The organism is Microcoleus sp. Pol14D4 (assembly GCF_036701245.1).
Classification (GTDB): Bacteria; Cyanobacteriota; Cyanobacteriia; order Cyanobacteriales; family Microcoleaceae; genus Microcoleus.
Window position 1 is genome coordinate 136,501 of record NZ_JAUBQM010000003.1, and the last position, 57,100, is coordinate 193,600.

A 57,100-nucleotide genomic window follows, 5' to 3' on the forward strand; every position below is an offset into this window, starting at 1 on the left:
TTTAAAATACTTAGCGGTGTGCCTTCTTTGCTCCAAATTCTCGCAGTTCCTCCAGCACTTGCAGCCGCCAGCATTGCTCCATCGGGACTGAAAGTTACACTCATAATTTTATCACTTTCCATCTGTAAAGTTCGGAGCAATTTGATATCAGTGCTGGCTTCGATTGACTGCTGTTTTTGCAACTTTTCCGTAACCTTTCTCAAGCTCCAAAGTTTAACAGTGCCATCAGTACCAGCCGCAGCAATTATCTGACCGTCTGGGCTAAAACTCGCGCTGGTTATCCAACCTCGCTCCACTTGAAAAGTTGCCAATTCTTCACCGCTGATTTTCCAGAGTTTAACAGTGCCATCGGCACTGGTAGAAGCAATAATATTACCATCTGGACTCAAAGACAGGCTTGTTATTTGAGCGCTATGTCCTTTTAAATTGTGGATCAATTTGCCATTCTTTTGCCAAATTTTTACAGTTTGGTCGTCGCTTGCTGAGACAATAATCTGACTGCTAGGATTGAAGATGGCCCTGATAATTTTATCCGTATGCCCTGTTAATGTTGCTTGCAAAGTTCCATTAGTTTGCCAAAGTTTGATATAATTATCATCCGTAGCAGTCACAATCGTTTGACTGTCGGGACTGAAACTCGCGAAAGCAAGGGTACTGGCTTGAGTCTGCAAGTGGCGGCGTTCCCGAAAGTTGTAAACTGCCTGTTCGAGGGCGATCGCCACTCGCATCTGAATATCTGAGCTGACTCCGAGCGATCGTTTCATTTCTGTAACAGCTCTGATGCTTTCTAGCAGAGCTTCCTCTTTTTTATCTGCAGCAAATAGCGTTTCTGATAGCAAACTGAGAGTGAGAATTTTGTTGTTTCTTTCTTCGATGGACGGTTTTACCCAAAAAGCTACTATCAGGATTGATATTAATATGGCTGCGGCTCCTGTAACTGTTTGCACTCTCAGTTGTTGCTCCCGCCAAAGTTTAACTGCAATCGCTTTTTTCTGGTTTTGTGCTTCGCTTAGTTCCTGTAGTAACTTTTTTTCGCGACGCAGTTGTTCTATTTCAGCTTGATGCTGTTTTTCTTGATAGCGAAATTTGGCAAATTCCGCTTCTTGACTCGCACCTAAAAATTGATAATCTTGGGTGCTCAAGCTTTTATTTGCCGCCCACTGTCGCGCATCTTCCAGTGCTTGACCGCGCAACAAGCGAGATTCGTCTTGACAATTTGTAGCTATCCATGCTGTTAGGGATTCAGCATAGGGGCGTAAGTCGCCGAGTGCTTTTTCTACCCAGTTATGGTTGAATATAGCTGCGTAAATGCGGTTGGATACGGTTAATTTGCCGGCTCGTTTTACTACTAACCCGCTCAACCGCAATTCAGTTTGTTCGGGAGTATCATCGGCGCAGATCCCCCCTGCCAGGGCGGGCACGGGGGCACCGCCCCTACAATCGGGGGGTTCTGAAAGTGGCAATATTTTTTGATATAGTCCTAATAACCTACTGGCGCGGTGCTGACTTCTGAGAAGGCGATCGCGAATTGTTTTGATGTGTACAGGTTCATCGGATGATTCCCAATTATCAATAATACGAGATTGCACTATCTCGCTAATTAATAATTGATTTGTAGTAAAAGTTTCAGTTTTGCTTTCATCCGTTGAGTCTGATATAATAGAAGCCGATGCTAAGCTTTTTATATTGTGCAAAATCAGCTTGCAAAGCTTTTGAGTCAGAAATGGCTGCCCTCCAGTCCAATCCAAAATCTCTTTTAAAACCTCTTGAGGATTGTCTACTTTTCCCTCAAATCCCTTGGCTAAAGGCAGAGCTTCCTGTAAGTTAAAACCGTTCAATTCAATAGCCAAGCCGATATTAAAGGGCGTGCGAGTTGCATCGCTAATTAAATCAGATGGCGTAGCTACTCCCAGCAAAGCAAATGTAATGCGCTGGTATTCTGAATTGTGAGCGCGTTTATTGTAGCAACATCTAATTAATGCAAAAAAATCATCTAGCGGTTCTTGGAAACTCAGAACGCTATCAATTTCATCAATAAAAATGACCAGGTTTTGAGAAATTTTAACCAGCAGCAACTCTTCAATTAACTCTCCTAAGCGCTGCACCGGGGGCATCAACTCTCTCTCCCGCCACCAAGTCATAAACTCGACTGGGTTAAACAGGTTGAAACTGCACAATAGCTTGTAAGCGACGCCGCCGTACCACTTATCTAGAGAGACTTGCTGGTTGCCAATGTCCGAAAGGTCGATCGTAGCACAGGCAATGCCATCAGCGGAGAGCTTTTGTACAGTTCGCACCAGCAAACTGGATTTGCCCATTTGTCGGGAATTGAGGACGTAACAAAACTCTCCGGCTTTGAGGGCTTGATAAAGTTCTGAGTCAGCTTGTCGCACTACATAAGTAGGTGCATTTTGGGGGAGACTGCCGCCGATTTGATATTGGTAATCGACTGTCATGATCTAGCCTCTAGTCATAAGTTTGTGGCATTTGCATGGTGCCTGTAGCACAAGCAATTTTACCATTTTGATAAGTTGGTTCTGGTGGTTTAATTGTACCAGCAGAATAAGATCCGCACAATATAGATGTGGTCGTTATTTGATTTTTAGAAGCATTTGACTCAACTTGTGGAGCAGGAATTACAAAAACCCCACCGACAAAGCTTTTAAGATCTTTATGCTTTGAGACTCCATAATTAAATGTTGCTTTTTTTGTTGTATGGTGGGAATATTTGTAATTTTCTGTCTCGGTTTTAATAATGCGAATTCTTAAAGCCTTAACAGAAGCGCTAAAAACACTTTTTTCTGCAAAATAGGCTTGCTGACGTTTGTTGATTAAGCTAATATAATCTCTGGGTTCCCATTGCTTGTTGATCCTAACCCTAACCTGAAAGGATGGCACAACTACCGAAGCTAATACTCCCATCACGATTAAACTCACTAACCATCGACAACCATTAGATTCAATGCTAGCTGATTTAGAACTATGTTTACTCATAGTTTTGTATCCTCTCTGTTTGTAGTAAAGACTTTAGTCCGGCAAATATCAATTGAATGTCGATTTGATATTAGTAATCGATCGTCATTATATTGCGTCTACTTAGATTATTGGGACCATTTTTTTGTGCCTTTGCTACAAGCAATTTTACCATTTTCATAGGTGGGTTCCGCTGGTTTAATTGTACCGGGAGAATCAGCTTGGCACAATATGGATGTTGTAGTTCTTTCCTCTTTAGCAGCATTTGGCTCAAAGTTTTTAGCAGGCACAAGAAAAACACCACCGACATAACTTTTGGAGTTGTTGCCCTTTGCTACTGCATAATTAAATGCTGCTTTCTTAGTGGCACGAATTGAATACTTGAAATGTGTTGTCTCTGTTTCAATGCCCATTCCCAAAGCCTTAACAGAACTGGAAAAAGCATTTTTTTCTGCAAAATATGCTTGCTGACCTCGGTTCACTGAGCTAACATACTCTTGCGCTTGAAATGTCATATACGATGTCATATACTTATCGTGCGTGCTATCACCCAGAAATGATGGCAGAGCGATAGCGCCAATTACTCCAATGCCCATTAAAAGCAATAAGCATCCGCAACCTTTATAACCTGAATTGCTAATACTTGATTTTTGATATTTAGTCATGGTATTGTCTCCTTAAATGGTATATACAATGCGAATTAAAGTCGGCGAAGCAGAGGCTCTGTATATGCGTTACCAGGAAGAGCCTGGTAACGAGGAAAAGGAGGAAATACTAATCTCTAAGCTCGCAGCTTTTGTACTTCTTTCCGGTCAATGGATGTGGGCTGAATCACTTTACTGCCGATCGCAAAATCGCGCAATTCCACTCTGGTAAACTTCACACCCCAAGGATCTGTCGTTGTATCCAACTCCTCGACTAAAGCATTATTGATTTCATTGCGAGCCGTGTAAAGTTCCTCCAGAGCTAATGTCGCAATGTGAGTCCGAATTGAAAGAATCAGCATATTTAACATCGCTTCCTTGAGATTCTGCACCTTGTAAGACGCTTTTTCTAAGTCAATTATTCGCCAGTACACAATAAATTCAACGGTGACGGCAACGCGATCGCGCGTCGTGCATTGTTGCGGTGGCAGGTTTAAAATTTGCTCGCGCAGAGTTTGTTTATAGGCGACTGTTTCGACGAAGGGAATTAAAAAAGTCAAACCAGGTTCGAGTTTCTTGCGATCGTACTTTCCGAAAATTTCAACTAAAGCCTCATCTCCTTGACGGACGATTTTGACGCTGCTGGCTAAAGATACTCCGGTAATTGCAAACAACACCATCAAAAAATACTGATACATAATGAATCTCCTGGTAAATAGTTAACAGTTGACAGTTGATACTAATTTCTTAGTCCGCGAAGGCGGAATTTGTTTGGCAAGAAGCGATTTCAATCGCCGAGTCATAAAAGAGCTAACTCAGATTTAGCCGTTGAGGTGAATTAATCTGTCAGGTACAACAATCAGCGTGTTTCCTTCGCGGCGCAAAACATAAACTTTTTGTCGGGGTGCGATCGCCCCTTGGGAATCTTCATTGCGAGCTTTCCACGAAGCCCCTTCATAAATCACCATTCCGGTTTCTCCGGGGAAAATTTCGGAGATTGTTGTCGCTTCGGTTGCTTCGGGAATGACAAACTTTTTGCGAACAATGAAAATCGGTCGAATCCAGATACTCAGCGCGAGGGCTATCCCCATCCAGTAGAAGATTTGCCAGTCAAAATCTTCATACATTATGTTCGCCCAACTAAACTGAAATGCTACAGCTCCTCTCCACAAAATAAAGGATTCAATTAAAGCTGAAGCTCCCATCATTAGCAGGTAAAATCTGTATTTTTGGGGCTGAGTTTTAATGATTAATAGCTCGATCGCACTAAGCACAACTCCGAGCAGCAACCATAATAGGGGCGGGGTGAAGGCGAAACCTGGTTGATTAGTGGCTGAGGCCAGCGACCAAATTAGGATAGAATACACAATGCTTTTACCTCGTTGTGATGGGATTCAACCTTGTTATTTCTCATCTAATCAGGTGGCTATTTGAGTTGGCGACTGAGTTATTGGAAAAATCATCGACTTTTCATCGACTTTTCATCGACTTTAGGGACGGTTCGCATTTATGATGGTTTCAGTGTTTTGATTGTGATAAGCAATGCCACGATCGCTAAGGGTGCGCGAAGAGTGCATTCGCGCAGTTAAATCCTGTCTCCTGAGAAATGGCTTTCCCAGTCAGAAAATCTTGGCTGAGGATTTAGGGATGGCGCAATCTACTGTCAGCCATTTTTTGAATGGCAAACCTGTGGATTATGCCAATTTCATCGAAATTTGTCGCGGATTGGGGCAGGAATGGCGCGATATAGCCGATTTTGAGGCGAATTCAGAGCCAGAGGAGGTAGTGCTGGTGAGGGCCAAAGTGGCGATCGTCTTTGAGGGCTTAGCCAACGCTCGATCGACCTCACACAAAACCCTTTCCCAGCAGTTACACCAAGCTTTGAGTGCGGGAGGCCACGAAGTCTTTTTTATTAACAACAGCAGCGACTCAGCCTCATATTTAAAGCGTTGCGATTATTTGCTGTTGCTGATTTCCCAAGAATCGGCGGCTAGCGAAATGATATTGGAACAAGTGCAGCTAGCCAAAGAATTGCACAATTTAACGGCTCACAAACCCGCAATCTTACCGATTTTACTTGAATTAAATATACCGCTTTCTTTTGATTTACTGAGCTATTTAGCAGGAGTTCAGCCCTGGCTGTGGCGAGGTGTTGGCGACTCATTTAAGTTATTATCACAAATTTTAACCATTATCAAAGAAGGTCGCACATCGTTAACGGCCGACCATGAATTAGCTGTAGAATGGAACGCAATTACTAGCACCAAACAGTCAATAATTCAACCCCTGCCAGCAGCGCCGCCAGAATTGCCGGGAGGACAAGTTGAAATAGCTTCTCGTTTTTATATCGATCGCCCTCCGATCGAATCCCGCTGTTACGAGACGATCGCCCAACCGGGAGCGCTAATCCGCATCAAAGCACCCAGACAAATGGGCAAAACTTCTTTGATGGCGAGGATTTTGCATCATGCAGAACAGCAAGGTTCTCGCACGGTAGCGCTGAGTTTTCAGCTAGCAAATCGGAAAATATTCGCTAATTCAGATACATTTTTGCAGTGGTTTTGTGCTAGCATCGGTCAAGAGTTAGGAATGCTGGAGCAGTTGCCCAAGTGTTGGGAATTAGCCGATTTGATTGGCAGCAATCAGTGCTGCAAGGCTTATTTTGAACAGTATTTGCTGTCTGAATCCTCAAAACCTCTGACGTTAGGCTTGGATGAGAGCGATCGCCTGTTTGAATCGCCGGAAATTGCCGACGACTTTTTTGGGTTATTGCGAGCTTTGCACGAAGAAGCAAAACGGCGAGATATTTGGAAAAAGTTTCGTTTGATTGTGGTGCATTCTACGGAAGTTTATATCCCGCTGGACGTGAACAAATCACCCTTTAATGTGGGATTGCCGATAGACTTGCCGGAGTTTAATTCGCAGCAAGTGCAAGATTTGGCTAAACGGCACGGATTGAATTGGAGTGGGAATGAAGTTGGCGAATTGATGGGGTTAGTGGGCGGAAATCCTTATTTAGTGCGCCTAGGAATGTATCATATTTCGCGTCAAGATGTGACTTTAGATCGGTTAGTGAAAGAATCTGCAACTGAAGCGGGAATTTACAGCGATCATTTGCGGCGACATTTATGGAATTTAGAGAAATATTCGGAATTAATGGAGGCGATGAGAGAGATTGTTAGTGTTTCTCAGCCAGTTAGATTGAGGTCAGAATTGGGGTTTAAATTAAACAGTATGGGGTTGGTGAAATTGGATGGAAATCATTGCATTCCGAGATGTCGGTTGTATCAGGAGTATTTTGGCGATCGCCTTGACTGCAAATAATCCCTATTTACCCGATCGCCAAATCCACACTAACTACAAATTCGGGAAAAGCCAGCGGCGAAACTTCGTCGCCACGCCAAAACCTCAGCATTAAACTGTAACCGTTAACCGTTGGCTGGCGGTAAACTTCCAAGCAGTTTTCCTGTAAATTGACAATCCATACTTCCTGAATTTGCGATCGGGCATAAATAGGAAGTTTCACATCTCTATCATAGTCTATGGAAGTGTCAGCTACTTCTATTAACAGTAAAACTTCGGATGGGACAGGATGGGCGGTTGAATAGTAATCGGCACGAGGTTGCAGCAATACTAAATCGGGTTGCGGTTCGGTTCGCTGGCTGACTTGAATGGGGTTTTGTACAGTCACAATCGCCCTTTCTTCTGGAAGCCGGCAAAAGAGTCGGGTAATGCGGTTAACACAACCTGCGTGACGAGTTCCAATTGCGGCCATTTGAACAAGTTCTCCTTCTATCAATTCTACGCGATCGCCCTCTGAAAGAATACCAGCTTTACCCATCAGATGGTATTCTTCTACGGTGAAAAGTCTTTTGAGCAACTGCACTGCCATAACTTACCGTTCCTCTAATTATTTCTTCGATTATAGTCACACGCCCTATTAAATGCCAGTGATGTCTAAAGTCGATGAGAAGTCGATGAAAAGTCAGTCGAGTTCTCAAATAGCCTGGTGATTTAATAGAGATAGAGTAGAAGCAAGGCACAATATGCGAGGTTTGCATACCCCGCCGCACTCAGTAATATATTCAGTTTAACCTCAATGAGGCATTTACCTGAAACCTGAATATCGTCGCGCCTCTCCTCCAACCATTACTCGCTGGACAACTAATCGGCTAACACATTTGAAGAACAATCATGCAGCTTAAGAAAAATCCTCAACTCGATGCACTCGATAAAAAAGCGGAATCTTTAGAAAAAAACATTCTTCCTGAGAAAAAACGTAAATCATGGGTAGGAACTTTACTGAGAATCACTTTTATTTATTTTCCTTTGGGCAGCATAATACTTGGTGCGATCGCGTTGCCGAATCTGCTCAATTCTTCTTGTGGCGGTAATAGACCTAACCAGTCAGAAGCTAGACAATATGTTGGCTCAATGAACCGCGCTCAACAAGCTTATTTTGCCGAACAAGGTGTTTTTGCTACTTCTGTTGATGCTTTAGGACTTGGCATTAAGTCTCAAACAACCAACTACAATTATTCAGTAATTGCTGGTAAAAAAGCTGCATTTAGTTACGGCGTAGCCCGCACGGTACAAAAGGATACCAAGAGCTTTGTCGGAGCTGTGTTTTTAGTACCCACTCCTCTTGCCAATGCTAAGAAAGCTGCCGATACAAGTACGATGCTAACTATATTATGTATCGCCAAATCTGATAGTCTAACTCCACCTGCTGAGCCAAGAAATATTAACGGGAAATTAGCTTGCGGTGATGGGACAGTAGAAGTGAATAAGTAAATCGCGACCAAAATTATGCCAGAAATTGTCAAAGGGTTTATCATCTTAGCTTGCATCTTCATTCCCCTCGAAAGAGTCTTATCCTTGCACAAGCAAAAGATATTCCGTATCGGATGGGCAACCGATGCCACTTATTTTTTTACAGGTCACTTTATTGGCAAATCCGGGGCTATTTTTGTGACTGTAAGTTTGTCGCTGATGACTAATTTACTCAACCAGGAATTGCAAAGCAAAGTAGCTTCTCAACCTGTGTGGTTGCAGTTGGTAGAAGCAGTTATCGTTTCAGATATGGCATATTATATTGCTCACAGACTACTGCATGAAGTACCCTGGCTTTGGCAATTTCATGCAGTCCATCACAGCATTGAATACATGGATTGGTTAGCTGCAGTGCGGGTTCATCCCTGCGAGCAAATCTTTACTCAGATTTGCAAAATTATGCCTCTTTACTGGTTGGGATTTACTAAGGAGAGTTTGGTGGTTTATGCTCTTTATTCTGCGGCGCTCGCTTTTTTAATTCATTCTAATATTAAATTAAAATTTGGCATCCTAAAATGGTTCGTAGCGACCCCACAATTTCATCACTGGCATCACAGTAAAATTCCTGAAATCAACACCAAAAACTTTGCTGTTCAGTTGCCACTGTTAGATTTGCTATTTGGCACTATGTATATGCCAGCGAAAAAAATGCCTCATAAATATGGAATCTCTGATTCTATACCTGCTGGATATGTCGGACAAATGTTCTATCCATTTTCAAGGATGATGAAAAATGCTAGATGAAAATGCAAAACCAGGTATTAATCGCTATTCACGCCTTTTGCGAGTAATTATGGGTTTTGGCTTGACGAGTGTTGCTTCTCTGAGTGCAGTTGCCCTATTTCATCACATGGATATCCTAACTTTTATCGCCAGTTTAAATACGAAACAAGTAACTGTTGCCCAATTGCAGCACGGTAAGTTGAAACCAGTGATTTTGATAGATGTGCGATCGCCCGAAGAATACGCGGAAGACCGCATCGGTGAAAGTCCCCTAGTTCCCATAATTGATATTGAGATGGGGTTCGGTGTCAAGCAGATTCAATCCATTGTAAAAGCAAGGGTTAAATCAGATCGAACTCAGCCAATAATTGTACTTTATTGTGCCAGAGGAGGGCGATCGGTTAAAGCATACAAACAGTTGGAAAAAGTTGCTCGGTATTCCCAACAATCAGGAGGAAACGAGACTAATAAGATTAAGGATATTAGCCTGAATGTTGTTGTCCTTTCAGGCGGTATCAAAGCGTGGCGGGAAACAGTGCCGGCTGCAAAAGATGCCCAGATATTAGCCCCAATTACTTTGCACAGCTTGATCGAGTCTCCCTCAGTCACCCTGCTTTCGGAATGAATCGGGGCAGTTGTGACCAAATTGATTTCTGTCAAATCTCTATCAATAGAAAGGTGTATCGTGCTGATAGATTAGCTATCTTCAAGAAAAGTAGCCATTATCCTCAGCAATCTGCAACGGTTGGCTGTTTGGGCAGGCAGCACAATAATTAGAGTTAGCATAACTTTATTCCATGCAAAACACCCTAGAGATACTTCCTTCTTCCGACTCGCCGAGTCTTCCCAAAAAGCAACCCGCACCCCCAAATTACGAAGCAGCCGATCGGCAATTTGTCAATTTGCTAGAAGTCGAGGATTTAGACAAGACGGTGGCGGCAAAACCGTTACTTGTCAGCGATTTTGAAAGCGCGATCGCCTACGCAATTCAAGCAGCTTACCAACAGGAACCGGGCGATGAGGCCGCTCACCGCTTCTTGCAGCGCGTACTTTACCGCATCAACCGCCTCAACTTGTTTTGGTACGACGATTTGCGCCGTTACAATAACGAACGATCGCACTATTTGCGTTCCGTGCGCGATCGCATTGAGGAACCTTGGCAGCAGTGGGAACTGGCGCAAATCGACGTTGCAGCGCTGCAAAAATTGCCGGATGTCAAGCAAGCCCTGCGCGATCGCGCGGCCGCCGATGTCGATCCTCCCCTAACTGAGCTCGATCGCTACCAGCGGGAACAGATGACTGAAGAGGGATACAAACACCTGTTGGCGATCGCGTCCTTCGACGGTTTAGTGGAAGCCAGCCGCCTTTCTCGCATCCTCGGCGGTGCCGGCAACGAAATTCAGTGCACGCTGACGCGAGTGCTGATTGAAGAATACGGCGGCGGTCGCCTTCCCCGCAAGCATTCGACCTTTTTTGCCCAAATGCTGGCTGAATTTGGGATGAGTACAGAACCGGAAGCGTACTTCGATTTAGTGCCTTGGCAAGTGCTCGCAAGCATTAATCACAACTTTCTGCTGACGGAACGCAAGCGCCATTTTCTGCGCTACAACGGCGGACTCACTTATTTTGAGGTGGCGGGGCCCGTTGCTTACCGCAATTATCTAGCCGCCGCCCAGCGTTTGGGCCTCTCGCAAGCTGCGATGGGTTATTGGGAACTGCACATCAAAGAAGATGAGCGTCACGGCCGCTGGATGTTGGATGAAGTCGCGATCCCGCTGGTTGATAAATACCCGCAGGAGGCTTGGGAGCTGGTGTTGGGGTACGATCAGGAGAAGTCGATCGGCGATCGGGCTGCGGCTGCTGTAGTGCGATCGATCCAAGCCACAGAGCACAATTAACAGCTATATCGTAGGGTGCATCAGTCTCTGACGCACCCTACGATATAGCACCGTTCTCAATAAGCCTGTTGCTGACAATAGTTCAACATCTCAGGAGCACCCTACCAGCGCTGTATTTTAAAATGCTGTCATTAACTGAATTAGCTCGATCGACAAATCTCTTTGCGACTTTTGGTGCTTCTTAAACAAAACTCCAGCCAGCAGATAGATGTTTTCCGAATAAAAAGCCATTCCCTGTTCTCTGAGAGTGGCGATCGCGCTTTTCACTTTGGGTTCCGAACTATAATAGCCAAAAGTTAAAGGTGCAATTTCAAAATTCGCAACCGAGTAGCCTCGATCCAAGGCATAATCTATCAAACCCACAGGATTAGAATAGCTAGAAACCATCAGCAAAACTTCATCGCAGCCCAAAGATAAAAGTTTCTTAGCAATTGTCGAACCATCACTCCCGCCGTGCAACAGCGGCTGGTAAATCTTATCATCCACCGCCGGCAAGTAAGGCGGATTTGAGATGACACAATCCGCCGATTCGTATAAAGGCGAATCAAAAAAAGAGCCATTGTTGACAGTGTATTTTTCGCTCAGTTGATATTCCTTAATTTGAGACTGAGCAATTTTCCAGGCTACATTATTTAGCTCAAATCCCTGTATTGTCCCATCAAAATCACTTCTCAGCAAAGACTTAATAACTGGACTTCCCTCTCCTGAACCAAACTCTACGATAAGTCGAGAATTGTCACTAGCATTTAACACTAAACTTTCCAAGCAGTGCGCGTAAAAATCCGATTCTTCCGGGCAGTGGAATACCTGTTTCAGAGGATGGGATGAAGTGAGCATAAATTCTGTAACAAAGTTGACTATTTTTAAAGTATCGAATAACTAATATCCCAGCCATCTGTCGCAAGAGCTATTTTATCGACTTGTGCAATCTCTCTCTTGCTGTTTTATCGGGTGCGAGCGAATAACTATTACTGCGGACAGATTATCAAATTAACTATATTAATCCGATTGACAGATTGCAATTATATAGCGATTGCTGGTGAGATAGTACCTAAACAAATGATGGTAAATTTTAATATTGTCAGATATGACCTTTTTTAATTATTCAGTTCCGCCTCTGCGCCCGAAACAGCTTAACATCGAGGTTCAAGATTTAGAAGGGCTTTGGCAGGTTCAGTTTCCCCTTGGCAAAGATCGATTTTATTCACAATTTTATACTTGTCTCGATCGAACTTGCTTGCTTTGGAGCTTGCTGTTAATACCCATCTTCGGCACAGCACAATTTTTTTCTGTGAGTTGGATGCTGCAAGCAGGTTTGTGGTCAGCGCTCAGCCTCGTAGGTACAGCAGCAATGGTAAGCATGACATATTCTTGGGTCAAAATAGAACGCCTGGCTTGGGTGCTTTACGGTTGGGTAATACTAATGTTATTAGGATTGCTGCTGACCGATTTAGCCATTTTTCTGCGTTGGGGAAAAGTGTTGGCGAATCTCTGTCCCCTGTGGTTGGGAATGAGCGGAATAGGGTATTTGGGGACTGGATTTGCCGTGCGATCGCGCGCGATTTTAGCAGCAAGTTTATTTCACCTGTTGGGGATTTTGATTTTGCCTTACACGGGCGGTTGGTCTTTCCTATTTACGGGAACCGTAATGGTATTTAGCTTGCTCGTTTTAGCCGAATTGCAATGGGATATGGGGCAACCGATTAACAGGCTGCATTAACTTCTGTACCACCGCGATTCCAACAGGTATCAACGTAAAGCATTAACCGCAAGTGATGAGTACATTGCTAATGACTGACGATATCAGGCCCGCTAGAATAACGTCACTGCAATTGGTTGGTAGTGAGGATTCTTCGTTCTCATCAAAATTTGAGGAATGAAGCCCTCACTAAACAACGGATAGGGGTTATGTTAGCGGACACAATTTTACTGATGGCTGATAACTAATTGCCACCAGACTGTACAGATTTGCGGGTTTGGTTAGTATCGTCGCCCTTGTGATGCCACGTGCCACCTTCGCCTTGAACGTATTCAGATTTTACGCTGTTCCAAGCAACGCTAGTAGCACCATCGGCGCTCATTCCATCTTCACTAGCGCTCTTAAAAGCCGCCTGAAAAATTTGTTTCGCTCCTTGGGGCAGTCCTTGTGTTTCTGAAGGTAAGGTATCAAATTGTTGTTCTGGCATAATGACCTCTAATTATTAAACACAAATTAAATGTTATATACTAGAAGCCACTACTTTCCTCTCTCTAAAAGCAAGTTTTATACCGCAGTTTTCTCATTCTGAGGACAGATGTAATATTAAATTTATTCTGCTCCGAGAAGGCAATGAGATTGGCGTTGCTGGTTGGGCAGGATTTGGGTAATTTCCTTGCTCAAACAGCGATTAATCTGATTTCGGCTTTTTAACTTGCGAACTTAGAAAATAAGTCAGCGCAGCGATTATTAAAGCGATACCCGCTCCCAGGGGAAGGATGTTGGTTCCGCCGTTCCACCTAACTACCTCTGAGAGAAACAATACACTCAACACGACTACAATCACGCTGGTGAGTTTGGTTTTCAGGTCGTCGATGGTGTGAATTTCCAGCCAGTGTGGTACTTTGATGCGCTCGTCTATAAACAGCTCGTAAAGTCCGAGTGCAGTAATGTAAAATACTGTGGCGAGGAGAAACAAATCTACAACTTCGATGCCAGACAGAATCAGTTGTTTGGAGTTTTCGCTGGAAACCGGTACTGTAACTGTGTGGCCGATGGTAATGACGGTTTCCAGGGCACCGTAGATCAAAAGCGTCACAGACGTTGTAAAAGAACCGAATACAGCGATTAACATTAGATAGCGACTTCTGGCAAGAATTCGATGCAGCATAGTTGATCTCTCGTTGGAAAATTTGTTAGAGAACAAGCGCTCTCTGGCATACCTGTGGCTTTACTATATCAGAGTTTGCCCGATCGCACTTACAAGCAATTCTGCCGAGTGTAGCCGCTGGTTAATTTCATGTCGCGCGACCACAACTCGCATAGCCCTCAGTTCGCCTTCGTGTTCGAGACAACTCCAATCCCAGTCACAAGCCTTGCTGTTGCGGGGTAGCAGGCGCTTTTGCGACTTGGAGCGGTCGCTGGCGCGTTTTGAGATAATTTAGTTTCCTGGGAAAGAAAGTTTGAGGGGTATTCTGCCAGTGCCCAAATTGTCAGCCGCAAGTTAATAAAAAATAGCGCTCAAAAAAAATTAAACTAACTCATCTGGCGGAGTGCTAAACCAAAATTGACGGTGAGAAAATCAACAATTTCTGCCTCAAAGCACCTGCATCCGGGGAAAATTCATAGGAAGAAGCGGGTCCTTGTCTGAGAAAGCCAGTTAATTCGTATATGTCTCGTTACTCCACCCAAAATTTTTCATATCAACCTGGTTTCTCTACCCCGCACACAAAATTTGATTAAGCTAGTCTGTCGCTCAATCAAATTTCATCCACCACCTGAAATAAAAAGCCATTTTGTCAAATATTCCTAAAGATGAATGGCGAACTTGAAGCATACGTAATAGCTTATAAACTGTTAACGCGGCGGTGTAATTAATCAGGGAAAAATCATCAAGGAAACGGGACTAAATTTGCTCCCTTACCTTCATTATTCCGCAGCGAAGGTTAGAAAATTTGCACGTTACGCTGTCAATTTGACCCTGCATTTTTGGCATCACAAGCGATCGCAAGACTCTACGTAAAAGCAAGCATTACCATGAAATCTTCTAAATTGTTGAAAACTGTTTTAGCAAGCGCTTGTACTTTAGGTTTAGCAACGGTTTCCTTCGCAGTGCCTGCTTCTGCCCAGTCGGGCGGTGCTGGAGGTGCAGGCGGGGGTACAGGCGGTAGCGTCGGCAGTGGCACAAGCGGTACGACGGGCACAAGCGGTACGACCGGTACGGGTACAAGCGGTACGACGGGCACCGGTACAAGCGGTACAAGTGGTACGACTGGCACCGGTACAAGCGGTACAAGCGGTACGACTGGCACCGGTACAAGTGGTACAAGCGGTACAAGCGGTACAAGCGGTACGACTGGCATCGGTACAAGCGGTACGACTGGCACCGATACAAGCGGTACGACTGGCATCGGTACAAGCGGTACAAGCGGTACGACTGGCACCGGTACAAGCGGTACAAGCGGTACGACTGGTGCGGGTACAAGCGGTACGACTGGTACGACGGGTACAACGGGTACAAGCGATACGACTGGTACGGGTACAAGCGGTACAAGCGGTACGACTGGTACGGGTACAAGCGGTACAAGCGGTACGGGTACAAGCGGTACAACTGGTACGGGTACAAGCGGTACGACTGGTACGACGGGTACAAGCGGTACAACCGATACGACTGGTACGGGTACAACCGATACGACTGGTACGGGTACAACCGATACGACTGGTACGGGTACAAGCGGTACAACTGGTACGAGTGGCACTGGCACAACCGGTACAACCGGTACGAGTGGCACCGGCACAACCGGTACAACCGGTACGAGTGGCACCGGCACAACCGGTACAACCGGTACCACATCGACTTCGGCTGATACTAATTCAGGAGTTTTGAGTGATCGGCGCGATAGCCCCAACAATTTCGGGTGGCTGGGTGCCCTGGGTGCGTTTGGTTTGATCAACTTGTTTAGGAAAGGCAGTACACCCTCCCATCGGTAGTTTCGGGCGATTCCCTACGGGATAGCTTCGCTTCACGTACTTTTGAAAACAACTTAGAGGCTTAGAAAGTCATGACTTCACTCAATCGCAAAAGTTTGTTCAAAAATTTGGTAACAGTTGCCGGAATTGCCGGCGTTAGTTCCTTGATAGCTGTGCCGGGATTCGCAGAATTAAACCGCCAGACTCACGGCTTCAACCAGTCGAGCGATCGGGTTTTTGAGCTTGCTGATAGCGACTTAAACGATCCTAATTCTCCGGGACCTCCTGCTACAGATAGAAACAACAACAACAATCCTGGCGGTTCTCCCAACACTCCAAATACCCCCACCAACAACACTCCCGGCCGTTCTCCAAATAGCCCCATCAACAACACTCCCGGCCGTTCTCCCAGCACTCCAACAAGTGGCGAAACTTCGCCTAATTCTCTCAGCAGCAGAGACAGAACTTTTGCCATGCAAGCAGGTCAACTTGGTATGCTGGAAGTGGAACTCGGCAGATTGGCAGTGCAGCGCGGTTCGAGTGCTGGTGTGAAACAATACGGCCAAGAAATGGTAGAGGAACACACTCAGGCAAATCAAGAGCTGATGCAGTTAGTAATGCAAAAGCAGGTTGAATTGCCAACCGAGATGAGCAGCCAGAACAAAGCTTTGATGGATCGACTTTCGGGACTCTCCGGTACAAGTTTTGACACTGCTTACAAGCAGGCTATGATTGAGAGCCACAATCAGGCTATTGCTCTGTTTCAGGCTCAATCTCAACAGGGACAAGATCCCGACTTGAAGGCTTGGGCCACCCAGAAGTTGCCGAACCTTCAGGCGCACTTGCAAATGGTTAACCAAATGTTGGCAGATACCAGCCAGCCCCAATAGGAGGTAGAGGAGGTAGAGTCCGATCGGGTTTTATGCGATCGCACTCTACCTTTGCCAATCTGATACTTAGCCTAAATTAATCATTTTTTTTACAGACAGGCGATCGTAATTTCACCGCAGAATTATTCAAACAACACCAAGTTAATTAGTCCTCAGTGTCCACAAAAACACTCACAGCCGCCACAGCGATTAGCATTTCGTCATTTTTATCCTTCAGAGAGGCGATCGCCCTTCCTGGCACAATCATGCCTCCTTGCTCCACAATCAGAGTTTTGCTGCCGAAAGGGAGTACCGCCAACACCTCCTGTTCCCGCACTTGTTCCGGGTAAGGAACAGCCACCTTAACCTCAACAATCATCTGATTGGGGTCAGTCAAACCCGCCACTTCCCAGACGCCCAGCAAAGCATTGTGGGCGATCGCATTCCGTACAGCCCTTGCACAGGCTACAGTGGGTTCCTGCCCGTGCTGGTCTATACCCATCCCCATTTCAATGATGAAACATTTACGTGCCATAGTTGCCCCTGGGTTGATTTTTCTTTTTAGTCATTAGCGAAGCCCTCGAAGAGGAGCGCACTTTTATCCAAAACAATTATCAACCAAAATCACCGCATTTTATATTATTTTATCGCACCCTCCAATAACACACTAATCATCTTCTCATTCAATAAAAAAATGTTACTTTTGACAACCTCCAAACTGATACCAAATCAGTCATTTAAAATCTAAGATTTAAAATCTAAAATATAAAAGGGTATAACTTATGGTAATATAACCAAATTCAGCTTTCCTAGCGGACTGCAAAACTCATCGCCAGCTTGAATCATGGATAGTTTTCTACCAATTGCCTACTTTCAAAACCAATTTCTCCCCTTTACCGACGCCAAAATTTCCATAGCCACCCACGCACTGCACTATGGAACCGGAGTTTTAGGCGGGTTGCGGGGAATCCCAGACCCCGAAAATGCCGATCGAATATTGCTATTTAGATTAGACCGCCACTGTCAAAGATTAAGTCAAAGTGCCAGCTTCCTTCACTGCGATTTACCAGCCAGCAAAATCCAACAAATAATCATTGATTTTGTTCAGAAAAACCAACCAACAAAATCATTTTATATCCGCCCTTTTATCTACACATCAAGTTTAGGAATTGCCCCGCGACTGCACAACGTAGAAACCGACTTTTTTGTCTACGGATTAGAACTTTCAGACTATTTACCCAAAGAAGGAGTCAACTGTAGAATTAGCTCTTGGTACCGCCAAGAAGACCGCAGTTTGCCCTTAAGAGGTAAAATTAGTGGCGCTTACATCACCTCAGCTTTAGCTAAAACAGAAGCAGTACAATCCGGCTTCGACGAAGCGATCATGATGAATTCTCAAGGAAAAGTCAGCGAAGCTTCAGGGATGAACATATTTGTCGCCAGAAACGGTAAATTAGTTACTCCCGGTTTCGAGCAAGATATTCTCGAAGGAATTACCAGAGACAGCGTTATAACTATCGCTAGAGACTTAGGAATTGAAGTCACAGAAAGACCAGTTGATAAATCAGAATTGTTGATTGCAGACGAGATTTTTCTCTGCGGAACCGCAGCAAAAATTACCCCTATTAAGCGAGTGGAAAACTATCACTTGCCCAAAAATCGACCCATCACCGAAAAGATTTTGGACAAACTGACGGAGATTATCGAAAATCGCGACAGCAATTATAAAGAATGGGTATTTCCGATTAATCTTAATTAACCGAAAATACCTGTGCTCGTAAAAGCGACTTCACTCAGATTGTAGGGTGCGCAGTGCGCACCTTACCCCATAGATAGTGCAAAAATACTCGTTTGTATCATTCGGCTGTAACTGAAATGTTGCACCATTTTAAATAAGCCTTTTATGGGAGGACAGGATGCCCACCCCACAACAAATTCACTTTTTGTGGAACAGGCCGGAAAGCCTGTTATTGAGAATGGCGAAGATGTAAGATGTAACCGGATTTGATATTACTTACCCCCACAAAACAGCCGCGTGATGGCGAATGTGTTCCTCCATAAAACTCGCTATAAAATAATAGCTATGATCGTAACCTTCCTGCATCCTTAAAGTTAGTGGCTGTCCCGCTTTTGCACAAGCCTCGGCGAACACTTCCGGCAACAACTGCCCGTCAGCCAGATACGAATCAGCAGTGCCGCAGTCAATCAGAATCGGACGGTTGTATTGCGCCTCAAGCACCAACTCGCTAGCATCCCAAGCTTTCCACATCTCTTTGTCGCCACCTAGGTAGTGTCCGAATATTTTTTGCCCCCAAGGGCAGCGCATTGGCGCGGAAATAGGCGCAAAAGCTGAAACAGAAAGATAGCGAGAGCCATTTTTTAAAGCGCAAATTAAAGCCCCGTGTCCGCCCATCGAATGACCGAAAATTCCCTGTTTTTCGGGTATCGCTGGAAAATTTTCGGCGATTAAATTCGGCAATTCATCAACCACATAACTGTACATCCGATAGTGAGAATTCCAAGGTGAGGCTGTCGCATCAACATAAAAACCCGCACCACTTCCTAAATCCCAATCGTCATCTTCGCCAGAGATGCCCGTATTGCGCGGGCTAGTGTCGGGCGCAACCAGCATTAACCCATATTTTGCCGCAAATTGTTGCGCCCCCGCTTTTGCCATAAAGTTTTCTTCCGTGGAGGTTAATCCTGATAGAAAATACAAAACTGGTACGGGTTGAGATAAAGCTTGCGGCGGCTGATAAACAGCGAATTTCATCTCGCTGTTGCAAGCGGAGGATTGATGGCTGTAAAAGCCTAGTTTGCCATCAAAAATTTTATGTTCTTTGTGCATCTTTATGGATTCTGATATCATATTAATTTTTTTTCATTTGTGAATTAGATTTTTTTATTAACCGCAGATGGCGCAGAGGACGCAGAGGAAAAGAGAAGAGAGAAGTTATTTAAGGTGCAGCCGTGTACGTTACCACTATAACTAGCGTGTCAAACCACTTTTTCCGTAATTCCTGTCTTCCTTATTCCCTCTTCCTCCTTCCTTCAACAACTCAAAATGTCAACACTGTGCGAATTACTTCGCCTTTGTGCATTAAATCAAAGGCTTCATTGATCTTCTCGATCGGCATTACCTGAGTTACCAGACTGTCAATATCAATTTTACCGTCCATGTACCAATCAACAATCTTAGGAACATCAGTTCTGCCTTTCGCCCCGCCAAAAGCCGTCCCTTTCCAAACCCTACCAGTTACTAGCTGAAACGGGCGGGTACTAATTTCTTGACCGGCTCCCGCTACCCCGACAATTACGCTCACACCCCAACCTTTGTGGCAGCATTCCAAAGCTTGGCGCATCACATTAATGTTGCCGATACATTCAAAACTGTAATCAGCTCCGCCTTTGGTTAAATCTACTAAATAAGGCACTAACTCACCTTCCACTTCGCGGGGATTGACAAAGTGAGTCATGCCAAATTTTTCCGCCATCTCTCGCTTGTTGGGGTTCAAGTCTACGCCGACAATCATGTTAGCTCCCACCATACGAGCTGCTTGAATTACATTCAAACCCACGCCGCCTAAACCGAAAACTACCACATTAGAACCCGGTTCTACTTTCGCCGTATTGATGACAGCGCCGATGCCAGTTGTTACGCCGCAGCCGATTAAACAAACTTTATCCAAAGGAGCATCTTCGCGAATTTTTGCTACTGCAATTTCTGGCAATACTGTATAATTGGCGAAGGTAGAAGTTCCCATGTAATGGTAAAGTTTCTGCCCGTCTATGGAAAACCTGCTCGTGCCGTCGGGCATGACTCCCTGACCTTGAGTGATGCGAATGGCTTGACAGAGATTCGTTTTGCCACTCAAACAATATTCGCAGTTCCGACATTCGGGAGTGTAGAGAGGAATTACCCGATCGCCCACTTTGACACTCGTGACTCCCGGCCCAACTTCTGCGACAATCCCGGCTCCCTCGTGGCCTAAAATAGCCGGAAACAAACCTTCAGGATCGGCACCCGAAAGAGTGTAAGCGTCAGTGTGACAAACACCGGTGGCTTTAATTTCCACCAGCACCTCTCCAGCCCGCGGCCCATCCAGATCCACCGTTTCAATGCTCAAAGGTTTGCCGGCACTGCGAGCAACTGCTGCTTTTACTTTCATGCTTTCTCCCTGCGATATATTTGTTAATTGACCAGTCAATATGTATTGTATTACTTAATGTCAAAATTCAGCAAATCTATGACAAAATTAATTGTAATTACCGGAGTCAGTCGCGGTCTCGGTCTTGCCATGACCGAAAAGTTTATTGAATTGGGACATACAGTTGTGGGATGCGCCCGTTCTTCCGAAGCGGTGGAAAAACTCAACCAAAAATATAGTGCACCCCATTATTTTACTTGTGTGGATGTCGCAAACGACGCTCTAGTAAAAGCTTGGGCAACAGAAATTATGGCAAAAAATGAGCCGCCCGATTTGCTCATAAACAATGCAGCTTTAGTCAACCATCCCGCGCCGCTTTGGTTAGTCAGCAGCGAAGATTTTTCCCAGCTAATAGATGTTAATATTAAAGGCACGGCTAATGTAATTCGCCATTTTGTCCCGGCAATGATTGCTCGAAAAAACGGCATAATTGTCAACTTTAGTTCTGGTTGGGGAAGGTCAACTTCGCCGGAATTCGCGCCCTATTGCACTTCTAAGTGGGCGATAGAAGGACTTACGCGATCGCTCGCTCAAGAATTGCCCGCAGGTATGGCAGCAGTTCCTTTGAATCCGGGGATAATTCACACGGATATGTTGGACATTTGTTTCGGCGAAGATGCGGCAAGTTACACATCAGTCAAAGCCTGGGTGCAAAAAGCAGTTCCTTTTTTACTAAAATTAAAACCTTCCGATAACGGAATGCCGCTGACTGTTCCTGGATAATACAGCAACCCTGGCAGGATTTGCGAACATCTCTCTTTTCTTCTCCTCTGCGCCCTCTGCGGTTCATTAAAAAATTCAAAAATGAAATAAAATTGCTATATTCCCAAATCACAACTCTTTCCCCAAATAGCCACTGTGAACTTGCCGCTAACCTCCGTCTCGCAAACCGAAACCCGCAAAGCAGACCACCTGCGGATCTGCCTCGAAGAAGACGTACAATTTCGCGAAACTACAAGCGGCCTCGAACGCTACCGTTTTGCTCACTGCTGTTTGCCAGAACTCGATCGCACTGAAATTGATTTAACCTCCACATTTCTCGGCAAAAAACTAGCCGTTCCCCTGCTCATTTCCTCGATGACCGGTGGCACAGAATTAGCCCAGACAATCAATTATCGCCTCGCCGATGTCGCTCGAGAATACAAACTAGCAATGGGAGTCGGTTCCCAGCGAATTGTTGTAGAAAATCCTCAACTAGCTCCTACATTTGCCGTCCGTCGCCGCGCTCCCGATATTCTGCTATTTGCCAACATCGGAGCAGTTCAATTAAACTATAATTACGGTTTGGAAGAGTGCCAAAAAATTGTTGATATTCTCGAAGCAGATGCTCTAATTTTGCACCTCAATCCGCTGCAAGAGTGCGTTCAAACCGAAGGTGATACTAACTTTAAAGGACTGCTAGATAAAATTGCCAAATTATGCGATAAATTACCAGTACCAGTTATTGCGAAAGAAGTCGGCAACGGTATTTCAGGAAAAATGGCAAAGAAATTGCTCGCTGCGGGGGTAGGTGCGATCGACATTGCCGGGGCCGGAGGCACTTCTTGGGCCAAAATAGAAGGAGAGCGAGCTAAAGATGGCAAGCAGCGCAGGTTGGGCGCAACCTTTGCCGACTGGGGAATACCGACAGCCGAGTGCATTGTCAGCACCCGCGCCGCAGCGCCGGATGTTCCTTTGATTGCTTCTGGAGGCTTGCAGAATGGGCTGGATGCAGCGAAAGCCCTCGCCCTCGGCGCGGATATCGCGGGACTGGCGCGGCCGTTTCTACAAGCTGCAGCGGAATCGGAATCAGCCGCAGGCGTTCTAGCTGAGGTTTTAATTGCAGAAATCGCCACCGTGATGTTCTGTACGGGCTGCGCTAACTTGGGTGAGTTAAAACATTCTGGGGTTTTGGAAAGGTTAAGATAAAAGTGAGTCAGTTGGCAGTTGGCAGTTGGCAGTTGGCAGTGGTTAGTTGTTATTTGTTATTTGTGAGTTGCTACCAATTACAATTACCAATTACAATTACCAATTACAATTACCAATTACTAATTACCAATAACCAATAACCAATAACCAATTATCTAATGAAAGATTTCCTAAAATATACCTGTGCAAGTTTACTGGGAACCTTCCTAGGACTGTTGCTGCTAGGCAGCATCGGATTGGGAGGACTGGTACTGCTAATTGCTCTGGCCGCATCGTCGTCTAAGGATTCGGGCCCGCAAGTTAAAGATAAGTCGGTATTGGTATTAGACCTTTCTTTAAATATTACCGACAGCAAACCGAGCCGTAGCACTGGCGCGGCGATTGAAGAAGTCCTTTCGGAAGATTCCGGGGATACAGTGACGCTGCGGACTGTTTTAGACACGATCGAATATGCAAAAAAAGATCCCAAAATCGTTGGCATTTATCTCGAAGGCAGCTCGGATTCGAGCAGCAGCGGGTTTGCCAACCTCAAAGAAGTTCGAGGAGCCTTGCAGCGTTTCCGAGATGCCAAAAAGCCCATTTTTGCTTACCAGATGGACTGGAATGAGCGAGATTATTACCTCGGTTCCGTTGCTAATACAATAGCAATCAATCCTTACGGCGCTTTGGAACTCAACGGTTTTAGCAGTCAGGCAATGTTTTTCACCGGTGCTTTGGAGAAATACGGCGTGGGAGTGCAAGTGACTCGCGTCGGCAAATACAAGTCAGCCGTTGAGCCGTTTTTGCTCACAAAAATGAGTCCCGAAAATCGCCAGCAAACTCAAAAGTTGCTCGGAGATATGTGGGGAGAATACCTGAAAACTGTCGCCCCGATCCGTAAAGTGACTGTTCCGCAACTGCAAGCGCTTGCAGATAAGGGCGGAACTTTGATGGCTGACGAAGCTCTAAAAAGCAAGTTAGTTGATAAAGTTGTTTACTTTGATGAAATATCGACTGAACTTAAAAAGCTCACAGGAACCGATGGCGAAAACAAATCTTTCAAGCAAATTAGTTTGAAAAACTACGCCAGAGTCGCTGAAGATAAAAACTCAACTCGCGCTGACAAGAAAAACCAAATTGCTATACTTTACGCAGAGGGAGAGATTGTAGACGGCGAAGGGGGCCCGACTCAAGTAGGAGGCGATCGCATCGCTAAAGAAATGCGGAAAATCCGAGAAGATAACGACGTAAAAGCAGTGGTTTTGCGCGTCAACAGTCCCGGAGGTAGCGCGACGGCGGCCGAAGTAATCGGACGCGAAGTGATGCTGACGGGCAAAAAGAAACCAGTTATCGTTTCGATGGGCAATTTAGCAGCATCCGGCGGCTATTGGATTTCGATGGGTTCCAACCGCATTTTTGCCGAACCCAATACGATTACCGGTTCGATAGGCGTTTTTGGAATGCTGTTCAACGCCGAAAAGTTGGCTGCTAACAACGGCCTAACTTGGGACGTGGTAAAAACCGCCCGCTTTGCGGATACTAACACGGTTTCCCGTCCCAAAAATCCTCAAGAATTGGCGAATATTCAGAGGATAGTCGATCGCATTTACGATCGATTTATTACTAAAGTCGCCAACTCCCGCCAACTGCCGAAAAACAAGGTACAAGAAATCGCTCAAGGCAGGGTGTGGTCTGGCACTGCCGCGAAACAGTTGGGTTTGGTCGATGAAATTGGCGGGCTTGAAGATGCTGTCAGAGAGGCTGCTAAGCAAGCTAAACTCGGCGACGATTGGAAGGTGGAAGAATATCCCAAACGCCGCAGTTTGGAAGAGCGAATTTTGGAAAAAATTTCAGGCGTTCACGTTTTGAAACCAGCCACCAAACTCGACCCGCTAACGGCCGAATTTAAGAAAATGCAAGATGAATTGGCTGCGATCAAGTCTATGAACGACCCGCAGGGGATTTATGTTCGCTTGCCTTTCAATTTGCGGATTGATTAATTAATACCAAGTCCGGCATTTTTCCCCCTTTATTCTTCAGTCCCCCTCTGTGCGGAGAAAAGTTTTGCTCTTGAACCGTTGCAAGCGCTGAGTCCGATCGGGGTTTTTAACGCGGATTTGGTAAAAGTAGGCTGACGCATCCTACCAACCACTGAAAAACCCGGTTTCTTGAAGAAACCGGGTTTATGAATACCCTAAAAGTCTATCGACTGGGAATTGGTAGTATTTGTTATGCAGCACGCTGAGTTAACAATCCCCAGATGAAAAGTAGAACGATCGCACCTACAACTGCAAAAGCTATACTGGGTAGAGTCAATGCTCCAAAGGATGCTCCCCCGCTAGTCCCCAGCAAGACTTGACCCAGATAACCTCCCACTAGCGCGCCCAAAATTCCTAAACCTGTTGTTGCCAGAAAACCACCGCCTTGAGTTCCCGGATAAATGGCTTTGGCGATCGCACCGGCAATCAGTCCTAAAACGATCCAAGCAATAATTCCCATTTCTCTTTCTCCTGAATACTTAAACTTTTCTCGTGCCTTGTCTTATGTTTTTAGAATAACAAGTGCTCTCCAGTCCTTACCTCTACCGTAGGGAGGAACCGAAAGTGGTAGGATTTCCCATTAATTGTCGGAGTTTGAGCCTTTTTAATATCTCAAAAGAGTTAACCCACTTTCTCTAGGGAAGAAAGGTACTTATGCTCAAGGCAAAAAGGAAATAGGAGAATTGTTTCTGGGACTTTTTGTGTTTTACTGGTAAAAAAATTACAATAATTTTGTGAAACGAGGAAAGTTTGCGCCCGATGGATCTGACTCTGTGCATGATTGTGAAGAATGAAGAGGCAACACTGTCGCGGACTTTGGACAGCGTTAAAGGTGTTGTGGACGAAATAGTGGTGGTGGATACGGGATCGGGCGATCGCACCCGTGAAATTGCCCGAGAATCCGGGGCGAGGGTTTATGACTTTGAATGGTGCGACGACTTCGCAGCGGCGCGCAATGAGTGTCTGAAGCACGCCCTGGGCGACTGGATTTTGGTGTTGGATGCAGATGAGGTTTTGGTACCGGAGATGGTACCTCAAATGAAGCAGGCAATTGCGAGCGATCGGCTGCTGCTAATCAATCTCATCCGCCAAGAAATCGGTGCCTCTCAATCTCCCTATTCCTTGGTGTCGCGCTTGTTTCGCAATCGCCCCGACATCCGCTTTTCTCGCCCTTACCACGCCATGGTAGACGACAGCGTAGGTGAGATTTTGCAGAGGGAACCCAAGTGGAAAATAGCTGCTCTCCCCGATGTGGCGATTTGGCACTCTGGTTATCAAAAAGATGCGATCGCAGCAAAAAGTAAATTCCAAAAAGCTCAAGCAGCCATGGAACGGTATATCGCTTATTATCCAAACGATGCTTATGCTTGTAGCAAATTAGGTGCGCTGTATGTAGAAACCGGGCAAATTGGGCGGGGAATTAATTTATTAACCAAAGGCTTAACTGCCGAGGGCATTGATGATTCTATTGTTTACGAGCTTAACTATCATTTGGGAATTGCTTATCGCCAGCAGCAGCAATTTGGTAAAGCAAAAGAACACTATCAAGCCGCAATTAATACCAATGTTTTCCCCCCGCTCAAGTTGGGCGCTTACAATAATTTGGGCAATTTGTTCAAAGATGAAGGAGATTTGAAATCTGCTGAAAAAGCTTACAAAGCAGCTTTAAAAATTGACCCCTATTTTGCAGTAGGTCACTATAATTTAGGACTGACGCTGAAGGCAGCCGGAAATTTAGCAGATGCGATCGCCTATTACCGACAAGCGATAAAAATCGATCCAGAACACGCCGAAGCTCATCAAAACTTGGCAGTAGCCTTGCTGAAAATTGGTAAAATGCCAGAAAGTTTAGCCGAATTCAAAAGAGCGATCGCCCTTCACGAACAGCGCCGCCCATTTGAAGCAGAACGCCTGCGCCGGGGACTGCAAGAAATGGGTTTAATGTAAATGAAATTATGGCTTTTATGGGCGGGTTCTCCTGCCCACCCCACAATCAAATTCTCGTGGAACAGGCCCGAAAGCCTGTTCATTAAAATATTCCAAGATATGAGATACAACCAGTAAAATCAAGCAATTATCTCCACTTTGCCGCTATCCAAATCGTAGCGGCCCCCAACAACTTTAAGCTTGCCCGCTTTGACTGCTTCAGCTAAAACAGGCGACGATGATTGTAAGTTATTTACATTCATTTTCACATTAGCTCTGACTGCGTTATCCCACGCATCGCCTGTTTGACCTTTAGTCGAATCAATTGCGGGTTTAATCGCCGCCACCAAAGTGCTAATGTGACCAGGCACAGCTTTGCCATCTAAAGCTGCTTTGACAGCACCGCAGCGTTCGTGACCCAGAATTACTAATAGTGGCACCCCTAATTCTAAGGCCGCATATTCTATATTTCCGAGAACCACATCGTCGAGAAAATTGCCAGCTACTCGGATATCAAATAAATCCCCCAATCCTTGGTCGAAAATAATTTCGGGAGCAACGCGCGAATCAGAACAAGCCAGGATGGTTGCAAACGGATGTTGACCCTGTGCTACTTCTACAATCCGCGATCGAGCTTGGTCGGGAAATGTCCGTTTTTGCTCAATGTAGCGTTGATTCCCCTCCATCAATTTCTTGAGAGCACCGTCCGGAGTCAGGTCAGAGATTGCCTCTGCTTTTGCTGCTTGGGCTTGTAAAAGCACTGGTGCCAAGCTTGCCGCGAGCATCCCTGCACCAGCCTTCAACATTAAATTTCGTCGCGAAATCATGCCTTGTTTTCCGCTTTCAGTCATTGCTTATAACTCGGTTCAATTTTTTCTATTTTATAGCATAATATCTACCACAATCTCACTCAGACTTCTTTGATTTTTCTTTACACGCAGCTCCGGCAAAATGTCAACTTCAAAAAAGTGACCTATTTTTATTTCATTCATATTTTATTTAGTAAAGTCAACGGCGGTCATCCTTCTACCGGGATGCTAGAATGTATCTAAAACGAAAATTATTTATCAAGGGCTCGAAATGTCCTACGTCGCCAGCATTCATATCTATCCGGTCAAGTCCCTTGACGGCATAGCAGTCAGTCAAGCAACTATTCTAGCCAGCGGAGCTCTAGAAGGCGATCGCTCTTTTGCAATCTGCGATGCAGCAGGAGAATTGGTTAACAGCAAGCACAACAGCGGAGTCTGTTTTCTACGCTTATCCTTTGACATTAAAAAGAGAATTGCCGGCCTGAAAATTCAAGGCACCGAACAAGAAATATTTTTTCATGTAGATAGAGAACGCTTGGGAATAGAATCTTGGTTGAGCAATTACTTCGGTTTCTCGGTCAAGTTAATTGAAAACTTGCTGACTGGTTTTCCCGACAATCTTGCTGCACCAGGGCCAACCATTATCAGTACCGAAACAATTGCCGAAGTTGCATCTTGGTTTCCGAGAGTTTGCGTTAACGAGATGCGCCATAGCTTGCGAGCTAATATTGAAATAGGAGATGTCCCGGCTTTTTGGGAAGACCAACTTTTCTCACAATCTGATGAAATTGTTAGGTTTAAAATAGGGACTGTAATATTAGAAGGTATTAATCCGGGCCAGGCCTGTCTCCTATCTATGCAAAATTATGCAGCGAAAGAAGCTTATCCAAATTTTAAAAAAATACTAGCAGCAAAGCACAATGAAATCATGCCTGACTTGGTAAAAAGGCATTTAAATCACATTAGTCGGCTGATAGTTAACACCAGAGTGCCACCTCAATCAGCCGAAAAAATAGTACACATAGGAGACGAAGTTCAAATTCTCACTGCCAGCAAGTCTCTATTTAATACCATTCCTGATTAGTTGTATGGCACGAGCCTTATCACGCCGGCGGCAACTCCAAAGAAAGCTGACCCAACACACCAGTTCTAAAATCGTTTAACATCTGCCGCGCCGTTCGTTCGACATCTCCTTTATACTTGTCTTTTGCGACCTCGTGCAAATAATCTTCACCATTACTAGAGGCTGGATCTAATTTATACCTGGATTTGAAACCAGATAGTGATATCAACGTGTCATCAGCCGCCTCAAGCGCTTGGAGCAAATCTACCATCGCTGCTGCTACTACCTGATTGTCGTAAGCTGCTTCGCCAATATCTTCGCAAATAGCTAATTTTATGGCATTTTCTTGATTGTTAATTCGGGTTGGGATCACTCCGGGGGCGTCTAATAATTCAATTTCGTCAGAAATGCGAATCCATCGCAGCGATTTAGTGACTCCAGCTCTGCGGGCACTGTCCACCACTCTCCGCCCTAACAGCCGATTAATTAAAGCAGATTTTCCGACATTGGGAAAGCCCATCACCACTGCACGGACTGGACGGGGCAGCATACCTCGATCGAACCTTCTTTGATTTAGCTGCACTCCAGCATTCTGCACCGCATCCGCCACATCATGTACTCCGTGACCGTGCTCGGCATTAGTAAAATATGCAGTTTCCCCCTGGGACTCAAACCATGTTTCCCACGCCTCGCGCGATCGAGGCGTAATCATATCCATGCGGTTGATGACCAATACTCGCGGCTTGCCCCCCACCCAACTTGGCATTTGGGGGTGATAAGTAGCCAATGGAATGCGGGCATCTCGGACTTCGAGCACAACATCTACCCGCTTTAGCTGTTCTTTTAATGCCCGTTCAGCTTTGGCAATGTGACCGGGATACCAGTGAATTTTCATTAGTTAGTTGACTGTTGACTGTTGACTTTTGACTTTTGTTACTTGTTAGTTGTTATTAGTTAGTTGTTAGTTGTTAGTTGACAGTTGTTATTGGTTAGTTGTTGAATGACAACAGTCAACTGTCAACTGCCAACTGCTAACAGTCAACAGTCAACTGACAACTGTCAACTGACTAAGGCACAATCAAAACTGCACAAGGAGACAGATTGATCACCCGATTGGTAACGCTGTCAGACGCCCCCTCATCGGTTAAACCCATCCCCCGACAGCCCATCACAATTAAATCGGCCCCAATTTCGTCAGCCACATCGCAAATCGTGAAAGCAGGTTTGCCTTCCCGTTCGATGATTTCAGCTTCAATTCCCTGCTGGGAAAACATCGATTGGGCCTCAGAAAGAAGTTTGGCGACTGCTTCGGGGGAAGTCATCACCTCTCGCGCGGGGGCGTCGGCCTCCTCGGCTGGGGGCTCGACTACCGAGAGAATAACTAAGCGAGAAGCGTAGGTTTTCACGATATTGACCACCTTTTCGGCAGCTTCGCGGGCTTCTCGGCTTTGATCTACAGGAAATAAGACAGTCTTGAACATACTGCGCATCTCCGGGACGCGGACTCCGATAAAATGTTTACGTTGAGCCAATCAGTGCCGTTTGTTTCATCTTCCGTTTTTTGTACGGACGCGGTTGAATGCGTCCGAGGCCCAAGTGCAAGTGACCAGTGCCGCCATTTCAACGGAATTCGACAAAAACACACATATTAGGAGGTTAATCCTGTGACAAAAAAAACTGTAGCAAATTTATCGGCATCGGACTTATCGGGCAAACGGGTATTGGTACGGGCGGACTTTAACGTGCCGCTCGACAACGGCAATATCACCGATGATACTCGCATCCGGGCGGCTCTGCCGACAATTCAAGATTTAGCGTCCAAGGGCGCTAAGGTGATTTTGTGCAGCCACTTCGGCCGTCCCAAGGGTGTGACAGAGAAGTTGCGCTTGACGCCGGTTGCTGTGCGCCTGTCGGAATTGTTGGGCAAAGAGGTCAAAAAGACTGACGACTGCATCGGTGATGAAGTCGCTGCTACAGTCGCGGCGATGCAAGATGGCGATGTGCTGTTGCTGGAAAATGTCCGCTTCTACCCAGAGGAAGAGGCAAACGACCCGGAATTTGCTAAGAAGTTAGCTTCGGTGGCCGATTTGTATGTCAATGATGCTTTTGGTACGGCTCACCGGGCTCACGCTTCTACTGAGGGCGTTACTAAGTATCTGAGTCCTTCTGTGGCTGGGTTTTTGATGGAGAAGGAACTGCAATATCTCGGCAGTGCGATCGACAATCCTCAGCGTCCTTTAGCTGCTATAATCGGCGGTTCAAAGGTTTCCAGCAAGATTGGAGTCATCGAAAAACTGCTCGAAAAGTGCGACAAACTGCTGTTGGGCGGTGGCATGGTTTTCACCTTCTACAAAGCTCGCGGCTTGAACGTTGGAAAGTCTTTGGTGGAAGAGGACAAGCTGGAACTAGCTAAGTCTTTGGAAGCTAAGGCAAAGGAACGGGGAGTTGCTTTTCTGTTACCTACTGATGTGGTAGTTGCTGACAAGTTTGCTGCTGATGCTAACACTCAAACTGTTCCTGTAGAAAGCATCCCCGACGGTTGGATGGGTTTGGATATCGGCCCGGATTCAGTAAAAACTTTCCAAGATGCTTTGGCCGATTGCAAAACTGTTATCTGGAACGGGCCCATGGGCGTGTTTGAGATGGAGAAGTTTGCTGTGGGAACTGAAGGTATCGCTCATTCTTTGGCGGGACTTACTAAAACTGGTACTACCACGATTATCGGTGGTGGTGACTCGGTGGCGGCTGTAGAACAGTTGAATTTAGGCGAACAAATGAGCCATATTTCTACTGGTGGCGGTGCTAGTTTGGAGCTGCTAGAAGGTAAGGAATTGCCTGGTGTTGCTGCTTTGGATGAAGCTTAATTAAGTTAAGTAGGGCGGGCTTTGCCCGCCTTGCTGTCAGCAGGTCTATATCCTTGGCTGCGAATCATGTTTTTGAAGATTTACCGCAGAGGGCGCAGAGAACGCAGAGCAAGAGAAAAGAGAGAAGGATATCGGTTTAAACTCTACAGTTTGCTAGTATAATTTATTTGAAGTAGCAGTGAGGTTTGTTTGTGAAACTTAAACTCTTGGCAACTGTAACGGCAAGTTTAGCTTTGTTTGGGCTGGCAGCTCCCGTTAAAGCTCAAAATCCAGATCATGTTAGGCAATTGCTGGAAACTAAAGAGTGCGAGGGCTGTGACTTGAGAAATGCTGATTTGTTCAAGGCTAGCTTGTACAGAGCTAATTTAAGAGGAGCCGATTTAAGCGGAGCAAATCTTTATGAAGCTAATTTGCTAGAAGCGGACTTAAGTGATGCTAATTTGGCAAATGCTAACTTAGTGAATGCCGAGATGTACGGTGCTGAATTGAATGGTGCTAATCTGCGAAATGCGGATTTGTCTAATGCTTTTTTGGGGCGAGCGAATCTGACGAGTGCGGATTTGCGCGGTGCTAAACTTTTTAATGCCAATCTGGGGGAAGCTTATCTGCTGCAAGCTAATTTGTCGAATGCAGATTTGAGGCGTTCGCTGTTGTTTAGAGTTAATTTGAATCGTGCGAATTTAAGCGGAGCGGATATGTCTTTCGCCGATGTGCGCGATACTAATTTGCAGAATGCTATTTTGTCAAATACTAGGCTTCCTAGGGCTCAATTGACCGGGACAAATATTGATGCGGCGAATAACGTGCGGCAAGCTGATTTGGAACGTGCCAACTTGCGAGGTACGAATTTGGGGCCTGGGGTTTGCGTGATCACTACTTTTCCTTATTGTGTTTTGAATGTGGAATAATCTGCTTGCTGAGTGCGTCAGCCTCCATTTTTTTTGCAGCTACGGGAATTTTTGCTCCCGCCCAAAAACCGATAGAAGCCTCCGACTTAAGTCGTGGAAAGAGCAAAATTTTAGACTAAAGTTGTAGCTCCCAGATGAATCTGTGGAATAAATCTAAAATCTAAAATTTAAAATCTAAAATCGACTGACCCGGCCCAAAAACCGATAGAAGTCTCCGACTTAAGTCGTGGAAAGAGCAAAATTTTAGACTAAAGTTGTAGCTCCCAGATGAATCTGTGGAATAAATCTAAAATCTAAAATCGACTGACCCGGCCCAAAAACCGCTAGAAGTCTCCGACTTAAGCCGTGGAAAGATCAAAATTTTAGACTAAAGTTGTAGCTCCCAGATGAATCTGTGGAATAAATCTAAAATCTAAAATCTAAAATCGACTGACTGGCGGGCTGGCGCACCCTAGGTTGAGATCCGAGTTAAGTTTGAGGCGGTTTGTACCCTCTTTCGAGGGCAAATCTCACAAGCTGTGCCCGATTTTCTAGCTGTAATTTGCTGAAAATGCTGCCTAAATGAGCTTGCACAGTCCGGGGGCTAATAAACAGCCGATCGCTAATTTGTTTGTTAGTATAACCCTGGATAACCTCCCAAAAAACTCTTTCCTCGGCTGGTGTTAAAGGCAAAGGTGCAGGTGCTGGCAATACTGCCACAAATTGTGGTTCCACCGCCCTACCGCTAGAAGTTTGAAGCAGTCGGACAATCTCGGCGTGAATCCGGTGAGAGCGCTCTAACTGCGCCTTTACCTTAGCTAAGATTTCTTCAGACTGAAAAGGTTTTACCAGATAATCGTCAGCGCCGATCGAATGACCTTCAACTTTTGACTCAATCTCCCCTTGACCAGACAAAAATATAAACGGGACTAACTGTCCCAAACGGGTAGTTCGCAAACGGCGACAAAACTCAAACCCGTCCATTTCCGGCATCATCACATCTGAAATTACCAAATCAGGGGGGGCATTTTCAAACATTGAGAGCGCCTCCACCCCTGAATTAGCGCATTCCACCCGATATCCCTGACTTTCCAAGTACATTGCTAAGACTGTTTGACAGTCTGCTTCGTCGTCAACCACTAATATTCTTTCCATGACAGGCTTGCACCAATTCCAGTTGGACAGTTCTTGAAACTGCCAGTCCCAAAGTAGGAACTTAAATGAGTTTACCTCCTGCAACTGGATAAAGGCTCACAATTTCAAGACGCCACACTTTCTCAAATAGTCCAATTAGGAGCGCCTAGCGCATAAAAGCGGAAGCAGTAGAGCAATATGGGGAATATCCTTATTTGGTTCGCATATCATCAAAAGCTACAACTTTTTATGAGGAAGCGTCAACTTTTATGCAGAAAATAGAAGGTAAAAGAAAGAATTTAATCCTGTAAAACTGAAATCTGGGTGACACTTATACTATTCCTAGACCCGACATTGAAAGGTTTTTAGATTTTTCAGGTTCGGATACAGGTACAAAAGGGACAGCGCGAGCAGCTCCTGCTGGGGGCGGCGCGAACCAACTCGGGTCGGCAACCAACATACTTTCAATTATCGGTGCGGGTTCGGGGCGGCTGAACAGATACCCCTGCATGATATCGCACTGATGTTGTTTCAAAAAATCTAGTTCTGCTTCTGTTTCTACTCCCTCAGCAATTACTGTCATATTCAAACTGTGACCAAGTAAAATTACTGCTGTAGTAATAGCAGCATTTTGAGTATCTTCGCTGGCATTACGGACGAAAATTCGATCAATTTTTAAAGTGTCAAAAGCAAATTGCTTAAGATATCCTAAAGTAGCGTAACCGGTGCCGAAGTCGTCAATAGCAATCCGAATTCCTAGAGCTTTAAGTTCGTTTAAAGTAGCGCCTGCTACAGTCGCATTTTCCACCAAAGCGCTTTCGGTCATTTCTAATTCTAAATTAGCAGGCTCTAAACCTGTAGTTTCCAATATTTGGACGATTCGCGCTTTTAGTTCCGGGTCCGACAACTGCCGGGCCGACAAGTTTACTGATATTGTAAAGGGCGAAAACCCCGCCGCCAGCCAACTAGCGGCTTGAGCGCAAGCTGAAAGCAGTACCCACTCGCCAATCTGAATAATTAAACCTGTTTCTTCTGCTAAGGGAATAAATTCGCAGGGAGAAATTATACCTCGATCGGGATTTTGCCAGCGCACTAAAGCTTCAGCGCCGATAACTTTGCCGGTAGCAATATTCACTTGTGGCTGATAGTATACCTGAAACTCACCTTGTGCCAAAGCGTGGCGCAACAAAGCTTCGAGAGCAAACTTTTCAGGAGAGAGGGTCGTAACCTTAGTGGAGTCGTTAACTAAATCTTTGAGTCTGGCTTCTGCTTGGTGAAGCGCGACTGTCAGCGGTTGAGTAATAGTTTGCCGTTTCAAGACGCGAGAAGCAATGGCTCCTAGCAATTCAGCTTTGGTAAACGGCTTTGTCAAGTAATCGTCTGCGCCCAATTCCATCCCCCGGCGAAAATCGGTTTTGTCACTTTGAGCCGTGAGGAAAATAAATGGAATTGTTGCAGCTAGCGAGTTTTGCCGCAGAGTCCGCAACACGTCATAACCGTCGAGTTCCGGCATCTGCACGTCGCACAAAATTAAATCCGGTATCTCCGAAAGTGCCATCTGCACCCCAGCTCGACCGTTTTCAGCCGCAATGACCCGGTAGCTGTGAGATTCCAGGAGTTGCAGAAGAGTTTCCCGGATTAATTCGTCGTCCTCAATTACCAAAATTTTGAGCATGATACTTAGATAACAGATGGCACTCTATATCAACCTGACTAACTCTAGCATATTCAAACTAACGAATTACCGAGTCGGCCAATTAGCCAATAAACCATTAGCCAAATGGCTGAATATTTTACTTCGGTTCTTAAGTCACAATAAAAGCACTGCTAAAATAGGGAAGAGTTCGATCTCTTTCAAGAGCAGAAAACTTCTGGGCCCTACTCGTTTGATAAATTTTTATTACAAAATACCCCCGTTTCTCATTAAAAAAAATTCAGCCAACAGTTTCAGTGCGCGGATGGCGGAAATTACTCAGGCAATCACTTATATGATGTCCGGTTAATTGTTCATAATTAGCCCGTGTTTGTACTTAGGATTTGTGTTTTCTCTCGATGGATGAATCAGGACGGTACCTCCTGACACAGCCCCAAAATGGATCGCTGCGAAGCATAACAGTCGGGGAGAGATAACAATTTGAGACTAAAGTTCAAGCTTCCAGATTCATCTGTAAAGTAAATCTCAAATCTCATATCGACTGAAGAAGAATTTAATTATGGTTGTATAACCAGACATCATATTATCCACTTTATTAATTCACTGGCTTAGTGGAATTCGCGCAAAACTTTTCATCTACAATTGCCGAAGTAATACTGACAGGGTGCATTGATGATGACGGAATAATCAGGTCTTGCGGAACTACCACTGTCTTTTTACAAACCAGCTCGCTACTGCCTACAGAGGCAAAGTTCCAAGCATAAAATTCGGGAGTGCTGACTGTTGCATTGGCCGGATGTAAACCTAGTGCAGTCACTAATACTAATCCCAAAGTCACTAAAGCTACGATCGCGAATCTCAGCATATTCTTTGTTTGAACCCGACAACTTATCTGATTGGTATTACCTTATTATTGCCTGGGTGGATCGAGAGCGTCAACCAATTTTAGATTTTAGATTTTAGATTTTGGATTTTAGCATTGACCCCACGGATAAATTCGGGGAATCCTTTATCGGATACAGGTTTTTTATTTCTGGACGGATGAATCCGGGGGCTTGTATCCTGGATGCTTTCGGTCAATAGCAGTTATTCCGCCGTCAGGTTCAACTCGTAAGCGATCGGCTCAGATGCTTGAGAAACTACCACGAATTCATAATAACCAGCATCATCCAGCAATCCAGACCAACTCAACCCCTCTGCATCTTCCAGCAAAGCTCGCGCGCCCTTTGTCCGCCCCGGAGTATAAATTGACAGTAGAGTAGATTTGGGCGGTGCTTGCAAATTCACGCGCAAAGTTTGATTTTGAGCGAACCTGGCAATGTAAGCTTTCCCTTCTCCGGGTTTGAGATTGCCTGTGAGGCGTTTGCTCTTCGATAGGCGGTCAAATTCAACGCTTTCGATAGTTGCTCCAGCTTGTAAGGCTTCGAGTTCGTCGGCGGTAATTGCTTGCCAAATTTGTCCGATCGGCAAACCGATGAGATTGCGATCGCGCGGCTGTTCTGGAAACCAATAAAAGAACCTAGCATCAGCCAAATCGTACAAAGCCCGACTGCTCAAATTCAGCTTGTTAACCTGTGTTTTCCAGCGATCGATATCGGCGGTGTCGTAAGTACCCAACCGCGCTCTAGCATTGCTGCTGAGATTTTCCAGCTTGTCGAGCAACTCGTCGCCGATTTTTTGCCACCTTTCGCGCCACTGGCGATCGTCCTCGCCTTCTTTTAACAATCGTCCCCCCAATTCCGGGTATTTGGCATAAAAAGTCTCGTCCACAAGGTTGACGTAACCGCTATAGAATCGATCGTCAATTTTGAGCTTGACAAAGCGATCTTGCAAAGCATCTTCTTGCTGCTGCTTCGGGTTGGGAGGCTGGGGAACTTTCTGTACTTTTGATTGCAGATTTAACAAAGAATTGCCCGCAAACCAGCCAACTCCCCCCATAGTTGAGAGCACCGCCACCACCAACAAAACCATTTTCCAAGCAGGCATTTTTTGCTGATTGCCAATAGCTGCAACTCGCACCGGAGTTCCCGGCAGTTTTGGCGCGGGGGCGGGCACGGGTATAGGCGACAGATCCGGCGGCTGCGCGATCCCAAAATCCGGGGCGGGCGGCAAAGGTGGCTGTAAAGGCGGATTGCCGGAGAGAGCGAGCATTACCTCGCGAGCCGAGGAGTAACGCTGGCTCGGCTGTTGAGCAAGCATTTTATCCAGCACCAGGGACAAATTCGGAGACAGAGAACATTCCGCCCGCCAGTTCCAATTCAGCGTCTGACTGTCGAGCAACTGATGCGGTTCCTTCCCAGTCAGCAACACCAAAACCGTGGCCGCCAAAGCGTACAAATCGCTGTGGGGATAGACGATTCCCATCTGCATCTGTTCGACGGGAGCGTAGCCGAGCTTGCCGATGCGAGTCGCGGGGGCGGGAGCGCCGTTAGCCTCAGCGAAAAGAGACTCTACGGTGGCGGCGACTTGTTTTACTCCGCCGAAGTCGATTAGCACGGGCATCCCGTCAGAACTCCGCAGAATCAGGTTGTCCGGGGAGATGTCGCGGTGAATCACTCCCAAAGAGTGAATGTATTCGAGCAGGGGCAAAATCTGCAGCAGCAGTTGATTGATTTCTGCTTCTATAAACCGCAAACCCTGACGCTTGCGGGCGTCGAGCAAAAAGCGGTAGGTTTGACCGGGAACGTAGTCTTGGACGAGAAATAGGTAGCCTCGATCGCTGATACTGACGCGGAAGAGTTCGCGAAAGCGGGGGATTTGATTGTGTTGCAGCTTGTAGAGCACTCCGGCTTCCCGCTCGAAGAGTTCCTCGGATTTTTGTAAAGCGTAACTTCCATGTACTTGGGGCGCAAATTCTTTTAAAACGCAGGGTTCGTTAAATCGGTGGGCATCTTCAGCGAGGTAGGTGCGCCCGAAGCCTCCGTGTCCCAATTCGCGGACGATGCGGTAGTGGTTGTTGAGAGTTATGCCGGGGTAGATGGGATTGTTCATTGGAACTTGCTGCGTCGGATTTTCACGCTTGACTGAGACTGAGGATTTTGGGCGATCGCTGAATTAATCTTGCCATAGTGTGTCAGTGTTTATTAGTCGATCGGCAGCTTGGCTATCCCCTGCGGTTATTGTGAAAACAGCGGTTTCGTGCTATGGAAGTTTATCTCCTGCGCCATATTTTCGATCGACCTCAAAATGTGTTCAAATTTTGAGTGTCCAGCCCAATGTGCGATCGGGTGTTAGCGCTACTAATTGAATCTTGAGCGATCGAGGTGCAAAATACCCATTTTAAGGAGCAAATAATGCAGCCAGAACAGCGTCAGCGAGCAATTGGGGCGTTTGAAGAGTTTTTGAGGGCGCCGCTTGAGGAACGATTGCAACACCAGCAGAGTCGAGTTGCCGAATGCGGAGCGATCGCGCTTTTCCAAAAAGTCGCTGCCACAGTACCAGCTTACCAGACTTTCCTAGCTGCACTCAACATCAATCCCGCCTCAATTCAAACCTTGGAAGACTTCCAAAAATTGCCGCTAATTACCAAAGAGAATTATTTACGCTGTCACCCGCTACCTCAGTTGTGCTACCAGGGCAAATTAGAAACTTGCGATTTCATTGCTGTTTCATCTGGTTCGACAGGAAACCCGACATTTTGGCCGCGTTTTATCAGCGACGAGTTGCAAATAGCAACTCGTTTTGAACAAATATTTCACGACAGTTTTTCCGCCGACAATCGCTCAACTTTAGCTGTGATTTGCTTTGCTTTGGGGACTTGGGTAGGCGGAATGTACACGGCAAATTGCTGCCGCTATCTAGCGAGTAAGGGTTATCCCGTTACAGTTGTGACGCCTGGGAATAATAAGACTGAAATATTCCGAGTTGTGCAGGAACTTGGGGAGCATTTCGAGCAAGTAGTTTTGTTGGGATATCCGCCGTTTATCAAGGATGTGATTGATAGCGGAATTGCTGGGGGTGTGGAGTGGCAAAAATATCGAATTAAGATGGTGTTTGCGGGGGAAGTGTTTAGCGAAGAATGGCGGGGTTTGGTGAGCGATCGCACTAATTCTGACAATCTATATTACAACTCTGCGAGCCTTTACGGTACTGCGGATGCCGGCGTTTTGGGCAACGAGACACCGCTGAGTATTTGCATCCGCCGCTTTTTAGCAAACAATCCCGAAGCAGCACGCAATTTATTCGGGGAATCGCGGTTGCCAACGCTGGTGCAGTACGATCCGAAAAGCCGCTTTTTTGAAGTGAATAATGACGGCACGCTATTATTTTCGGGCGACAACGGCATCCCGCTAATACGCTATCACATCTCCGATAACGGCGGTTTAATTTGTTACGAAGCAATGCTCAATTTTTTGGCTGAATGGGGATTTAACCCTGTGGCACGTTTGCAGCAAGCAGCAGGTATGAAAGTTTCTGATTTCCCCAGAGGAATTCGCTGCTTGCCATTTGTCTATGTATTCGGGCGATCGCACTTTACCGTTTCCTACTTCGGTGCCAACATTTACCCGGAAAATGTCACCGTAGGTTTAGAAGTTCCCACCATTCGGGAATGGGTGACGGGAAAATTTGTACTGCAAGTCAAGGAAGATGCGGATCAAAATCGGTTGTTATCGGTGGTTGTGGAATTAGCAGCGGGGGTGGAGGGCGATGAGGAGATGCAGCAGGCGATCGCATCTTCAATTCTCACGCAATTGCGGCGGCTAAACAGCGAATTTGCTAATTACGTTCCGCCAGAATATCAGTTACCTGTGGTGACATTAACTGCGATGGGCGATGCGGAGTATTTTCCGATTGGGGTGAAGCACCGATACACGCGGCAGTAAACCGTATTTTTGTGAGTAGGGGCTGGACTAAATTGTATCGGGATCAATATTTAATTCTCGCAGTTTCGCGGCCAGGCGATCGGCTCGTTGAGCTTCTTGTCCGGCTCGTTGAGCTTCTTCGTCGGCTCGTTGAATCTCCCTTTCTGCAACCTCTTCAGGAGTCGGGACAAGCTCTCCTTCTGCTGTAAACAAACGCAATTTTCCCTCGCAAATTCCTAAACACAAATCGAGCTGTTGACTCCGCAGATGCCCGGATTCGTTCGGTGCGATTGCTTCATATTCCCCGTCAAGTAAATGAAACCCAGCTAATTCTAAAGTTTCTGGGTCAAACCAAAAGTAATCATGAGTGCGAAAAGTATCTTGATAGAGTTGCTTTTTAAAGTTTTTGTCTATATCCGCTGTTTTGGGAGACAGGATTTCTACGATAATATTGGGGTACTTTCCCTCTTCATCCCAAACTACCCAGCTTTTCCGAGTTTTTCGTTCTGTTCCGAGTACAACAAAAAAGTCGGAGCCTCGGAAGTCCTTCGATTTAAGTTGATTGGAACAGTAATAAATGGTGAGGTTGGCAGCAGCATAGAAATCATTTCTATCTCGCCACAGCCATTCTAGGCATTGGAGGAGTAGGATTATTTGTCGCAGGTGCAGTTCTGTTTCTACGGAATGTTCATCACTATCTAAATCGCCGGGAGGAAATATAAAGTTTTCCGGTATCTCTTGTTCTAGTATCTCTTGTTCTAGTATCTCTTGGGTAGTAGCTAATTCTGCAGTTGCGGACATGACTGCTGGGTGAGGAGTAAGAGGTTGTGTGTCTATTTTAGCAAGCTTTTCATATCTCTGCCGAGCACTATTCTGAAAGCCCGATCGCGCTTTTTGCCGAAACACGCGATCGAACACCGAACAATTAGTCTTTAACTATTAGCAATTACCGCTTTATTGGCCGTCAACTTCCCTGAGAGCCGCCAGAATTTCCGGTCGTTTCATGCGCGCGTAGCCCCGCACTTTCCGGTCTTTGCCGATCGCCTTCAACCGTCTCAGCGAAAGACTTTCGTAGTCTTCCTCTGGGGACGGGGACGGAAACGGCAACTCTAACTGCAACTGCGGTAACTGAGGTTTTTGCTGTGCTTTCGACTGCTTCTTAGGCTGCGTTTTTGACGGCGTTTTAGGTTGTGCCTCGGGCTGTATTTCTGAGTGCGTCGCTGCGCCTCCGAGTTGGCGGCGCAGCGTTTCAATTTGATTTTTCAGGTCATTTTCTACGTCTTCAATGGCGTCGGAAACAAACTGATTAATTATTTGGATTGTGCGTTCTAGTTTTCTTGACAGCAATTTTTCCAGTTCATCCAACTGTCTCAAAGCGGCTTCAAGATTTACCTCAGAAATAACAGCAGATGTCGGCGGACGTTTGCTGCTCGATTGTTCAATTTTTTTAGCCAATTTATCTACCTTTTCATGAAATGTTTTTTCAACTTGTTCGAGCAAATTCTTGATCTGTTCTATTTGGTTACGCTCAAAGTTCTGCTCAGTGAGAGCTTTTACTTGCTTTTTTAGTAGCTCTTCATTTTTTTTAACAGATTGTTCTATTTGTTTTGTTAGACTCTCTACCTTTTTTTGAAATGATAGCTCAAATTGTTGCAGTAGAGTCTCAATTTGTGCAGTTTTATGAGTCGGTTGCGGAGCTAAATGTTCCATTTCTGCTTGAGCAACAGCTACCTCATCGTCGGTCATTTCAAATACCCACGCCCACATTTGCTCGATGCCGAGTTCTTTAGCAACAATACACCAATCTGAGCCGCAGACAACTTCATATTCTTCTTCGTTGCTGTAAGCTTCAGTGCGACGTACAATTAAAGGAATTAAGTTGCTGCCTTGCTCGATCAGACTTCTCCTGAGAGCTTCGCGGCGTTCGCGAGGAATTTCGCCCCGATGAGGCTCTGGTATGGCAATTTGGGAAGTGTAAATGTGAGTGTGACTAATTGGCTTAATCCGCAAATATTCAACTATTTGGTTTTGATCGGACGATCGATCCATCTTGTTACAAGTCCCCTTTTGTCATGAAAATCTGATGTGTAGGTATTTATGTATGTTTGCACTTTACAGCCGGCGTTTTAAGGGATGCAGGACTAACCCAAGAACTCAAATTGTAAGGTGCGAGACAAACACCTTACCCAGACCGTGGTAAGTTAAAGGGTTTCTTGGGCTGAGTCTTCCAAGTCTGCGATCGAACTCGGTTATCTGGGGGAGATATGGCGTTGCTGCTGTACCTGTGCGGCTGGCTGTGCGGTGACAGCCCGGGCGATGGCGTCCCGCCCCGCAAGCTACGGCAAAAGTTACTGCAATTCCTAAAAAAAGTGACTGTGATGAGTTTAACTGGCTGTGGGACACCAAGGATACACTGCTTTACTCATCTTTACTTTTTTTGGCGTCAGGGCGATCGGGCTGGCGTTGCGAGTTGCGGCAGGAGTTGCGAGTTATGAGTGTTTTTGCCACTTGTCAATTATTTTAATCATTGTTTTGTCGGTTAACCCATCAATACGTTTGACCGCACTTGTAAATGACACAAACGGCTGCACCTCTCGTTCTTTGATTATTCTTTTGATTACTGGAGACTTCAAGCCCGCATCTTGAAAATTCGCCAACATTTTAAATTCATCTAGGGTATTGAGTGCTTCCAACGCCGACATTGATTCGGAAACTACGTTTTCAACTTCTGGTATCCTCTCTACCACAACTTGTTTTTCGGGTGGCGACTCTGATTTCAAATCATTAATTCTGTTTGCTAACTCAGCTTCAACTAACAGAGGTACTTGTTGTAAGATTCGGTTTTCAACTTCTTGTATACTCTGGGCTAAAACTTTTTGTTCACGGGCGTACTCGGCTTTTAATTCATTAATTTGACTTGCAAACTGAGCTTCAATATTTGTTAGTCGCTGTTCTAAACTAGATGAATCTTCGGGAGTTTCATTTTCACCTAAATTAGGGACTTCGACTACAGAAACAGGGTTGGTTATTGAATCTGCGGGCGGCGACGAAGTATTTTCGTACAAAAACCCGGTTTCTGGGAGTTCAACTAAATTCTCAGTGCTTGCGGTTTTTCTGAGAATTTCAAGTTGTTTGAGGAGAAGTTCTTCATTTTCTTCTTCCAGGATGAATGCTCCGATTGTCTCGCCCTTGAGATTTTCTATTTCCTTTGCTCTCACCGCCGCATAGTATTCAAAGTCTCCGTCTACTATTTCGTAAGCATCCATACCGTTTCGGCGGACAATTATCGGATTAATCAATCCTCCTGACTGTAAAATCAGTCTAGCTAATTTATCCAACTCAGGCTCTGCAAAATTGGAACGTGGCACTGCGGATGTAATTCTTTTCACTGCAACCAGTGAGGGAAATAATTTTTTCATTAGTTTTTACCTATTTTTTCTAAAACTTCGATTGCTAGCATTTCAAATTCTTGGGATGCGATAGAATCAGGCTTAAAGTCCAGCACTGAAATCGGATCGGCGATTTCCATATTTCCCACGATTTGAAATTGTTCTGCACACTTTGCCAAATCATCTCTTTCGTAAATTACGCTGTCCATAATTTCAAGGCCGTACCGTTTGGGAATTGTCTCCCTCCGCTTGGGCAAACTATACTGTACAAATTTAGTATTAGTTGAAATTTTGCAAGGCAGAACGCCTAAAATTGCGATCGGCTGTTTGCCGATTATTTTCCTAAATCCGTTAACTTTTTTGATGAAATCCTTGACGTTAACCAATCCTTGATTAGCAAAAGGTTTTAAATCAGAAGGAATAATTAAATAATCCGCCGTAATCAGGGCAACTCTAGCATAAAAATTCAAAGATGGCGGCGTATCGATCAGTACAATATCATATTTATCCTGTACTACGGCTAGTTTTTGAATTAAAATCATTCGGCTGTAATCTAGTTGATTAAATTCGGTTTCTTCGTGCATCAAATTGATGTGGGAAGGAACCACATCAATTTCTGGATGGCAAAAACTTGACTTGCGTGCTACTTCGCCTATGGAGTAACCATCTTCTGACTGCAAAACGTGAAGAATGTTGCAATCTTTCAAATCATCTTGTTCTTCATCCTCAAATTTTACTAAACCAGTCGCAAAGGTTGTATTAGCCTGACTGTCTAAGTCGATGACTAATACTCTGTTACCTTTCTTGCTCAGCGCGGCGGCTAAATTGACTACTGTTGTAGTTTTGCCAACGCCACCTTTGTTATGGTAAACTGCAATGATTTTCATAGTATTTTGCCTTTTTTGGGGAACGGTTAAATGTGATTTAGATTGAATATTAACGACATTATTTTCAGGTATTTGTTCCGGTTCTGAGATTTGACTTGGCTCAGGTTCTGCGGTGGCCCAATTGTCTGGTTGTACTGGGACTTCGCTAATTAACTCAGGACTAAATAAATTAATTATATTATTTTCCAGTTCGAGATTATCGGGAGTTTTTATAGGTTTTAAACTATTTCTGCCAATTAAAGCTATAATTTCCTCAATTCTAGTTTCCACGTCTTGTCCAGCACACTTAAAGACTAGCTCAACCTTATCGGCGCTTCTTGCATAAATTCTAATTTCTTTACCGTTAGTTATGAGGCCGTAGCGTATGCTCAAACTTGTTAAATAGCGATTGAGTTTTCGCAGGTGGCGGTCTAAATTTTCCTTCGGATGTTTAGCCTCCATAACTACACTCATCGGCGAGTCTGCATCGACAACTATGGGGATAACTTGGGTTGCAAAGGAGAGGAAGTCTAGACGAATATTCCCAAATGCGATTTCTTGGTGCCAAGTGTCGGGGGTATAGCCTAACTTTGGTAGCAGATAGCTGACAATGAGTTTGCTTTCTACTTCGCTTTCGTTTCGACAGTTATTGGGATTGAAAGTCATTCGATTTTAGATTTTAGATTTTAGATTGGGAATGACTGATTTAATCATGGTAAGGATTGTGATATAGACAGGATGGCGCGCATTCCGCTTCTTACAAAAGCTACGGATTGTAATATCGAAAAACCCGGTTGTGTTTGACAAACCGGGTTTTTTTGGGATTAATCACGCTTCAAAACTACTTTGTTTGAGCGTTAAATTCCTGCAATGTCTGATAGCCGCCAGCCGGATCGTATAGGTGACAGTTGTCGGCAATCCGCTTCATTAAAGACCAAGAAAATTCTGTTTCGTACAGATGATCTTGCCAATTTTCCTTTAAGCTGCTGTGGGCGAGGCGCAAATTGTACCAGGGAATAGCAGTTGAAAGGTGGTGGGGAACGTGCACGTTAATGTCGTGGCACAGAAACTCTACCCAGCGGGGATAATCGCAGTGAACTGTTCCCGATAGTTGCGCTTGGGCTTCGTTCCATTCTTCGGGTTCTTTAAATGAAATGTCTGGTGCTGTGTGGTGGACGATCGTAAAAGTGCTCATCCAGAAATGGTAAACCAGCCAGGGCATCAACCAAAATTTGACAAATCCCCAAATGCCTGTGGTTGCAATTAAAATCGGGAATCCGATCGCAGCACCGATTAAAACCACTAAGACAGAAAACCGCACTTGTTCTTGTTTCTGTTTTCCTGTGAACCGCCACCACATAAAGTGTACTTTTGCCCAGTGGGCGATCGAGCCGATCCACCACATCCAACCGAATATTAAACTATAAGCTACTTGTAAAGCCTTGGGCGCGCCAGCGTAGTCTGCTGCTGTCATCGGGTGCCAAGCATTATCCTCACCAAGTTTGTTGGTGTGTTTGTGGTGATAATTGTGTCCGTGCCGCCATGCGTGAAACGGATAAATTAACGGCAAGAATGCGAGATGTCCGACTAAATCGTTTACCCAGCGGCGGTTAGCAAATGACCGGTGTCCGCAGTCGTGTCCGATCACAAAAAAACCGGTTAATCCGGTGCCTGTGAAAATCCACATTAGGGGTAGTAGAAACCAAGGCGATACTGCTATGCCCCAGTAACCGACAGCAACTAAAAGAACGTTGACGATTACTTTTGTCCAAGCTTTGCGGGGATTTTTGACGAATACTTCCCGCGGCAGGGTTTTGAGAATATCTTTGAGGCGCAGGTTGGAAGTGTCACTTGCGGATGTCAAATTTAGTGGTTTTTCGATCGATGCTGTCATAAACTGATTTCGATTCTCCGTATGCCATGAGGATGGCTTAACAAATTAGCGCAATAAAAAAGCGCCATAAAATGTCAGCTCGTTGCCAGCAAGCAGCAGACGAGTTGAGCTGTAGGCAAGCGCGTTTTAGCAAAAGCTAGCGATCGCTATCCGCAGTTAGGAATTTCTAGCACTTTCGGCAAAAAACACTGCGGGTAGCAAAACCTTTGTTTTTATAACACAGGGGCAGGACAATTAGCATTAGCGACTGTTGTCTGCTAATTGCTGTTGCTGCCAGAAATGGGGTCGAGAGCCGGCAAGCCAGCGATCGAGCGTTGCTGTTTGAGGCTTTGCACTTCCAGCAGCAAGGATTCGATTTCCGCTTGCAAGTGCAGGAATTTAACTTGCTGATCGGCTTGGTAGGGGCACTTCACCGAATTTACTTTGCGGGCTAAACTGGTCGATAGCGTAGAAGAACTAGCCATTTCGGGATTGCTCGCGGTGACTTGAGGCCGGGAAAGAGTCGATGAATTATTTGACATTAGTAATTGGGTAGACATATCTACACATTCACACCATTAAGTTACTTTAACCTGAACCGATCGTATTAAACATCAAATTAACCGATCGAGCTAAAATTAGTGTAAATTCTTCGGCCATTGCCTAAAACCATTGACACCGTGACCCTGATTCTACCTGCTACTGACTCTGCTGCTAACTCTGCTGCCCGCGCCGCCGAGCCGAAACGCTACGGCTGGCCCGGCTTGATCGAAGCTTATCGCCCCTACCTGCCGGTGACGGAAACCACGCCGGTAGTGACCCTCCAAGAAGGCAATACTCCCCTGATTCCAGCACCTGCGATCGCCTCTATCATCGGTCGAGACGTGCGCGTCCTGGTCAAATACGACGGCCTCAACCCCACTGGTAGTTTCAAAGACCGGGGGATGACAATGGCGATTTCCAAGGCGAAGGAAGCTGGTGCGGAGGCAGTAATTTGCGCCAGTACCGGCAATACTTCGGCCGCCGCCGCCGCCTACGCCCGACGCGGGGGGATGCGAGCTTTCGTGTTAATTCCCGAAGGTTACGTGGCTTTGGGCAAGCTGGCGCAAGCTTTGCTGTACGGTGCGGAAGTGATTTCGATTGGGGGAAATTTCGATCGAGCCCTAGAAATTGTCCGCGAAATGGCTGTTAACTACCCCGTGACTTTGGTAAATTCGGTGAATCCTTACCGCTTGGAAGGTCAGAAAACCGGAGCTTTTGAAGTCGTTGACGCCTTGGGCGACGCCCCCGACTGGCTGTGCATTCCCGTCGGAAATGCGGGAAACATCACAGCATACTGGATGGGTTTTTGTCAATACCACCAAGCCAAAAAATGTTCGCGCTTGCCGCAGATGATGGGATTTCAAGCTGCCGGGGCTGCACCGTTGGTAACGGGCTCACCGGTATCGCACCCAGAAACCCTGGCGACGGCGATTCGGATCGGCAACCCCGCTAGCTGGAAACAGGCGATCGCAGCTTCCGAAGCCAGCCGCGGCAGTTTTGCGGCAGTCACCGACGCCGAAATTCTCGACGCTTACCGTTTGTTAGCATCACAGGAAGGAATTTTCTGCGAACCGGCGAGTGCAGCTTCTGTGGCCGGCTTGCTGAAGGTAAAAGACCAAGTTCCGACTGGGGCGACGGTGGTTTGCGTGCTGACTGGTAACGGTTTGAAAGACCCGGATACCGCAATTAATCACAGCAACAATCAATTTAAAAGTGGCATTGCTCCGACTTTGGATGCAGTAGCTGGGGCGATGGGATTTTAGCAGAAGGAAGAGGGAACAGGGAAGAAGGAAGAAGGAAGATCGAAACAGGCAAGACGCCTGTTCCACTCTTAGTTAAAATCTCTTGTGGGGTGGGCATCTTGCCCGCCCCTAAGCGTATCAATAAACCCCTGTGAGATCGCTTTTTTCTCGATCGACTCAGCGAGACAATTTTTTCATTATATTATGACTAGCCCTACTGCAACCCTGTTAATTGCCTGTCCCGATCGCAAAGGGCTCGTCGCCTTACTGGCAAATTTTATAGCCTCCCACAACGGCAATATTATTCACGCGGATCACCATACAGATTTTACCGCCGGATTATTTCTGAGCCGGCTAGAATGGCAATTAGATGATTTTGACTTAACCACCGAACAAATAACACCTGCTTTTAGTGAAATTGCCAAGGACTTACAAGCCAATTGGCAACTGCATTTCTCGCATAAAATTCGACGCATCGCAATCTGGGTAAGCCGTCAAGATCATTGTTTATTAGACTTGATTTGGCGACAAAAATCTCAAGAAATCAGAGGTGAAATTCCCCTGATAATCAGCAACCATGAAAATTTAAAGCCCATTGCCGCACAATACGGTATCGACTTTGAGTATATTCCCATTACTAAGGACAATAAAGCTATTCAAGAAGCACAACAGTTAGAACTTCTTAAAAAATATAATATTGATTTAGTAGTTTTGGCTAAATATATGCAAATCTTGAGTCAAGACTTTATCAGAAAATTTCCCAATGTGATTAATATTCACCATTCATTTTTGCCCGCGTTTGTGGGTGCAAATCCCTACGAGAGAGCTTATGAAAGAGGGGTTAAAATTATCGGTGCAACAGCCCACTATGTTACACCAGATTTAGATGCGGGCCCGATTATTGAACAAGATGTTGTGCGCGTGAGTCACCGCGATGAGGTGTCGGATTTGGTTCGCAAAGGTAAAGATTTAGAAAGAGTTGTGTTAGCAAGGGCGGTGCGATATCATTTACAAAATCGTGTTTTAGTTTACGGCAATCGGACTGTGGTTTTTGCTTGAAAATTAGGCATGATATCCATCGGGTTTGTTACTCCTTCGATCGCTCGGCGAGTGATATCAATTCCGGTTACACGAGCCAAGTGCAGCGAATCCCAAAGTTTGCTCAGCTTGATATTTTGCATGAATTTTGAAGCGGTTAAGATTGTCCGTTGTCGTCAAGTTGCGATCGCCCTTGGCCCACTTTTCGCACAGAGCCACTAATACGACGAGGTTTCGGAACTTTACGTTTGTCTGCGGGCCATCCTTCACGCTGCTGGGAGCGATGGCCATCGGTTTCTTCGGTTTGATCGTGCAACAAGATGTTCCGGGTTGGATAAGGCAAATCGAGGCCGTTTTCCACATATAGCTTTTTTTTAATAGCACAAACTACCTTGTCGCGCGATCGCAGATCGTCAATTCGGCGCGGCGGAGCAATCCACCACCGAACGCGGAGATTGACCGTACTTTCTGCTAGATCCATCGCCAGTACATCGGGTGCAGGATCTTTCAAAACCTCCTTCAGGCTGTACAGTGCTTCCATGATTAACTGCTTGGCGTGGTCAATATCGTCGCCGTAACCAATACTAATATCGTATTCCATGCGGCGTTTATCGAAAGCAGTATTCACTGTCACCGAATTCGTAAACAATTCGGCATTTGGAATGACAATCCGCCGACCATCATAAGTTTGGATTGTTGTAGCGCGAGTCTCAATATTTTCTACCGTGCCCTCAAAGTTTTTAAAGACAATTTGGTCATCGATTCGGAACGGTTCCGTCAACAGAATTAGGATACCGGCTAAGAAGTTTTGCAATATCTCGCGAAATGCAAAACCAATCGCCACCCCGCTAATTCCCAGCAGTTGCACCAAATCGCCAGCTTTTAATGTAGGAATTACAATCGAAAGAGAAATAAATAGACCAACTAGAACGATCGCACTCTGGGCTAACCGTCCTAACACCAGCCCCAAATTTCGAGCTTGGTGGTGGTGGCGGGTAAGTCGCCTGACCACTCTCTTAATTTGCCTCCCCACAAAGTAAAAAATTGCAAAGACAATTAAGGCCAGCACAATATTAGGCAGCATGATCGTAAAGCTGTCGATCATGCTCTGAATCTTTTTCCAGACTATGGATATCTCTGCCTTCATGAAGTTTCCTCGCGCATCAGTCGTTGTCGATAGTAGTAAAATTTAGCTCGATTAAGTTCTATCTAAAGACTGTAGGTTGGTACGACGCGAGGCAGATTTTTTGGCAGTTTTCAAAATTTTGAATGCGGATTATAGGTTGGGATATAGTACAGTTACATCGATTAGTAAACCATCTGTAGATGGGGAATAATAAAGAAGCGGATGAATTAATGCCCTCTAATAGCAGGAACAGCAAAAACAACGCATCGCTGACTAAATCCCACCTGCTAAGGGGACTCGCCATGCCGACAATTCCTGAATTTTTAACTCCTAATTCCCAAAGGGCGGTAAGTCGAGTAACTGATTTTTAGAAGGTGGAAGCTGGGCGGGATTTTTGCCTGGGGCGGAAGTTTGGCGGATTTCCAGGGCAGTTTCGCCAGGATTTGCAGTGCGAGTAGGTACTATCTCCAAAGAATATACTGTCTCGGTTTTTGCAGGAGCGGGATTTTGGGCTTTCGCGAGCAAGTCAACGGCATCTCCGAGGGCGCTAGTTAAATTTTTGCTAGTTTCGGCATGACGGGCTTCTTCTTGTTTCAGGGCTTGAGTGAGTTGTTTAACTTGTTCGATCGCCCGATCGCGCTCTTCGAGAACTTCTGCTAACTTAGCTTTAAGTTCGCCTACTGTTTGCAGTTGTGCGATTTCCTGCTGGCGAGCAACTCCAGCATCATCGCCTTCGGGCACAAGGGGGGAAAAATTTTGTAACTGCTCTATTTGTGCTTCCAGAGAAGCGATGATTTGCTGAGTTAATTTAGCATCATTCCGCCGCTGCTCGGCTTCGGTATTGTAGAGTTGGCGCCACTGAGCGGCACTTTCACCGGCCTCATCGCGATCGCGCGAAACTTCTGTTAACTGCTGTTGCAGCCGCTTGATTTCATCTAACCACTGTCTGACATCCTGAGCCATATTGATTTTAGATTTTAGATTTTAGATTTTAAATTTTAGATTAGCAATGGCTTAATTAAGTAACGCTCCTTATTTCCAGTTGCGCGATCGTCCTGCATCCATTTTCCATTTTCGAGTTCCCCTTCTCCTGTGCGCTATGAACATTTATTACTGGTTGCGCTACCTGATTTTAGCTTTGTTTAAGGCGCTTTTAAGCTTGCTTCGAGCTCTCAAACGGAAATTTGGGGGTTTTTGGCTGTTTTGTCGGTGTTTGACTTGGGGCACGCTCAAGGAAGTCGGGGCGAAGGCGGGAGAACAGCGCTTGCCGGGGCTGTCTGCGGAAATGGCCTACAATTCTATGCTGGCGCTGTTTCCGGGGCTGTTGGCTATTTTATCTGCGATCGCTCTATTTGAACCTTTGCAGTCAACACTTTATCAAATCGCCCGTCTTTTGGGCGAAGTTATACCCGATGACGTGCGGAATTTGATTGGTGGCTTAATCAAAGAAATTATGTTAACTCGGAGTAAAGGGCTGTTTTCGGTAAGCTTTCTTGGGGCGATTTGGGCATTTTCTGGAGTAATGAGCGCGGCGATGGCTGCACTAGATCGCATCCATGAAACCCCCAGCGATCGAACTAGACCATTTTGGAAAGCCAAACTTATTTCTCTGGCGCTCAGTATCGGTACAATTGTGCTGTTAATTCTAGCATCGGGAGTAGTATTTGTCAGCGACTTAATTGTACAAGCTATTGCCCGCCAGAGTTGCCTGCTGGAGTCCGTCGCCAATTGCGATTTAAAAGATGTCCAAAATTGCTTGCTCCTCGCCGGCAATTGCCCTTTAGAGTCGCAACTGTTAGGTGCTTGGCGGCTGTGGAGGTGGCCGATTTCTTTGGGAATTGTATCGCTGGCTTTTGCATTTATTTACCGCTACGGGCCTAGCCGCCGTCAACCCGATATTCCTATTGTATCAGGAGCTGTTTTTGCTGCTATTTTGTGGGCGCTATTTTCAGCTTTATTTCGGTTTTATGTTTTGCATTTGGGCAATTACACTTGGACTTACGGCACAATCGGAAGTTTTATTGTGTTGCTGCTGTGGCTGGATATTTCTTCTTTGGTAATGCTGATAGGCGCTCAGTTGAATGTGACGGTGGGAAAGGCTATAAAACAATCAAAATTCAAATAATTTGTTAATTTTGAATAGTTAATTGTTATTGGCCGGATGCTGGCTTACCTACGGAGTACAGTGCTGAGGATGCCCGCAACAAAAGAGAGAAAAATCAGTATCCAAATGACACCACCGGGAATAAATGTCAAGAGGCCAACACCTCTGAGAATCCAAACTAGGAGGGTGAGGCCCAGGATAGTCAAAAAGATGCGGGTAGATAGTCGCATTTGAAATCTAGGAGAATTAGTCATGTTGAATGTTAAAGTTTTGTCTGGATCAATGATAGCTGCTTTGCTGGCGATCGGCAGTTACCTCACCTTAATTTCCACTCCCGGTTCCACTGTTGCGCTTAGGGCTACAAATGTGCTGGGAGGAGCGGCAAATGCTGCTCAAAAAACACCTTCTGCCAGTTTAACAATTTCCGATCGCACAATTGGAGCGGCGAAGGTGGGGATGACTTTTGGAGGATTGAAAAAGGCTCTCGGTTCCACAGCGCAGTTTAAAGTTCAGTCTCCTTTTATGGTAGACTTTGATGCTGTGGCTGTCAGCCAGTCGGGAAAAGTGCAATATCGGATTATCTACGCTGCGGGTACAAAGCTAAAAGATACCGATATCATTGAACTTTTGATGACTGAAAATGCTAATTATAAAACAGTTCAGGGCGTCGGGCCGGGAATGACTCTGAAACAAGCAGAGGCAATTTACGGCAAGGCGACTTTATCTTATAACGTAGATAATGAAATGAGAGAAGGGGTTGTATTTGCCAAGCAACTTACTAGAAACATTATGTTTGTTCCCAAGGCTGAAGGGAAACAATTTGCGGGAGTTTATGGCGCTGGTCAAGGGGGATTTTATCAGACTAATAAGTATCGGCCAAATGCTGTGATTCGATCTGTTATGGTGCGGAAGTAGCCTTCAGATAATTCCCAGAAACCGGGTTTCTTCCGAGATATCTCGCCACCCAACCTAAATCATCCGAGAAACCCGGTTTCTTAGCCTAAAATTAAGGATTACCTGTAGTTACGTCCAAATACTCTTGATTGTCAAGATAAGTTTTAATATTCTCCAGTATTTGACGTAGGTATTCTATGACTTCCTCCTTAATCTCTAAAAGTTCCTCAATAGTCTGATCTCGCCCCACTTCCTCAAAAGACTTAACTCCGTGCGCTAAGTCATTCCTGTTGCGTTTAATAACTAAAAGATTTTGCCCGTCTTTTGTCTTAGTAGGTTCTGTTTTACATGAAAAGCCATATTTTTCGGCTATTTCTTTAATCAACCTAGCATCCACATTCCCGGAAAATAGTTCTTCGCGTTCAAATGTAGCTGTGATGATGTCTATAGATATTTGGTTAATTTGTAAATGAATTTTCTTAGGAGAACGGTTTTTAAGATTTTGAAGAACAATCATTTTGATTTCTGGTTTGAGTTGATCGAAGGAGATTGCTTGATTTTTAAACTCATCAAATATGGCTTCAATGGCATTTCGCATAGTGGATTCAACTAAGTTATACAATAACAAAAAGCCATTGGCTTTAAGAGTTTTTGCCAACTCAGGATTAAGAATTTGTATTTGATATTGTCCAGCACTATCGGCGACAGCTAACTTAGTGGTTTGTTTGATTAAGCCATGTAAAAAGATGAAGTAATCATCTACCTCTTGAGCGCGTGTATTGAAATCTAAGAGTACAGTATTCATCTTTAGCCTAGCAGTCGATCGCGGACATACTCAATGCGTGAAACTACTTTATTTTTAGAACTGCTAGCATCAGATTTTGTGAGATCCTTAAATTGTTGTGAATTGAGTAATTCTGTTGACTTTGGCTCAAGATTGCTGTTTTTTCTCAAAGCAAGAGCAACACCGACAGCCAGAGACTCGAATTTAATCCGAGTTGTTGTTCTCGCGCCATTTTTACCTTGGCGAAATCCTTGAGGAAAATATTTTTCTACAAAATTTAGCATTGACTCGAATTCGGCCCGCATTTTTTCGCGATCGAATTTCGGATCTGCATTTACTTGCTTCAGATACTCATCAAGGAATATGTTTATCTTACTATTAAACTTCTCATAGTTATTTAAAAATGCAAAAAAACGCAACACAAATTCTTGCGGTTCGCGGCTGCGAATAGCAGACTCAGAAAAAGCGCATAATTTGCGGAACTTGTCATGTTTCGATAGTTCTTCAATCAGTTCGAGAAACTGGCCGGGCAGTATACCTCTGCGCTTTTCCATCTCGTTTAGATCGACGCTACCTGTATTAATGCGTTCAAATAAATCTCTTCGCACTTCCTCATTTGCACTTTCAGTTAGTTGAATCATCCGAAGTGTAGTGCGGTTGAAGCGCCTCTGACGGGCTAGGGGCAAATCAGCAAACTTAAATCCATTTAAACTCTGTATTTTCTTTAAATCTGTCAAGGTTAATTCGTTATTTATAAATCTAGTTAGAGTCCGAATGCGTTGTGTACCATCTATTATTTCTAAACGGGCTTCATCGTTTTCGTCCTCATGGATGTCAGCAACAAAAATATAAGGTATTGGCAGACCCAAAATTATAGACTCAATAAACTTTGACTGCCTTGCGTCATCCCAAGCCATTTCACGTTGGTAGTCGGGGATGAACAACTCATTGGTATCCTCATCCTTTCCTTCCATATATTTTTGAACGAGTATTTCGACTGGATACTCTTTGGTATCGTAATTAACTAGCTGCTGCTTGTCGCGGATTTCGGCTTCAGCAGCATCAACCTTTTTGTGTTGCTCGGTAGTTTCTAGTTTCGATCGCATATTCTTAAATAATAATCGGAAATTGCGGAGTGAATAGACTTATCGGTACTATGATTTTACCATAAAAATTTGGGACTTACTTCGTAAAAGCGATCGCACTTATCAAAAAAAGTGCGATCCCCCAAATTAAATCAACTCAAAACAGCCGGAAAATTACAATTTATAACCGGCTGGCGAGGGAATTGGCACAGCGGCCCAACGCCGATAAACGGTTGCTGTCCCCGCTTAAATCGAACACAACCTCAAACTTAACGTGAGGTATAGTTTGTCGCAGAAACTGAAAATGCCCGTCTGCATCTGAACGACTGCGGAAGCGGGCGACAATCATCCATTGATGAGAAGGTAACAAACGGGCGATCGCCCAACAACACAAGCGGTCTTTGTATGTCAACATAGAACTCGTCTCCATTGATATTTTTGGAGCCAGAGCCAGCCCGGAACCTTGGACAGTGAGGGGCTGGCTTCTGACGTTTTAAGGCCTGAGCCTTATATACACTAATAGCATAATTTGATGCTATTGACATCAAATGACACAAAAATATATCAAATGGTGTTGGAGTGTAAAATTGAAGACAATTGAAGTAAAACCATGCCAGCCCATGCCTTCACGAATGCGAGTCACAGTTACCCTGCCAGAAGACGTTCATCAAGCCTTGTCCGAATGGGCTGAAGAAGAAGATAGAACCCTTGCAAACCTGCTATCCCATGTGGCAGCTAAAGCAGTCAGAGAGCGCCAAGAGCAGAAAAAGGAAGAATCAGAAAGCGATCGCCCTTAAGCGATGGCCACGGCGTAAGATGGACTGTGTTGAAATGTTTTGCAGTACAACGAATGGCTTCACGGGGACGAGTTACCGCATATTTGCCAGAAGAGATTCAAAAAGCTCTCGAAGAATGGGCAGAAGACGACAGCAGATCCGTTAGCAGTTTGGCAACGTACCTGCTGACGAAATCTGTTCGAGAACGCCAACAACAGAAAAAAGATAAATCAGAAAGCGATCGCCCTTAAGAACGATCGCCCACAATCCCATCCGCGTCCATCCGCGTCCATCCGCCTATATCTGCGGTCAAAAAAAGAACCACCGCCTCAAAAAAATAAGGTGGGCCGCAGCCCACCCTACTAAGATTATTTAGCAGTCACCAACTGTGCCGGCAGCCGCTTAAACGCCAACCTTTCATTCTCGATATCCACAAAAATGGTATCGCCGTCAGCAAAATCTCCCCGCAAAATACCCTTAGCCATTTGCGTTTCCAACTCGCGTTGAATTCCCCGCTTCAATGGCCGCGCACCGTAAACCGGATCGTAACCAATTTCTGCTAAGAAGTCGATCGCAGATTCTGACAATTTCAGAGACATTTTGCGATCTGCTAACCGTTTTTCCAACCGCTTCACTTGCAACAGCACAATCTGTCGCAGTTCCGTCTTACTCAAACCGTGGAAGATAATCATCTCATCAATCCGGTTCAAAAATTCCGGGCGGAAAGTTCCCCGCATCGCTTCCATCACCCGACTCCGCATTTGTTCGTTATCTCCGGCCACATCTAAGATGTATTGAGAGCCGACATTCGATGTCATAATAATCACAGAATTCTTAAAGTCTACCGTGTGACCTTGAGCATCAGTAACGCGGCCGTCATCCAGAATTTGCAGCATGATGTTGAATACATCCGGGTGCGCTTTCTCGATTTCATCGAATAGAATCACGGAGTAAGGACGGCGGCGCACAGCCTCAGTTAATTGTCCGCCTTCATCGTAGCCAACGTATCCCGGAGGCGCACCAATTAACCGCGAAACCGCGTGTTTTTCCATGTATTCCGACATATCAATTCGCACGATCGCTTCTTCCGTGTCGAACAGATAAGCCGCTAATGCTTTCGCCAACTCAGTTTTACCAACACCCGTGGGGCCGAGGAAAATAAAACTCGCAACCGGACGATTGGGGTCGGCTAAACCTGCGCGCGATCGCTGAATTGCATCTGCAACCGCCGTCACCGCTTCATCCTGTCCGATTACCCGCTTGTGCAGTTCATCTTCCAAGTGCAGAAGTTTTTGCATTTCCGATTCAACCAACTTGCTGATCGGAATTCCCGTCCACTTGGAAATAATCTCGGCAATGTCACCTTCTGTGACTTCTTCCCGCAGCAAAGTTTTACCTGTGGTTTGAGTTGCTGACAGTTGAGATTCAGCTTCTTGCAGTTGTTTTTGCAATTCGGTTAACTTGCTATATTTCAACTCAGCAGCACGGTTCAGGTCATATTT

General features: G+C 45.4%; 56 protein-coding genes (2 of these 56 running past the window's edge). 23 read left to right on the forward strand and 33 right to left on the reverse strand.

Annotated features, from left to right (window positions below; translation table 11 throughout):
* The 5 genes from QUA33_RS02900 to QUA33_RS02920 form a co-directional block, all read right to left on the reverse strand.
* Nucleotides 1-2,456: the 5' portion of an LpqB family beta-propeller domain-containing protein gene (locus QUA33_RS02900; RefSeq protein ID WP_333146327.1), read on the reverse strand. The gene continues 358 nt to the left of window position 1, outside the view; only the first 2,456 of its 2,814 coding nucleotides appear in the window; the start codon lies at nt 2,454-2,456; the stop codon falls past the left edge of the window.
* A gap of 10 nt (nt 2,457-2,466) precedes the next feature.
* Nucleotides 2,467-2,994: a type IV pilin-like G/H family protein gene (locus tag QUA33_RS02905; protein WP_333146329.1), complete on the reverse strand. Its 528-nt coding sequence runs from the start codon at nt 2,992-2,994 to the stop codon at nt 2,467-2,469.
* 107 nt (nt 2,995-3,101) lie between these two features.
* Complete coding sequence (locus QUA33_RS02910) at nt 3,102-3,638, reverse strand: type IV pilin-like G/H family protein (RefSeq protein ID WP_333146330.1); 537 nt, start codon at nt 3,636-3,638, stop codon at nt 3,102-3,104.
* A gap of 116 nt (nt 3,639-3,754) precedes the next feature.
* Entirely contained in the window at nt 3,755-4,315 is a 561-nt protein-coding gene (locus QUA33_RS02915) for an SPFH domain-containing protein (protein WP_333146332.1), read from the reverse strand.
* A 123-nt stretch (nt 4,316-4,438) separates the two neighbouring features.
* A complete protein-coding gene (locus tag QUA33_RS02920; RefSeq protein WP_333146334.1) occupies nt 4,439-4,984 on the reverse strand; it encodes an NfeD family protein in 546 nt (181 codons plus the stop codon).
* Nucleotides 4,985-5,159: 175 nt separating this feature from the next.
* On the opposite strand from QUA33_RS02920, the gene QUA33_RS02925 reads away from it, so the two are divergent.
* Nucleotides 5,160-6,941: an AAA-like domain-containing protein gene (locus tag QUA33_RS02925; protein ID WP_333146336.1), complete on the forward strand. Its 1,782-nt coding sequence runs from the start codon at nt 5,160-5,162 to the stop codon at nt 6,939-6,941.
* 7 nt (nt 6,942-6,948) lie between these two features.
* Here the strand turns inward: QUA33_RS02925 and QUA33_RS02930 are convergent, their stop codons facing one another.
* Complete coding sequence (locus tag QUA33_RS02930; protein ID WP_333146338.1) at nt 6,949-7,509, reverse strand: Uma2 family endonuclease; 561 nt, start codon at nt 7,507-7,509, stop codon at nt 6,949-6,951.
* 302 nt (nt 7,510-7,811) lie between these two features.
* On the opposite strand from QUA33_RS02930, the gene QUA33_RS02935 reads away from it, so the two are divergent.
* From QUA33_RS02935 to QUA33_RS02950, 4 genes are all read left to right on the forward strand, one after another.
* Nucleotides 7,812-8,411, forward strand: a complete 600-nt coding sequence (locus QUA33_RS02935; protein WP_333146340.1) for a type IV pilin-like G/H family protein — start codon at nt 7,812-7,814, stop codon at nt 8,409-8,411.
* A gap of 15 nt (nt 8,412-8,426) precedes the next feature.
* Nucleotides 8,427-9,194 carry a sterol desaturase family protein gene (locus QUA33_RS02940; protein WP_333146342.1) on the forward strand — a complete coding sequence of 256 codons (768 nt, stop codon included), beginning with the start codon at nt 8,427-8,429 and terminating at the stop codon, nt 9,192-9,194.
* Nucleotides 9,184-9,798 carry a rhodanese-like domain-containing protein gene (locus QUA33_RS02945; protein WP_333146344.1) on the forward strand — a complete coding sequence of 205 codons (615 nt, stop codon included), beginning with the start codon at nt 9,184-9,186 and terminating at the stop codon, nt 9,796-9,798. The genes QUA33_RS02940 and QUA33_RS02945 overlap by 11 nt, the downstream gene beginning before the upstream one ends.
* A 172-nt stretch (nt 9,799-9,970) precedes the next feature.
* Nucleotides 9,971-11,071, forward strand: coding sequence for an iron-containing redox enzyme family protein (locus tag QUA33_RS02950; RefSeq protein WP_333146346.1), 1,101 nt, complete (start codon nt 9,971-9,973; stop codon nt 11,069-11,071).
* A gap of 117 nt (nt 11,072-11,188) precedes the next feature.
* Here the strand turns inward: QUA33_RS02950 and QUA33_RS02955 are convergent, their stop codons facing one another.
* Nucleotides 11,189-11,908 (reverse strand): methyltransferase, encoded by a 720-nt coding sequence (locus QUA33_RS02955; RefSeq protein ID WP_333146348.1) that lies wholly within the window; start codon nt 11,906-11,908, stop codon nt 11,189-11,191.
* A 250-nt stretch (nt 11,909-12,158) separates the two neighbouring features.
* Here QUA33_RS02955 and QUA33_RS02960 point away from each other — a divergent pair, with 250 nt between their 5' ends.
* A complete protein-coding gene (locus QUA33_RS02960; RefSeq protein WP_333146351.1) occupies nt 12,159-12,791 on the forward strand; it encodes a hypothetical protein in 633 nt (210 codons plus the stop codon).
* A 223-nt stretch (nt 12,792-13,014) separates the two neighbouring features.
* Here QUA33_RS02960 and QUA33_RS02965 read toward each other — a convergent pair whose 3' ends face one another.
* The gene (locus QUA33_RS02965) at nt 13,015-13,257 is read right to left on the reverse strand and encodes a ChaB family protein (protein ID WP_333146353.1); all 243 of its coding nucleotides are present in this window, start codon (nt 13,255-13,257) and stop codon (nt 13,015-13,017) included.
* Nucleotides 13,258-13,458: 201 nt separating this feature from the next.
* Nucleotides 13,459-13,938 (reverse strand): YqhA family protein, encoded by a 480-nt coding sequence (locus QUA33_RS02970; RefSeq protein ID WP_333094664.1) that lies wholly within the window; start codon nt 13,936-13,938, stop codon nt 13,459-13,461.
* A gap of 866 nt (nt 13,939-14,804) precedes the next feature.
* On the opposite strand from QUA33_RS02970, the gene QUA33_RS02975 reads away from it, so the two are divergent.
* On the forward strand, nt 14,805-15,758 hold the full coding sequence (locus QUA33_RS02975; RefSeq protein ID WP_333146354.1) for a hypothetical protein: 954 nt from the start codon (nt 14,805-14,807) through the stop codon (nt 15,756-15,758).
* A gap of 71 nt (nt 15,759-15,829) precedes the next feature.
* Nucleotides 15,830-16,627 (forward strand): DUF4142 domain-containing protein, encoded by a 798-nt coding sequence (locus QUA33_RS02980; RefSeq protein WP_333094662.1) that lies wholly within the window; start codon nt 15,830-15,832, stop codon nt 16,625-16,627.
* A 145-nt stretch (nt 16,628-16,772) separates the two neighbouring features.
* Here QUA33_RS02980 and QUA33_RS02985 read toward each other — a convergent pair whose 3' ends face one another.
* Nucleotides 16,773-17,141, reverse strand: coding sequence for a Lin0512 family protein (locus tag QUA33_RS02985; RefSeq protein WP_333094661.1), 369 nt, complete (start codon nt 17,139-17,141; stop codon nt 16,773-16,775).
* 309 nt (nt 17,142-17,450) lie between these two features.
* Here QUA33_RS02985 and QUA33_RS02990 point away from each other — a divergent pair, with 309 nt between their 5' ends.
* Nucleotides 17,451-18,365, forward strand: coding sequence for a branched-chain amino acid transaminase (locus QUA33_RS02990; protein WP_333094660.1), 915 nt, complete (start codon nt 17,451-17,453; stop codon nt 18,363-18,365).
* 255 nt (nt 18,366-18,620) lie between these two features.
* Here QUA33_RS02990 and fghA read toward each other — a convergent pair whose 3' ends face one another.
* Both fghA and QUA33_RS03000 read right to left on the reverse strand, forming a co-directional pair.
* A complete protein-coding gene (gene fghA, locus QUA33_RS02995; RefSeq protein WP_333146356.1) occupies nt 18,621-19,475 on the reverse strand; it encodes an S-formylglutathione hydrolase in 855 nt (284 codons plus the stop codon).
* Nucleotides 19,476-19,665: 190 nt separating this feature from the next.
* Entirely contained in the window at nt 19,666-20,775 is a 1,110-nt protein-coding gene (locus QUA33_RS03000) for an S-(hydroxymethyl)glutathione dehydrogenase/class III alcohol dehydrogenase (RefSeq protein WP_333146358.1), read from the reverse strand.
* 78 nt (nt 20,776-20,853) lie between these two features.
* On the opposite strand from QUA33_RS03000, the gene QUA33_RS03005 reads away from it, so the two are divergent.
* The 3 genes from QUA33_RS03005 to sppA all read left to right on the forward strand — a co-directional run bounded on the left by QUA33_RS03005 (nt 20,854) and on the right by sppA (nt 24,701).
* Nucleotides 20,854-21,537 carry an SDR family oxidoreductase gene (locus QUA33_RS03005; protein ID WP_333146360.1) on the forward strand — a complete coding sequence of 228 codons (684 nt, stop codon included), beginning with the start codon at nt 20,854-20,856 and terminating at the stop codon, nt 21,535-21,537.
* 135 nt (nt 21,538-21,672) lie between these two features.
* Entirely contained in the window at nt 21,673-22,722 is a 1,050-nt protein-coding gene (gene fni / locus QUA33_RS03010; RefSeq protein ID WP_333146361.1) for a type 2 isopentenyl-diphosphate Delta-isomerase, read from the forward strand.
* A 158-nt stretch (nt 22,723-22,880) separates the two neighbouring features.
* On the forward strand, nt 22,881-24,701 hold the full coding sequence (gene sppA / locus QUA33_RS03015) for a signal peptide peptidase SppA (RefSeq protein ID WP_333146363.1): 1,821 nt from the start codon (nt 22,881-22,883) through the stop codon (nt 24,699-24,701).
* Between the two features lie 229 nt (nt 24,702-24,930).
* On the opposite strand, the gene QUA33_RS03020 is transcribed toward sppA, so the two are convergent.
* A complete protein-coding gene (locus QUA33_RS03020; protein ID WP_333037423.1) occupies nt 24,931-25,200 on the reverse strand; it encodes a GlsB/YeaQ/YmgE family stress response membrane protein in 270 nt (89 codons plus the stop codon).
* A 299-nt stretch (nt 25,201-25,499) separates the two neighbouring features.
* Between QUA33_RS03020 and QUA33_RS03025 the strand changes: the two genes are divergently transcribed.
* Entirely contained in the window at nt 25,500-26,687 is a 1,188-nt protein-coding gene (locus tag QUA33_RS03025) for a tetratricopeptide repeat protein (RefSeq protein ID WP_333094653.1), read from the forward strand.
* Between the two features lie 119 nt (nt 26,688-26,806).
* Here QUA33_RS03025 and QUA33_RS03030 read toward each other — a convergent pair whose 3' ends face one another.
* Nucleotides 26,807-27,517, reverse strand: coding sequence for a carbonic anhydrase (locus QUA33_RS03030; RefSeq protein ID WP_333146365.1), 711 nt, complete (start codon nt 27,515-27,517; stop codon nt 26,807-26,809).
* 229 nt (nt 27,518-27,746) lie between these two features.
* Here QUA33_RS03030 and QUA33_RS03035 point away from each other — a divergent pair, with 229 nt between their 5' ends.
* The gene (locus QUA33_RS03035; protein ID WP_333146367.1) at nt 27,747-28,559 is read left to right on the forward strand and encodes an MOSC N-terminal beta barrel domain-containing protein; all 813 of its coding nucleotides are present in this window, start codon (nt 27,747-27,749) and stop codon (nt 28,557-28,559) included.
* Nucleotides 28,560-28,578: 19 nt separating this feature from the next.
* On the opposite strand, the gene ylqF is transcribed toward QUA33_RS03035, so the two are convergent.
* Together ylqF and QUA33_RS03045 are read right to left on the reverse strand one after the other, a co-directional pair.
* Nucleotides 28,579-29,433, reverse strand: coding sequence for a ribosome biogenesis GTPase YlqF (gene ylqF, locus QUA33_RS03040; protein WP_333146369.1), 855 nt, complete (start codon nt 29,431-29,433; stop codon nt 28,579-28,581).
* Nucleotides 29,434-29,605: 172 nt separating this feature from the next.
* Nucleotides 29,606-30,019, reverse strand: a complete 414-nt coding sequence (locus tag QUA33_RS03045) for a universal stress protein (RefSeq protein WP_006633514.1) — start codon at nt 30,017-30,019, stop codon at nt 29,606-29,608.
* A gap of 183 nt (nt 30,020-30,202) precedes the next feature.
* Between QUA33_RS03045 and QUA33_RS03050 the strand changes: the two genes are divergently transcribed.
* Entirely contained in the window at nt 30,203-31,402 is a 1,200-nt protein-coding gene (locus QUA33_RS03050) for a phosphoglycerate kinase (RefSeq protein WP_333146372.1), read from the forward strand.
* Nucleotides 31,403-31,593: 191 nt separating this feature from the next.
* Nucleotides 31,594-32,310, forward strand: coding sequence for a pentapeptide repeat-containing protein (locus tag QUA33_RS03055; RefSeq protein WP_333146374.1), 717 nt, complete (start codon nt 31,594-31,596; stop codon nt 32,308-32,310).
* 468 nt (nt 32,311-32,778) lie between these two features.
* Here QUA33_RS03055 and QUA33_RS03060 read toward each other — a convergent pair whose 3' ends face one another.
* The 4 genes from QUA33_RS03060 to QUA33_RS03075 all read right to left on the reverse strand — a co-directional run bounded on the left by QUA33_RS03060 (nt 32,779) and on the right by QUA33_RS03075 (nt 38,068).
* The gene (locus tag QUA33_RS03060) at nt 32,779-33,444 is read right to left on the reverse strand and encodes a response regulator (protein ID WP_333072892.1); all 666 of its coding nucleotides are present in this window, start codon (nt 33,442-33,444) and stop codon (nt 32,779-32,781) included.
* Nucleotides 33,445-33,754: 310 nt separating this feature from the next.
* A complete protein-coding gene (locus tag QUA33_RS03065; protein WP_333094642.1) occupies nt 33,755-35,098 on the reverse strand; it encodes an EAL domain-containing response regulator in 1,344 nt (447 codons plus the stop codon).
* A 574-nt stretch (nt 35,099-35,672) separates the two neighbouring features.
* Nucleotides 35,673-35,942 carry a hypothetical protein gene (locus tag QUA33_RS03070; protein ID WP_333094641.1) on the reverse strand — a complete coding sequence of 90 codons (270 nt, stop codon included), beginning with the start codon at nt 35,940-35,942 and terminating at the stop codon, nt 35,673-35,675.
* A gap of 221 nt (nt 35,943-36,163) precedes the next feature.
* Nucleotides 36,164-38,068 (reverse strand): serine/threonine-protein kinase, encoded by a 1,905-nt coding sequence (locus tag QUA33_RS03075; RefSeq protein WP_333146376.1) that lies wholly within the window; start codon nt 38,066-38,068, stop codon nt 36,164-36,166.
* A 302-nt stretch (nt 38,069-38,370) separates the two neighbouring features.
* Between QUA33_RS03075 and QUA33_RS03080 the strand changes: the two genes are divergently transcribed.
* Nucleotides 38,371-39,900 (forward strand): phenylacetate--CoA ligase family protein, encoded by a 1,530-nt coding sequence (locus tag QUA33_RS03080; RefSeq protein WP_333146378.1) that lies wholly within the window; start codon nt 38,371-38,373, stop codon nt 39,898-39,900.
* Nucleotides 39,901-39,927: 27 nt separating this feature from the next.
* Here QUA33_RS03080 and QUA33_RS03085 read toward each other — a convergent pair whose 3' ends face one another.
* The 6 genes from QUA33_RS03085 to QUA33_RS03110 all read right to left on the reverse strand — a co-directional run bounded on the left by QUA33_RS03085 (nt 39,928) and on the right by QUA33_RS03110 (nt 46,567).
* Nucleotides 39,928-40,680 carry a Uma2 family endonuclease gene (locus QUA33_RS03085; protein WP_333146380.1) on the reverse strand — a complete coding sequence of 251 codons (753 nt, stop codon included), beginning with the start codon at nt 40,678-40,680 and terminating at the stop codon, nt 39,928-39,930.
* A gap of 153 nt (nt 40,681-40,833) precedes the next feature.
* Entirely contained in the window at nt 40,834-41,928 is a 1,095-nt protein-coding gene (locus tag QUA33_RS03090; RefSeq protein WP_333146382.1) for a Rho termination factor (modular protein), read from the reverse strand.
* Between the two features lie 440 nt (nt 41,929-42,368).
* On the reverse strand, nt 42,369-43,298 hold the full coding sequence (locus QUA33_RS03095) for a ParB N-terminal domain-containing protein (RefSeq protein ID WP_333146383.1): 930 nt from the start codon (nt 43,296-43,298) through the stop codon (nt 42,369-42,371).
* Entirely contained in the window at nt 43,298-44,800 is a 1,503-nt protein-coding gene (locus QUA33_RS03100; protein ID WP_333146386.1) for an AAA family ATPase, read from the reverse strand. Before QUA33_RS03100 ends, QUA33_RS03095 begins: the two co-directional genes overlap by 1 nt.
* A 175-nt stretch (nt 44,801-44,975) precedes the next feature.
* Nucleotides 44,976-46,028 carry a fatty acid desaturase gene (locus QUA33_RS03105; protein WP_333146388.1) on the reverse strand — a complete coding sequence of 351 codons (1,053 nt, stop codon included), beginning with the start codon at nt 46,026-46,028 and terminating at the stop codon, nt 44,976-44,978.
* A gap of 257 nt (nt 46,029-46,285) precedes the next feature.
* Nucleotides 46,286-46,567 (reverse strand): hypothetical protein, encoded by a 282-nt coding sequence (locus tag QUA33_RS03110; protein ID WP_333094632.1) that lies wholly within the window; start codon nt 46,565-46,567, stop codon nt 46,286-46,288.
* A gap of 120 nt (nt 46,568-46,687) precedes the next feature.
* Here QUA33_RS03110 and thrC point away from each other — a divergent pair, with 120 nt between their 5' ends.
* On the forward strand, nt 46,688-47,812 hold the full coding sequence (thrC, locus tag QUA33_RS03115) for a threonine synthase (protein ID WP_333182735.1): 1,125 nt from the start codon (nt 46,688-46,690) through the stop codon (nt 47,810-47,812).
* 183 nt (nt 47,813-47,995) lie between these two features.
* Nucleotides 47,996-48,850: a formyltetrahydrofolate deformylase gene (gene purU / locus QUA33_RS03120; protein ID WP_333146390.1), complete on the forward strand. Its 855-nt coding sequence runs from the start codon at nt 47,996-47,998 to the stop codon at nt 48,848-48,850.
* Here purU and QUA33_RS03125 read toward each other — a convergent pair.
* The 3 genes from QUA33_RS03125 to QUA33_RS03135 form a co-directional block, all read right to left on the reverse strand.
* Complete coding sequence (locus QUA33_RS03125) at nt 48,820-48,972, reverse strand: hypothetical protein (protein WP_333146392.1); 153 nt, start codon at nt 48,970-48,972, stop codon at nt 48,820-48,822. The two genes, purU and QUA33_RS03125, sit on opposite strands and share 31 nt — an antisense overlap.
* A gap of 14 nt (nt 48,973-48,986) precedes the next feature.
* A complete protein-coding gene (locus QUA33_RS03130) occupies nt 48,987-49,976 on the reverse strand; it encodes a mechanosensitive ion channel family protein (protein WP_333146394.1) in 990 nt (329 codons plus the stop codon).
* 309 nt (nt 49,977-50,285) lie between these two features.
* Nucleotides 50,286-50,918, reverse strand: coding sequence for a hypothetical protein (locus tag QUA33_RS03135; RefSeq protein WP_333094628.1), 633 nt, complete (start codon nt 50,916-50,918; stop codon nt 50,286-50,288).
* Nucleotides 50,919-51,054: 136 nt separating this feature from the next.
* On the opposite strand from QUA33_RS03135, the gene QUA33_RS03140 reads away from it, so the two are divergent.
* Nucleotides 51,055-52,080, forward strand: coding sequence for a YihY/virulence factor BrkB family protein (locus QUA33_RS03140; RefSeq protein ID WP_333146396.1), 1,026 nt, complete (start codon nt 51,055-51,057; stop codon nt 52,078-52,080).
* Nucleotides 52,081-52,311: 231 nt separating this feature from the next.
* Entirely contained in the window at nt 52,312-52,974 is a 663-nt protein-coding gene (locus QUA33_RS03145) for a hypothetical protein (RefSeq protein WP_333146398.1), read from the forward strand.
* Between the two features lie 91 nt (nt 52,975-53,065).
* Here the strand turns inward: QUA33_RS03145 and QUA33_RS03150 are convergent, their stop codons facing one another.
* From QUA33_RS03150 to QUA33_RS03160, 3 genes are all read right to left on the reverse strand, one after another.
* On the reverse strand, nt 53,066-53,758 hold the full coding sequence (locus tag QUA33_RS03150) for an MAE_28990/MAE_18760 family HEPN-like nuclease (RefSeq protein WP_333146400.1): 693 nt from the start codon (nt 53,756-53,758) through the stop codon (nt 53,066-53,068).
* Nucleotides 53,759-53,760: 2 nt separating this feature from the next.
* Nucleotides 53,761-54,843, reverse strand: coding sequence for a DUF262 domain-containing protein (locus tag QUA33_RS03155; protein ID WP_333146402.1), 1,083 nt, complete (start codon nt 54,841-54,843; stop codon nt 53,761-53,763).
* Nucleotides 54,844-55,003: 160 nt separating this feature from the next.
* Entirely contained in the window at nt 55,004-55,252 is a 249-nt protein-coding gene (locus QUA33_RS03160; RefSeq protein ID WP_333146404.1) for a hypothetical protein, read from the reverse strand.
* 190 nt (nt 55,253-55,442) lie between these two features.
* Between QUA33_RS03160 and QUA33_RS03165 the strand changes: the two genes are divergently transcribed.
* The gene (locus QUA33_RS03165) at nt 55,443-55,619 is read left to right on the forward strand and encodes a ribbon-helix-helix domain-containing protein (protein WP_333029546.1); all 177 of its coding nucleotides are present in this window, start codon (nt 55,443-55,445) and stop codon (nt 55,617-55,619) included.
* Between the two features lie 53 nt (nt 55,620-55,672).
* Nucleotides 55,673-55,849 (forward strand): ribbon-helix-helix domain-containing protein, encoded by a 177-nt coding sequence (locus QUA33_RS03170; RefSeq protein ID WP_333146406.1) that lies wholly within the window; start codon nt 55,673-55,675, stop codon nt 55,847-55,849.
* A gap of 117 nt (nt 55,850-55,966) precedes the next feature.
* Here the strand turns inward: QUA33_RS03170 and clpB are convergent, their stop codons facing one another.
* Nucleotides 55,967-57,100, reverse strand: the end of a protein-coding gene (clpB, locus tag QUA33_RS03175) for an ATP-dependent chaperone ClpB (RefSeq protein ID WP_333146408.1). 1,482 nt of this gene lie beyond the right edge of the window; the window shows 1,134 of its 2,616 coding nt (coding positions 1,483-2,616); its start codon lies off the right edge, out of view; it ends in the stop codon at nt 55,967-55,969.

Excerpts from the sequence above, each read along its gene's own strand:
- QUA33_RS02905 (WP_333146329.1), bottom strand. The coding sequence starts at position 2,994 with ATGAGTAAACATAGTTCTAAATCAGCTAGCATTGAATCTAATGGTTGT.
- QUA33_RS02910 (WP_333146330.1), bottom strand. The coding sequence starts at position 3,638 with ATGACTAAATATCAAAAATCAAGTATTAGCAATTCAGGTTATAAAGGT.
- QUA33_RS02915 (WP_333146332.1), bottom strand. The coding sequence starts at position 4,315 with ATGTATCAGTATTTTTTGATGGTGTTGTTTGCAATTACCGGAGTATCT.
- QUA33_RS02925 (WP_333146336.1), top strand. The coding sequence starts at position 5,160 with ATGCCACGATCGCTAAGGGTGCGCGAAGAGTGCATTCGCGCAGTTAAA.
- QUA33_RS02930 (WP_333146338.1), bottom strand. The coding sequence starts at position 7,509 with ATGGCAGTGCAGTTGCTCAAAAGACTTTTCACCGTAGAAGAATACCAT.
- QUA33_RS02935 (WP_333146340.1), top strand. The coding sequence starts at position 7,812 with ATGCAGCTTAAGAAAAATCCTCAACTCGATGCACTCGATAAAAAAGCG.
- QUA33_RS02940 (WP_333146342.1), top strand. The coding sequence starts at position 8,427 with ATGCCAGAAATTGTCAAAGGGTTTATCATCTTAGCTTGCATCTTCATT.
- QUA33_RS02945 (WP_333146344.1), top strand. The coding sequence starts at position 9,184 with ATGCTAGATGAAAATGCAAAACCAGGTATTAATCGCTATTCACGCCTT.
- QUA33_RS02950 (WP_333146346.1), top strand. The coding sequence starts at position 9,971 with ATGCAAAACACCCTAGAGATACTTCCTTCTTCCGACTCGCCGAGTCTT.
- QUA33_RS02955 (WP_333146348.1), bottom strand. The coding sequence starts at position 11,908 with ATGCTCACTTCATCCCATCCTCTGAAACAGGTATTCCACTGCCCGGAA.
- QUA33_RS02960 (WP_333146351.1), top strand. The coding sequence starts at position 12,159 with ATGACCTTTTTTAATTATTCAGTTCCGCCTCTGCGCCCGAAACAGCTT.
- QUA33_RS02965 (WP_333146353.1), bottom strand. The coding sequence starts at position 13,257 with ATGCCAGAACAACAATTTGATACCTTACCTTCAGAAACACAAGGACTG.
- QUA33_RS02970 (WP_333094664.1), bottom strand. The coding sequence starts at position 13,938 with ATGCTGCATCGAATTCTTGCCAGAAGTCGCTATCTAATGTTAATCGCT.
- QUA33_RS02975 (WP_333146354.1), top strand. The coding sequence starts at position 14,805 with ATGAAATCTTCTAAATTGTTGAAAACTGTTTTAGCAAGCGCTTGTACT.
- QUA33_RS02980 (WP_333094662.1), top strand. The coding sequence starts at position 15,830 with ATGACTTCACTCAATCGCAAAAGTTTGTTCAAAAATTTGGTAACAGTT.
- QUA33_RS02985 (WP_333094661.1), bottom strand. The coding sequence starts at position 17,141 with ATGGCACGTAAATGTTTCATCATTGAAATGGGGATGGGTATAGACCAG.
- QUA33_RS02990 (WP_333094660.1), top strand. The coding sequence starts at position 17,451 with ATGGATAGTTTTCTACCAATTGCCTACTTTCAAAACCAATTTCTCCCC.
- fghA (WP_333146356.1), bottom strand. The coding sequence starts at position 19,475 with ATGATATCAGAATCCATAAAGATGCACAAAGAACATAAAATTTTTGAT.
- QUA33_RS03000 (WP_333146358.1), bottom strand. The coding sequence starts at position 20,775 with ATGAAAGTAAAAGCAGCAGTTGCTCGCAGTGCCGGCAAACCTTTGAGC.
- QUA33_RS03005 (WP_333146360.1), top strand. The coding sequence starts at position 20,854 with ATGACAAAATTAATTGTAATTACCGGAGTCAGTCGCGGTCTCGGTCTT.
- sppA (WP_333146363.1), top strand. The coding sequence starts at position 22,881 with ATGAAAGATTTCCTAAAATATACCTGTGCAAGTTTACTGGGAACCTTC.
- QUA33_RS03020 (WP_333037423.1), bottom strand. The coding sequence starts at position 25,200 with ATGGGAATTATTGCTTGGATCGTTTTAGGACTGATTGCCGGTGCGATC.
- QUA33_RS03025 (WP_333094653.1), top strand. The coding sequence starts at position 25,500 with ATGGATCTGACTCTGTGCATGATTGTGAAGAATGAAGAGGCAACACTG.
- QUA33_RS03030 (WP_333146365.1), bottom strand. The coding sequence starts at position 27,517 with ATGACTGAAAGCGGAAAACAAGGCATGATTTCGCGACGAAATTTAATG.
- QUA33_RS03035 (WP_333146367.1), top strand. The coding sequence starts at position 27,747 with ATGTCCTACGTCGCCAGCATTCATATCTATCCGGTCAAGTCCCTTGAC.
- ylqF (WP_333146369.1), bottom strand. The coding sequence starts at position 29,433 with ATGAAAATTCACTGGTATCCCGGTCACATTGCCAAAGCTGAACGGGCA.
- QUA33_RS03045 (WP_006633514.1), bottom strand. The coding sequence starts at position 30,019 with ATGTTCAAGACTGTCTTATTTCCTGTAGATCAAAGCCGAGAAGCCCGC.
- QUA33_RS03060 (WP_333072892.1), bottom strand. The coding sequence starts at position 33,444 with ATGGAAAGAATATTAGTGGTTGACGACGAAGCAGACTGTCAAACAGTC.
- QUA33_RS03065 (WP_333094642.1), bottom strand. The coding sequence starts at position 35,098 with ATGCTCAAAATTTTGGTAATTGAGGACGACGAATTAATCCGGGAAACT.
- QUA33_RS03070 (WP_333094641.1), bottom strand. The coding sequence starts at position 35,942 with ATGCTGAGATTCGCGATCGTAGCTTTAGTGACTTTGGGATTAGTATTA.
- QUA33_RS03075 (WP_333146376.1), bottom strand. The coding sequence starts at position 38,068 with ATGAACAATCCCATCTACCCCGGCATAACTCTCAACAACCACTACCGC.
- QUA33_RS03080 (WP_333146378.1), top strand. The coding sequence starts at position 38,371 with ATGCAGCCAGAACAGCGTCAGCGAGCAATTGGGGCGTTTGAAGAGTTT.
- QUA33_RS03085 (WP_333146380.1), bottom strand. The coding sequence starts at position 40,680 with ATGTCCGCAACTGCAGAATTAGCTACTACCCAAGAGATACTAGAACAA.
- QUA33_RS03090 (WP_333146382.1), bottom strand. The coding sequence starts at position 41,928 with ATGGATCGATCGTCCGATCAAAACCAAATAGTTGAATATTTGCGGATT.
- QUA33_RS03095 (WP_333146383.1), bottom strand. The coding sequence starts at position 43,298 with ATGAAAAAATTATTTCCCTCACTGGTTGCAGTGAAAAGAATTACATCC.
- QUA33_RS03100 (WP_333146386.1), bottom strand. The coding sequence starts at position 44,800 with ATGACTTTCAATCCCAATAACTGTCGAAACGAAAGCGAAGTAGAAAGC.
- QUA33_RS03105 (WP_333146388.1), bottom strand. The coding sequence starts at position 46,028 with ATGACAGCATCGATCGAAAAACCACTAAATTTGACATCCGCAAGTGAC.
- QUA33_RS03110 (WP_333094632.1), bottom strand. The coding sequence starts at position 46,567 with ATGTCTACCCAATTACTAATGTCAAATAATTCATCGACTCTTTCCCGG.
- purU (WP_333146390.1), top strand. The coding sequence starts at position 47,996 with ATGACTAGCCCTACTGCAACCCTGTTAATTGCCTGTCCCGATCGCAAA.
- QUA33_RS03125 (WP_333146392.1), bottom strand. The coding sequence starts at position 48,972 with ATGCAAAATATCAAGCTGAGCAAACTTTGGGATTCGCTGCACTTGGCT.
- QUA33_RS03130 (WP_333146394.1), bottom strand. The coding sequence starts at position 49,976 with ATGAAGGCAGAGATATCCATAGTCTGGAAAAAGATTCAGAGCATGATC.
- QUA33_RS03135 (WP_333094628.1), bottom strand. The coding sequence starts at position 50,918 with ATGGCTCAGGATGTCAGACAGTGGTTAGATGAAATCAAGCGGCTGCAA.
- QUA33_RS03140 (WP_333146396.1), top strand. The coding sequence starts at position 51,055 with ATGAACATTTATTACTGGTTGCGCTACCTGATTTTAGCTTTGTTTAAG.
- QUA33_RS03145 (WP_333146398.1), top strand. The coding sequence starts at position 52,312 with ATGTTGAATGTTAAAGTTTTGTCTGGATCAATGATAGCTGCTTTGCTG.
- QUA33_RS03150 (WP_333146400.1), bottom strand. The coding sequence starts at position 53,758 with ATGAATACTGTACTCTTAGATTTCAATACACGCGCTCAAGAGGTAGAT.
- QUA33_RS03155 (WP_333146402.1), bottom strand. The coding sequence starts at position 54,843 with ATGCGATCGAAACTAGAAACTACCGAGCAACACAAAAAGGTTGATGCT.
- QUA33_RS03160 (WP_333146404.1), bottom strand. The coding sequence starts at position 55,252 with ATGGAGACGAGTTCTATGTTGACATACAAAGACCGCTTGTGTTGTTGG.
- QUA33_RS03165 (WP_333029546.1), top strand. The coding sequence starts at position 55,443 with ATGCCTTCACGAATGCGAGTCACAGTTACCCTGCCAGAAGACGTTCAT.
- QUA33_RS03170 (WP_333146406.1), top strand. The coding sequence starts at position 55,673 with ATGGCTTCACGGGGACGAGTTACCGCATATTTGCCAGAAGAGATTCAA.